This window comes from Microbacterium shaanxiense (assembly GCF_054779995.1).
In genome coordinates, this window is the sequence record NZ_BAAGXE010000003.1 from 54175 (window position 1) to 109731 (window position 55557).

60 protein-coding genes (2 of these 60 cut by a window edge) are annotated in these 55557 nt (G+C 67.4%); 7 read left to right on the forward strand and 53 right to left on the reverse strand.

The window, feature by feature from the left end; translation table 11 throughout:
* The 31 genes from rplE to ACYVG2_RS09990 all read right to left on the reverse strand — a co-directional run.
* Window positions 1–107, reverse strand: the 5' end (the start) of a protein-coding gene (gene rplE, locus ACYVG2_RS09840) for a 50S ribosomal protein L5 (RefSeq protein ID WP_033106063.1). Its footprint begins 484 nt before the window's first position; only the first 107 of its 591 coding nucleotides appear in the window; its start codon is at window positions 105–107; its stop codon lies beyond the left edge, outside the window.
* Window positions 107–466 carry a 50S ribosomal protein L24 gene (gene rplX, locus ACYVG2_RS09845; protein ID WP_033106062.1) on the reverse strand — a complete coding sequence of 120 codons (360 nt, stop codon included), beginning with the start codon at window positions 464–466 and terminating at the stop codon, window positions 107–109. Before rplX ends, rplE begins: the two co-directional genes overlap by 1 nt.
* A 2-nt stretch (window positions 467–468) precedes the next feature.
* Window positions 469–837, reverse strand: a complete 369-nt coding sequence (gene rplN / locus ACYVG2_RS09850) for a 50S ribosomal protein L14 (RefSeq protein WP_033106061.1) — start codon at window positions 835–837, stop codon at window positions 469–471.
* Window positions 838–863: 26 nt separating this feature from the next.
* The gene (gene rpsQ / locus ACYVG2_RS09855; RefSeq protein WP_036324786.1) at window positions 864–1172 is read right to left on the reverse strand and encodes a 30S ribosomal protein S17; all 309 of its coding nucleotides are present in this window, start codon (window positions 1170–1172) and stop codon (window positions 864–866) included.
* Window positions 1172–1489 carry a 50S ribosomal protein L29 gene (rpmC, locus tag ACYVG2_RS09860; RefSeq protein WP_033106060.1) on the reverse strand — a complete coding sequence of 106 codons (318 nt, stop codon included), beginning with the start codon at window positions 1487–1489 and terminating at the stop codon, window positions 1172–1174. The genes rpsQ and rpmC overlap by 1 nt, the downstream gene beginning before the upstream one ends.
* Entirely contained in the window at window positions 1489–1908 is a 420-nt protein-coding gene (gene rplP, locus ACYVG2_RS09865) for a 50S ribosomal protein L16 (RefSeq protein WP_234001512.1), read from the reverse strand. The genes rpmC and rplP overlap by 1 nt, the downstream gene beginning before the upstream one ends.
* Window positions 1908–2657: a 30S ribosomal protein S3 gene (rpsC, locus tag ACYVG2_RS09870; RefSeq protein WP_448964562.1), complete on the reverse strand. Its 750-nt coding sequence runs from the start codon at window positions 2655–2657 to the stop codon at window positions 1908–1910. The genes rplP and rpsC overlap by 1 nt, the downstream gene beginning before the upstream one ends.
* A complete protein-coding gene (rplV, locus tag ACYVG2_RS09875) occupies window positions 2657–3055 on the reverse strand; it encodes a 50S ribosomal protein L22 (protein WP_234001510.1) in 399 nt (132 codons plus the stop codon). Before rplV ends, rpsC begins: the two co-directional genes overlap by 1 nt.
* A gap of 25 nt (window positions 3056–3080) precedes the next feature.
* A complete protein-coding gene (gene rpsS, locus ACYVG2_RS09880) occupies window positions 3081–3362 on the reverse strand; it encodes a 30S ribosomal protein S19 (protein ID WP_234001509.1) in 282 nt (93 codons plus the stop codon).
* 12 nt (window positions 3363–3374) lie between these two features.
* Window positions 3375–4214, reverse strand: a complete 840-nt coding sequence (rplB, locus tag ACYVG2_RS09885; RefSeq protein WP_234001508.1) for a 50S ribosomal protein L2 — start codon at window positions 4212–4214, stop codon at window positions 3375–3377.
* Between the two features lie 21 nt (window positions 4215–4235).
* Window positions 4236–4559 carry a 50S ribosomal protein L23 gene (gene rplW, locus ACYVG2_RS09890; protein ID WP_234001507.1) on the reverse strand — a complete coding sequence of 108 codons (324 nt, stop codon included), beginning with the start codon at window positions 4557–4559 and terminating at the stop codon, window positions 4236–4238.
* A complete protein-coding gene (rplD, locus tag ACYVG2_RS09895; RefSeq protein ID WP_448964563.1) occupies window positions 4556–5218 on the reverse strand; it encodes a 50S ribosomal protein L4 in 663 nt (220 codons plus the stop codon). Before rplD ends, rplW begins: the two co-directional genes overlap by 4 nt.
* Before the next feature lie 3 nt (window positions 5219–5221).
* Window positions 5222–5881 (reverse strand): 50S ribosomal protein L3, encoded by a 660-nt coding sequence (gene rplC / locus ACYVG2_RS09900; RefSeq protein ID WP_188434545.1) that lies wholly within the window; start codon window positions 5879–5881, stop codon window positions 5222–5224.
* 8 nt (window positions 5882–5889) lie between these two features.
* Window positions 5890–6198 carry a 30S ribosomal protein S10 gene (gene rpsJ / locus ACYVG2_RS09905; protein WP_030147986.1) on the reverse strand — a complete coding sequence of 103 codons (309 nt, stop codon included), beginning with the start codon at window positions 6196–6198 and terminating at the stop codon, window positions 5890–5892.
* A gap of 764 nt (window positions 6199–6962) precedes the next feature.
* Window positions 6963–7175, reverse strand: a complete 213-nt coding sequence (locus ACYVG2_RS09910) for a hypothetical protein (RefSeq protein WP_448964564.1) — start codon at window positions 7173–7175, stop codon at window positions 6963–6965.
* Window positions 7176–7337: 162 nt separating this feature from the next.
* Window positions 7338–8528 (reverse strand): elongation factor Tu, encoded by a 1191-nt coding sequence (tuf, locus tag ACYVG2_RS09915; RefSeq protein ID WP_448964565.1) that lies wholly within the window; start codon window positions 8526–8528, stop codon window positions 7338–7340.
* A gap of 148 nt (window positions 8529–8676) precedes the next feature.
* Complete coding sequence (gene fusA / locus ACYVG2_RS09920) at window positions 8677–10791, reverse strand: elongation factor G (protein ID WP_448964566.1); 2115 nt, start codon at window positions 10789–10791, stop codon at window positions 8677–8679.
* 90 nt (window positions 10792–10881) lie between these two features.
* A complete protein-coding gene (gene rpsG / locus ACYVG2_RS09925; protein WP_033106048.1) occupies window positions 10882–11352 on the reverse strand; it encodes a 30S ribosomal protein S7 in 471 nt (156 codons plus the stop codon).
* Window positions 11353–11357: 5 nt separating this feature from the next.
* Window positions 11358–11726, reverse strand: coding sequence for a 30S ribosomal protein S12 (gene rpsL / locus ACYVG2_RS09930; RefSeq protein ID WP_033106047.1), 369 nt, complete (start codon window positions 11724–11726; stop codon window positions 11358–11360).
* 253 nt (window positions 11727–11979) lie between these two features.
* Entirely contained in the window at window positions 11980–15708 is a 3729-nt protein-coding gene (locus ACYVG2_RS09935; RefSeq protein WP_460780818.1) for an SCO7613 C-terminal domain-containing membrane protein, read from the reverse strand.
* Complete coding sequence (locus ACYVG2_RS09940; RefSeq protein ID WP_448964568.1) at window positions 15705–15947, reverse strand: helix-turn-helix domain-containing protein; 243 nt, start codon at window positions 15945–15947, stop codon at window positions 15705–15707. Before ACYVG2_RS09940 ends, ACYVG2_RS09935 begins: the two co-directional genes overlap by 4 nt.
* Complete coding sequence (locus ACYVG2_RS09945; protein WP_460780819.1) at window positions 15947–16423, reverse strand: DUF2975 domain-containing protein; 477 nt, start codon at window positions 16421–16423, stop codon at window positions 15947–15949. The genes ACYVG2_RS09940 and ACYVG2_RS09945 overlap by 1 nt, the downstream gene beginning before the upstream one ends.
* A gap of 109 nt (window positions 16424–16532) precedes the next feature.
* Complete coding sequence (locus ACYVG2_RS09950) at window positions 16533–17180, reverse strand: spermidine/putrescine ABC transporter substrate-binding protein (protein WP_448964570.1); 648 nt, start codon at window positions 17178–17180, stop codon at window positions 16533–16535.
* A 44-nt stretch (window positions 17181–17224) separates the two neighbouring features.
* Window positions 17225–17659, reverse strand: coding sequence for a hypothetical protein (locus tag ACYVG2_RS09955; RefSeq protein WP_460780820.1), 435 nt, complete (start codon window positions 17657–17659; stop codon window positions 17225–17227).
* Window positions 17660–17730: 71 nt separating this feature from the next.
* Window positions 17731–18777: an ABC transporter gene (locus tag ACYVG2_RS09960; protein ID WP_460780821.1), complete on the reverse strand. Its 1047-nt coding sequence runs from the start codon at window positions 18775–18777 to the stop codon at window positions 17731–17733.
* A gap of 105 nt (window positions 18778–18882) precedes the next feature.
* Window positions 18883–19044 (reverse strand): hypothetical protein, encoded by a 162-nt coding sequence (locus tag ACYVG2_RS09965; RefSeq protein WP_448964573.1) that lies wholly within the window; start codon window positions 19042–19044, stop codon window positions 18883–18885.
* Window positions 19045–19115: 71 nt separating this feature from the next.
* Window positions 19116–19745, reverse strand: a complete 630-nt coding sequence (locus ACYVG2_RS09970; RefSeq protein WP_460780822.1) for a DUF1700 domain-containing protein — start codon at window positions 19743–19745, stop codon at window positions 19116–19118.
* Window positions 19742–20074, reverse strand: coding sequence for a PadR family transcriptional regulator (locus ACYVG2_RS09975; protein ID WP_448964575.1), 333 nt, complete (start codon window positions 20072–20074; stop codon window positions 19742–19744). The genes ACYVG2_RS09970 and ACYVG2_RS09975 overlap by 4 nt, the downstream gene beginning before the upstream one ends.
* Before the next feature lie 39 nt (window positions 20075–20113).
* Window positions 20114–21010 (reverse strand): sugar ABC transporter permease, encoded by an 897-nt coding sequence (locus ACYVG2_RS09980; protein WP_460780823.1) that lies wholly within the window; start codon window positions 21008–21010, stop codon window positions 20114–20116.
* A gap of 1 nt (window position 21011) precedes the next feature.
* On the reverse strand, window positions 21012–22628 hold the full coding sequence (gene malF / locus ACYVG2_RS09985; RefSeq protein ID WP_460780824.1) for a maltose ABC transporter permease MalF: 1617 nt from the start codon (window positions 22626–22628) through the stop codon (window positions 21012–21014).
* A gap of 61 nt (window positions 22629–22689) precedes the next feature.
* Window positions 22690–23919: a sugar ABC transporter substrate-binding protein gene (locus ACYVG2_RS09990; protein WP_460780825.1), complete on the reverse strand. Its 1230-nt coding sequence runs from the start codon at window positions 23917–23919 to the stop codon at window positions 22690–22692.
* Between the two features lie 231 nt (window positions 23920–24150).
* On the opposite strand from ACYVG2_RS09990, the gene ACYVG2_RS09995 reads away from it, so the two are divergent.
* Window positions 24151–24639, forward strand: a complete 489-nt coding sequence (locus ACYVG2_RS09995; protein ID WP_460780826.1) for a YajQ family cyclic di-GMP-binding protein — start codon at window positions 24151–24153, stop codon at window positions 24637–24639.
* On the opposite strand, the gene ACYVG2_RS10000 is transcribed toward ACYVG2_RS09995, so the two are convergent.
* Window positions 24636–25685, reverse strand: a complete 1050-nt coding sequence (locus tag ACYVG2_RS10000; RefSeq protein ID WP_460780827.1) for an alpha/beta hydrolase — start codon at window positions 25683–25685, stop codon at window positions 24636–24638. The genes ACYVG2_RS09995 and ACYVG2_RS10000 overlap by 4 nt on opposite strands.
* Window positions 25686–25807: 122 nt before the next feature.
* Here ACYVG2_RS10000 and ACYVG2_RS10005 point away from each other — a divergent pair, with 122 nt between their 5' ends.
* A complete protein-coding gene (locus ACYVG2_RS10005) occupies window positions 25808–26206 on the forward strand; it encodes a hypothetical protein (protein ID WP_448964581.1) in 399 nt (132 codons plus the stop codon).
* A 3-nt stretch (window positions 26207–26209) separates the two neighbouring features.
* Here the strand turns inward: ACYVG2_RS10005 and ACYVG2_RS10010 are convergent, their stop codons facing one another.
* From ACYVG2_RS10010 to ACYVG2_RS10025, 4 genes are read right to left on the reverse strand one after another with little or no spacing between them, the layout of a single operon-like run.
* Window positions 26210–27583 carry an FAD-dependent oxidoreductase gene (locus ACYVG2_RS10010; RefSeq protein ID WP_460780828.1) on the reverse strand — a complete coding sequence of 458 codons (1374 nt, stop codon included), beginning with the start codon at window positions 27581–27583 and terminating at the stop codon, window positions 26210–26212.
* A gap of 37 nt (window positions 27584–27620) precedes the next feature.
* On the reverse strand, window positions 27621–28682 hold the full coding sequence (locus ACYVG2_RS10015) for a polyprenyl synthetase family protein (RefSeq protein ID WP_460780829.1): 1062 nt from the start codon (window positions 28680–28682) through the stop codon (window positions 27621–27623).
* Window positions 28683–28702: 20 nt separating this feature from the next.
* Window positions 28703–29485, reverse strand: coding sequence for a ubiquinone/menaquinone biosynthesis methyltransferase (locus tag ACYVG2_RS10020; RefSeq protein ID WP_460780830.1), 783 nt, complete (start codon window positions 29483–29485; stop codon window positions 28703–28705).
* Window positions 29482–30066, reverse strand: a complete 585-nt coding sequence (locus ACYVG2_RS10025; RefSeq protein WP_460780831.1) for a hypothetical protein — start codon at window positions 30064–30066, stop codon at window positions 29482–29484. Before ACYVG2_RS10025 ends, ACYVG2_RS10020 begins: the two co-directional genes overlap by 4 nt.
* Before the next feature lie 42 nt (window positions 30067–30108).
* Here ACYVG2_RS10025 and ACYVG2_RS10030 point away from each other — a divergent pair, with 42 nt between their 5' ends.
* On the forward strand, window positions 30109–31395 hold the full coding sequence (locus tag ACYVG2_RS10030; protein ID WP_460780832.1) for an isochorismate synthase: 1287 nt from the start codon (window positions 30109–30111) through the stop codon (window positions 31393–31395).
* A 1-nt stretch (window position 31396) separates the two neighbouring features.
* On the opposite strand, the gene ACYVG2_RS10035 is transcribed toward ACYVG2_RS10030, so the two are convergent.
* The 4 genes from ACYVG2_RS10035 to ACYVG2_RS10050 are packed head-to-tail and all read right to left on the reverse strand — an operon-like array spanning window position 31397 to window position 35410.
* A complete protein-coding gene (locus ACYVG2_RS10035; RefSeq protein WP_460780833.1) occupies window positions 31397–32287 on the reverse strand; it encodes a nucleoside hydrolase in 891 nt (296 codons plus the stop codon).
* A gap of 42 nt (window positions 32288–32329) precedes the next feature.
* Window positions 32330–33199 (reverse strand): carbohydrate ABC transporter permease, encoded by an 870-nt coding sequence (locus tag ACYVG2_RS10040; protein ID WP_460780835.1) that lies wholly within the window; start codon window positions 33197–33199, stop codon window positions 32330–32332.
* Window position 33200: 1 nt separating this feature from the next.
* Complete coding sequence (locus ACYVG2_RS10045; protein WP_460780836.1) at window positions 33201–34127, reverse strand: carbohydrate ABC transporter permease; 927 nt, start codon at window positions 34125–34127, stop codon at window positions 33201–33203.
* Window positions 34127–35410, reverse strand: a complete 1284-nt coding sequence (locus tag ACYVG2_RS10050) for an ABC transporter substrate-binding protein (RefSeq protein ID WP_460780837.1) — start codon at window positions 35408–35410, stop codon at window positions 34127–34129. Before ACYVG2_RS10050 ends, ACYVG2_RS10045 begins: the two co-directional genes overlap by 1 nt.
* Window positions 35411–35581: 171 nt before the next feature.
* Here ACYVG2_RS10050 and ACYVG2_RS10055 point away from each other — a divergent pair, with 171 nt between their 5' ends.
* Window positions 35582–36574, forward strand: coding sequence for a LacI family DNA-binding transcriptional regulator (locus ACYVG2_RS10055; RefSeq protein ID WP_460780838.1), 993 nt, complete (start codon window positions 35582–35584; stop codon window positions 36572–36574).
* An 18-nt stretch (window positions 36575–36592) separates the two neighbouring features.
* Here the strand turns inward: ACYVG2_RS10055 and ACYVG2_RS10060 are convergent, their stop codons facing one another.
* The 4 genes from ACYVG2_RS10060 to ACYVG2_RS10075 are packed head-to-tail and all read right to left on the reverse strand — an operon-like array spanning window position 36593 to window position 39968.
* Entirely contained in the window at window positions 36593–37447 is an 855-nt protein-coding gene (locus tag ACYVG2_RS10060; RefSeq protein WP_460780840.1) for a PPK2 family polyphosphate kinase, read from the reverse strand.
* Between the two features lie 40 nt (window positions 37448–37487).
* Complete coding sequence (locus ACYVG2_RS10065) at window positions 37488–37958, reverse strand: hemerythrin domain-containing protein (RefSeq protein WP_460780841.1); 471 nt, start codon at window positions 37956–37958, stop codon at window positions 37488–37490.
* Window positions 37951–39624, reverse strand: coding sequence for a 2-succinyl-5-enolpyruvyl-6-hydroxy-3-cyclohexene-1-carboxylic-acid synthase (gene menD, locus ACYVG2_RS10070; RefSeq protein ID WP_460780842.1), 1674 nt, complete (start codon window positions 39622–39624; stop codon window positions 37951–37953). The genes ACYVG2_RS10065 and menD overlap by 8 nt, the downstream gene beginning before the upstream one ends.
* Window positions 39621–39968 carry a PLD nuclease N-terminal domain-containing protein gene (locus ACYVG2_RS10075; protein ID WP_033106027.1) on the reverse strand — a complete coding sequence of 116 codons (348 nt, stop codon included), beginning with the start codon at window positions 39966–39968 and terminating at the stop codon, window positions 39621–39623. Before ACYVG2_RS10075 ends, menD begins: the two co-directional genes overlap by 4 nt.
* 73 nt (window positions 39969–40041) lie before the next feature.
* Between ACYVG2_RS10075 and ACYVG2_RS10080 the strand changes: the two genes are divergently transcribed.
* Window positions 40042–40758, forward strand: a complete 717-nt coding sequence (locus ACYVG2_RS10080) for a 4'-phosphopantetheinyl transferase family protein (protein WP_460780843.1) — start codon at window positions 40042–40044, stop codon at window positions 40756–40758.
* On the opposite strand, the gene ACYVG2_RS10085 is transcribed toward ACYVG2_RS10080, so the two are convergent.
* The 8 genes from ACYVG2_RS10085 to ACYVG2_RS10120 all read right to left on the reverse strand — a co-directional run bounded on the left by ACYVG2_RS10085 (window position 40661) and on the right by ACYVG2_RS10120 (window position 51504).
* Window positions 40661–41977 (reverse strand): M1 family metallopeptidase, encoded by a 1317-nt coding sequence (locus tag ACYVG2_RS10085; RefSeq protein WP_460780844.1) that lies wholly within the window; start codon window positions 41975–41977, stop codon window positions 40661–40663. The two genes, ACYVG2_RS10080 and ACYVG2_RS10085, sit on opposite strands and share 98 nt — an antisense overlap.
* Window positions 41974–45903 (reverse strand): Pls/PosA family non-ribosomal peptide synthetase, encoded by a 3930-nt coding sequence (locus ACYVG2_RS10090; RefSeq protein ID WP_460780845.1) that lies wholly within the window; start codon window positions 45901–45903, stop codon window positions 41974–41976. Before ACYVG2_RS10090 ends, ACYVG2_RS10085 begins: the two co-directional genes overlap by 4 nt.
* An 8-nt stretch (window positions 45904–45911) precedes the next feature.
* A complete protein-coding gene (locus ACYVG2_RS10095; RefSeq protein ID WP_460780846.1) occupies window positions 45912–46655 on the reverse strand; it encodes a hypothetical protein in 744 nt (247 codons plus the stop codon).
* Window positions 46656–46948: 293 nt separating this feature from the next.
* Entirely contained in the window at window positions 46949–47572 is a 624-nt protein-coding gene (locus ACYVG2_RS10100) for a histidine phosphatase family protein (RefSeq protein ID WP_460780848.1), read from the reverse strand.
* A 71-nt stretch (window positions 47573–47643) separates the two neighbouring features.
* Window positions 47644–48066: an arsenate reductase ArsC gene (locus tag ACYVG2_RS10105; protein WP_460780849.1), complete on the reverse strand. Its 423-nt coding sequence runs from the start codon at window positions 48064–48066 to the stop codon at window positions 47644–47646.
* Window positions 48063–49064 (reverse strand): metalloregulator ArsR/SmtB family transcription factor, encoded by a 1002-nt coding sequence (locus tag ACYVG2_RS10110; RefSeq protein ID WP_460780850.1) that lies wholly within the window; start codon window positions 49062–49064, stop codon window positions 48063–48065. Before ACYVG2_RS10110 ends, ACYVG2_RS10105 begins: the two co-directional genes overlap by 4 nt.
* A complete protein-coding gene (gene arsB, locus ACYVG2_RS10115; RefSeq protein WP_460780851.1) occupies window positions 49061–50155 on the reverse strand; it encodes an ACR3 family arsenite efflux transporter in 1095 nt (364 codons plus the stop codon). Before arsB ends, ACYVG2_RS10110 begins: the two co-directional genes overlap by 4 nt.
* Before the next feature lie 56 nt (window positions 50156–50211).
* Window positions 50212–51504, reverse strand: coding sequence for an NAD(P)-binding domain-containing protein (locus tag ACYVG2_RS10120; protein ID WP_460780852.1), 1293 nt, complete (start codon window positions 51502–51504; stop codon window positions 50212–50214).
* 83 nt (window positions 51505–51587) lie between these two features.
* On the opposite strand from ACYVG2_RS10120, the gene ACYVG2_RS10125 reads away from it, so the two are divergent.
* The gene (locus ACYVG2_RS10125; RefSeq protein ID WP_448964608.1) at window positions 51588–51929 is read left to right on the forward strand and encodes an ArsR/SmtB family transcription factor; all 342 of its coding nucleotides are present in this window, start codon (window positions 51588–51590) and stop codon (window positions 51927–51929) included.
* Entirely contained in the window at window positions 51926–53098 is a 1173-nt protein-coding gene (locus ACYVG2_RS10130; protein ID WP_460780853.1) for an MFS transporter, read from the forward strand. The genes ACYVG2_RS10125 and ACYVG2_RS10130 overlap by 4 nt, the downstream gene beginning before the upstream one ends.
* Window positions 53099–53104: 6 nt before the next feature.
* Here the strand turns inward: ACYVG2_RS10130 and ACYVG2_RS10135 are convergent, their stop codons facing one another.
* Window positions 53105–55557, reverse strand: partial view of an alpha-mannosidase gene (locus ACYVG2_RS10135; protein ID WP_460780854.1) — the 3' portion only. The gene runs 598 nt beyond the window's last position; the window shows 2453 of its 3051 coding nt (coding positions 599–3051); its start codon lies beyond the right edge, outside the window; it ends in the stop codon at window positions 53105–53107.

The window sequence follows — 55557 nt, forward strand, 5'->3', positions numbered from 1 at the left end:
TTCTTGTAGCCGAACTCGTCCTGCAGCTTCTGCTGGATCTCGGCCTTGTACTTCTGCTTCAGGCGCGGCTGGATCTTGCCAGCCTGCGCGGCAGTGTCGGTGCTCATCAGAGGTCCTTACCGCTCTTCTTCGCGTAACGCACGCGGACGGTGCGCTTGACGCCGTCCTTGGTCTGCTCCTCGACCCGGTGACCGACACGGGTCGGCTTCTTGGTCTCGGGGTCGACGACTGCGACGTTCGAGATGTGGATGGGGGCTTCGATGGTCTCGATGCCGCCCGTCTTGGTGCCACGCTGCGTCTGGCCGACGCGGGTGTGCTTGGTGACGTAGTTCACGCCCTCGACGATGACGCGGTTGCGCTCAGCGAGGACCTCGAGGACCTTGCCCTGCTTGCCGCGGTCGCCGCCGCGCTCGGGCTTGGCGCCCGAGATGACCTGAACCAGGTCGCCCTTCTTGATTTTCGCCATGATCAGATAACCTCCGGCGCGAGCGAGACGATCTTCATGAACTTCTTGTCGCGAAGCTCACGACCGACCGGTCCGAAGATACGGGTGCCACGGGGCTCCCCGTCGGTCTTCAGGATGACGGCGGCGTTCTCGTCGAACTTGATGTAGGAGCCGTCCGGACGACGGACTTCCTTCTTGGTGCGGACGATGACCGCCTTGACGACGTCGCCCTTCTTGACGTTGCCGCCCGGGATCGCGTCCTTGACCGTGGCGACGATGGTGTCACCCAGACCTGCGTAACGACGGCGTGAGCCACCGAGGACGCGGATCGTGAGCAGCTCCTTCGCGCCGGTGTTGTCGGCGACCTTGAGGCGGGATTCCTGCTGAATCACTATTACTCCTTCAGTAAGCCGGAGGCTTACTTGGCCTTCTCGACGATCTCGACCAGACGCCAGCGCTTGGTGGCGCTGAGCGGACGGGTCTCACTGATGACAACGAGGTCGCCGATGCCCGCCGAGTTGGTCTCGTCGTGCACCTTGCGCTTCTCGGTACGGCGGATGACCTTGCCGTAGAGCGGGTGCTTCACGCGGTCCTCGACCTCGACGACGATGGTCTTGTCCATCTTGTCGCTGACGACGTAGCCACGCTGCGTCTTGCGGTAACCGCGAGCGTTCTCGTCGCGCACGTCGTGCGAGACGGGAGCTTCCGCTTCCTTCTTGGTGGCCATTACTCAGCCTTCCCTTCGGCGTCAGCCGAGGCATCCTCGGACTTCTTCGCCTTCGACTTGGACGCCTTCTTGGCCGGAGCCTCGACGGGAGCAGGCGTCGCACGGATGCCCAGCTCGCGTTCGCGGATCACGGTGTACAGGCGCGCGATGTCGCGCTTGACGGCGCGGATGCGGCCGTGGCTCTCCAGCTGGCCGGTGGCCGACTGGAATCGGAGGTTGAAAAGCTCCTCCTTGGCCTTACGCAGCTCCTCGACGAGGCGCTGGTCTTCGAACGTGTCGAGCTCTGCCGGAGCGAGCTCCTTGGTGCCGATCGCCATTACGCGTCGCCCTCCTCGCGCTTGATGATGCGTGCCTTGAGAGGCAGCTTGTGAATGGCTCGGGTCAGTGCTTCGCGAGCAAGTTCCTCGCTGACGCCTGCGACCTCGAAGAGGACGCGACCCGGCTTGACGTTGGAGACCCACCACTCAGGCGAACCCTTACCGGAACCCATGCGGGTCTCAGCAGGCTTCTTGGTGAGCGGACGGTCCGGGTAGATGTTGATCCACACCTTGCCACCGCGCTTGATGTGACGCGTCATCGCGATACGAGCTGCCTCGATCTGACGGTTGGTCACGTAAGCGGGCGTGAGTGCCTGGATGCCGAACTCGCCGAAGGAGACCTTCGTGCCGCCGGTAGCGTGACCCGAGCGACCCGGGTGGTGCTGCTTGCGGAACTTGACCTTACGGGGGATGAGCATTATGCCGACGCTCCTTCTGCAACAGGTGCCTCGTTGCGCGGGCCACGACGACGGTCGCCGCCACGGTCACGCGAAGGCTTCTGGTTGGCCTGCTCGCGAGCAAGCTCCTTGGCGGTGAGATCACCCTTGTAGATCCAGACCTTCACGCCGATGCGGCCGAAGGTGGTGCGTGCCTCGTAGAAGCCGTAGTCGATGTTCGCGCGCAGCGTGTGCAGCGGCACACGGCCTTCGCGGTAGAACTCCGAACGGCTCATCTCGGCGCCGCCGAGGCGGCCGGAGACCTGGATGCGGATGCCCTTGGCACCAGCGCGCTGCGCGCCCTGGAGGCCCTTGCGCATCGCGCGACGGAACGCCACACGAGCAGAGAGCTGCTCGGCGATGCCCTGCGCGACGAGCTGAGCGTCTGCCTCGGGGTTCTTGACCTCGAGGATGTTCAGCTGGATCTGCTTGCCCGAGAGCTTCTCGAGGTCGCCACGGATCCGCTCGGCCTCTGCACCACGGCGACCGATCACGATGCCCGGACGGGCGGTGTGGATGTCGACGCGGACGCGGTCACGAGTGCGCTCGATCTCGATGTTCGAGACACCGGCGCGGTCGAGCTGCGTCTTGAGCAGGTTGCGGATCTTGATGTCCTCAGCCACGTAGTCGGCGTAGCGCTGACCGGCCTTGGTCGAGTCCGAGAACCAGCGCGAGACGTGATCCGTGGTGATTCCGAGGCGGAAGCCGTACGGGTTTACCTTCTGTCCCATTACTTGCTCGCCTTCTTCTTGCTTTCGCCGTCGGCTGCGACAGCAGCCTCCGGCGTCGAGAGCACGACCGTGATGTGGCTCGTGCGCTTCTTGATCTGGAAAGCGCGACCCTGTGCGCGGGGGCGGAAACGCTTGAGCGTCGTGCCCTCGTCGACGTACGCGTTGACCACGTACAGGTCCTGCTCGTCGAGGTACTCGCCGTCGCGATCCGCCTTGACCTGCGCGTTGGCCATGGCCGACGCGACAAGCTTGTAGATCGGCTCACTGGCGCTCTGTGCTGCGAACTTCAGGATCGCAAGAGCTTCCTGGGCCTGCTTGCCCTTGATGAGCGCGACGACACGACGAGCCTTCTGAGGGGTCACGCGGATGTGTCGCACGCGTGCGATGGACTCCACCATTTCTCTCTCCTCTATCGTCCCCGCGTCAGCGGCGACGGCCCTTCTTGTCGTCCTTCTCGTGGCCGCGGAAGGTGCGGGTGGGCGCGAACTCGCCCAGCTTGTGTCCGACCATGCTCTCGGTGACAAACACAGGGATGTGCTTGCGACCGTCGTGGACCGCGATCGTGTGACCCAGCATGGCCGGGATGATCATGGACCGGCGAGACCAGGTCTTGATGACGTTCTTGGAACCGGCTTCGTTCTGCACGACGACCTTGCGAAGCAGGTGCTCGTCGACGAAGGGGCCCTTCTTGAGACTCCGTGGCATCTTCTTCTACTCCTACTTACGCTTCTTGCCGGCGGTGCGACGACGCACGATGTACTTGTCGCTTTCCTTGTTGGCGTGACGGGTACGACCCTCTGCCTGGCCCCAGGGGGTGACAGGGTGACGACCACCGGAGGTCTTACCCTCACCACCACCGTGCGGGTGATCGACGGGGTTCATGGCCACACCGCGCACGGTCGGGCGGATGCCCTTCCAGCGGTTACGGCCGGCCTTGCCCCAGTTGATGTTCGACTGCTCGGCGTTGCCGACCTCGCCGATCGTGGCGCGGCAGCGTGCATCCACGTTGCGGATCTCACCCGAGGGGAGACGCAACTGGGCGTAGATGCCGTCCTTGGCGACGAGTCGCACGGACGCGCCGGCCGAACGAGCCAGCTTCGCACCGCCACCCGGACGGAGCTCGATCGCGTGGATCACAGTACCGGTCGGGATGTTCTTCAGCGGCAGGTTGTTGCCCGGCTTGATGTCAGCCGATGCACCCGACTCGACGATGTCGCCCTGGTTCAGCTTGTTCGGCGCGATGATGTAGCGCTTCTCGCCGTCGAAGTAGTGCAGCAGTGCGATGCGTGCGGTGCGGTTGGGGTCGTACTCGATGTGAGCGACCTTGGCGTTGACGCCGTCCTTGTCATTGCGACGGAAGTCGATGACACGGTACTGGCGCTTGTGGCCACCACCGATGTGACGGGTCGTGATGCGGCCCTGGTTGTTGCGACCACCGGTCTTCGAGAGCGGGCGCAGCAGCGACTTCTCCGGCGTCGATCGAGTGATCTCGGCGAAGTCAGCCACCGACGAGCCGCGGCGACCCGGGGTCGTGGGCTTGTACTTGCGAATAGCCATGATTGTCCTTTATCCCCCGGATCAGCCGATTGCCGTGAAGATGTCGATGGTGCCCGACTTCAGACTCACGATGGCGCGCTTGGTGTCCTTGCGCTTTCCCGTGCCGAAGCGGGTGCGACGGGCCTTGCCCACGCGGTTGATCGTGTTGACCGACGCGACCTTGACGCCGAAGATCTTCTCGATGGCGAGCTTGATCTCGGTCTTCGTAGCACGCGGGTCGACGAGGAAGGTGTACTTGCCTTCGTCGATCAGCGAGTAGCTCTTCTCAGAGACGACCGGCTTCAGGATGATGTCGCGGGGGTCCTTGTTGAACGCCGACTGGAGGGCGCTTACCTGCTCGGTCATGCCGAGACCTCCTCGGTTGCGCCGGTCTTCGAGGCGATGAAGCCCTCGAGCGCGGCCTTGGTGAAGACGATGTCGTCGGAGACGAGCACGTCGTAGGCGTTGAGCTGGTCGTACGTCAGCACGTGGATGTTCGCGAGGTTGCGAATGCTCTTCGTGGTGATGTCATCGCCGCGCTCGATCACGAGCAGGACGTTCTTCGACGAGACGACGGTCGTGAGGAAGCTCACGGCGGTCTTCGTCGAAGGCGCACCGTCGATGCCGAAGGACTCGATGGCGTGCAGACGCTCGCCGCGGAAGCGGTCGCTGAGCGCACCCAGCAGGGCGGCCGCGATCATCTTCTTGGGTGTGCGCTGCGAGTAGTCGCGGGGCTTGGGTCCGTGGACGATGCCACCGCCGGTCATGTGCGGCGCGCGGATCGATCCCTGACGGGCGTTACCCGTGCCCTTCTGCTTGAAGGGCTTGCGGCCGGCACCGGAGACCTCACCGCGACGCTTGGTCGAGTGGGTGCCCTGGCGAGCCGCAGCGAGCTGTGCGACGACGACCTGGTGGATGAGCGGAATGTTCGTCTTGACGTCGAAGAGCGCGGCGGGCAGCTCGATCGAGCCAGCCTTCTTGCCGTCGGCCTTGAGGACGTCGAGCGCGAGAGACGAGTCAGCCATGGACTAGGCCCCCTTCACTGCGTTGCGGACGTAGACGATGCGACCACGAGCACCGGGAACGGCGCCCTTGACGAGCAGCAGTCCCTTGTCGGTGTCGACGGCGTGCACCGTCAGGTTGAGAACGGTAACGCGCTCGCCGCCCATACGGCCGGCCATGCGCATTCCCTTGAAGACGCGGCTCGGGGTCGACGATGCGCCGATCGAGCCGGGCTTGCGGTGGTTGCGGTGCGAACCGTGCGATGCCGAGACGCCCTTGAAGTTGTGGCGCTTCATGACACCCGCGGTGCCCTTGCCCTTGCTGGTGCCGACGACGTCGACGAGCTGGCCGGCTTCGAAGAGACCGTCGACCGTGAGCTCCTGACCGAGTGAGTAGTCAGCAGCATCCGCAGTGCGGATCTCGGTGACGTGGCGGCGCGGCGTGACGCCGGCAGCCTCGAAGTGGGCCGTGAGGGGCTTGTTGACCTTGCGCGGGTCGATCTGGCCAGCCGCGATCTGAACGGCGTTGTAGCCGTCCTTCTCGGGCGTGCGGATCTGAGTGACCACGTTCGGTGCCAGCTCGATGACGGTGACGGGGACGAGCTTGCCGTCCGCGTTCCACACCTGGGTCATGCCGAGCTTGGTGCCCAGCATTCCCTTTGAAATCTTTGCGTTGATGTCAGCCATGTCGATCCTCAGAGCTTGATCTCGATGTTGACGTCAGCCGGAAGGTCGAGACGCATCAGCGAGTCGACTGCCTTGGGCGTCGGGTCGACGATGTCGATCAGACGCTTGTGGGTGCGCATCTCGAAGTGCTCGCGGCTGTCCTTGTACTTGTGGGGCGACCGGATGACGCACACGACGTTCTTCTCGGTCGGAAGCGGCACCGGGCCGACGACAGTCGCGCCCGCACGGGTCACGGTGTCTACGATCTTGCGCGCCGATGAGTCGATGACCTCGTGGTCATACGACTTCAGGCGAATGCGGATTTTCTGTCCCGCCATTTGTCTGTTCACTCTCTATAAGGCGTCTTACCGTCCTGGGCCGGGTGACCCAGGGGCATTGGACGCACGTCGACGCTGTTCGCGCCTCGGCACTTGTCCTCGTCGAAGCCGCGCCGTCTCCGGCTCGGACCCGATGAAGGGCACCACTGTTCTTCTGTCAACCCGCACGACTTTCGACGCACGGCAGAACCTCCGTGAGGAGGTGGTTGCTGTTCTGCCACCCGCGGCCTAGGTCCCTGCGCGCGATCTCCGAGGAGATGACGCCGCCTATGCACTGCCCTGGTGGTGATCCGATGGGCGCAAAAGCGCACCGCCGGAATGTGGAACCTGTCTATTCTGCCAGCCGGATTTCACTTACGCAAACCCGGGCGTGTCGCGCCTCCGCGGAGGCCCCTCGGCCGGCGTGCGCGGAGCCCCGGCAGCGGGGTGGGGCATCCCCATGCCCCACCCCGCCTAGGGGAGTGTCCGGTGCGAGGGGGCACACCGAACACGAGGGTCACGACGCGAAGGGCCGCCGAGATCCTCGTCGAGGGCGCGGCGTATCGAGCGCCGCGCAGGCGAGGTGAGGCATCGGCGCACAGAAGGCGCACGACACGTGATGATCCCCAAAATCATTCCCCAGTTTCACGCGCAGCCTCGGCTGCGCATCTTCAGTTCGTCGAACCCCTTCGACGAACCCGACCGCAAGATCCCCAGGCGGTCGTGCTCATATTACACGGAAGGGGCGACGCACCGAAGTGCGCCGCCCCTTCAAGAGAGTTCGTCTACTCGTTGCCGATGGACTTGTCTGCGCCGTCGCGGATCTCGTCGATCTTGTCGGCAGCACCGGGCGCGATCTTCTTCGCGAAGTCGGCGACGCCGTCGAGCACCTTGTCGCTCACGTCCTCGGCCTGCTCGCTCTTGACCGCATCGGCGATCTTGTCCTTGTTCTGCTCGTAAAGGTCCTTGCCCTTGTTGACGATGTCGTCGATGCCCATTGCGGGTCCCCCTTGAGGTTGTTTCGTCGGACGAGTCTGCCGACCAATCTCATTGTGCACGGCATCGGGCACGAAGGAAACCCTTGGACCCCGACACCGCCCCGGGACGACCACAAAGGGGCCGGACCCGAAGGCCCGACCCCTTTGCGGAGTAAGAAGTACTTACTTGATGATGCTCGTGACCGTACCGGCGCCCACGGTGCGTCCACCCTCACGGATGGCGAAGCCGAGGCCCTCCTCCATGGCGATCGGCTGGATCAGCTCGACCGTCATGTCGGTGGTGTCACCGGGCATGACCATCTCGGTGCCCTCGGGCAGCGAGATGACGCCGGTGACGTCGGTGGTGCGGAAGTAGAACTGCGGGCGGTAGTTCGTGTAGAACGGGTTGTGACGGCCACCCTCGTCCTTCGACAGGATGTACGCGGTGCCCTCGAAGTTCGTGTGAGGGGTGACCGAGCCCGGCTGAACGACGACCTGGCCGCGCTCGACGTCCTCACGCTTGAGGCCACGCAGCAGCAGACCGCAGTTCTCGCCGGCCCATGCCTCGTCGAGCTGCTTGTGGAACATCTCGATACCGGTGACCGTGGTCTTCTGCGTGTTGCGGATGCCGACGATCTCGACCTCGGAGTTGATCTTGAGGGTGCCACGCTCGGCGCGGCCGGTGACGACCGTTCCACGACCGGTGATCGTGAAGACGTCCTCGATCGGCATGAGGAAGGGCTTGTCACGGTCGCGCTCCGGGTCCGGAACGCTGTCGTCGACGGCCTGCATGAGCTCGAGGATCGCGTTGACCCACTTCTCTTCGCCCTCGAGAGCCTTGAGAGCCGAGACCTGGACGACAGGAGCGTCCTCGTCGAAGCCCTGGCCGGCGAGCAGCTCGCGGACCTCGAGCTCGACGAGCTCCAGGATCTCCTCGTCGTCGACCATGTCGCTCTTGTTCAGGGCGACGAGCAGGTACGGCACGCCGACCTGCTTGGCGAGCAGGACGTGCTCACGGGTCTGAGCCATCGGACCGTCGGTGGCGGCGACCACGAGGATCGCGCCGTCCATCTGCGCGGCACCGGTGATCATGTTCTTGACGTAGTCGGCGTGGCCGGGAGCGTCAACGTGCGCGTAGTGGCGCTTCGGGGTCTCGTACTCGATGTGCGAGATGTTGATCGTGATACCACGCTGGCGCTCTTCCGGCGCCGAGTCGATGGAAGCGAAGTCACGCTGCACGTTGGTGTCGGACGGGTACTTGTCAGCGAGCACCTTGGAGATGGCTGCCGACAGCGTCGTCTTGCCGTGGTCGACGTGACCGATCGTTCCGATGTTCACGTGCGGCTTGGTGCGCTCGAACTTGGCCTTGGCCACTTGGTCCTCCTCAGGACGTTCGTGTAGAGATTGCCGAGCACTGGATTGTGACCGGTTCCCTACGGGGTTTGATTCTCAGTTTAGTAGAGAGAGCTTTGTGAAGTTGTGTGTTGTCCGGGCGGCCGGAGGGCCGCCCGGACGGAAGGGCTTACTCGCCCTTGGTCTTCTGGACGATCTCCTCGGCGACAGCCTTGGGGACCTCGGCGTAGGAGTGGAACTCCATCGAGTAGACCGCGCGACCGGAGGTCTTCGAGCGCAGGTCGCCGATGTATCCGAACATCTCGGACAGCGGGACCTGTGCACGGACGACCTTGACGCCTGCGGCGTCCTCCATCGACTGGATCTGACCACGACGCGAGTTCAGGTCGCCGATGACGTCGCCCATGTACTCCTCAGGAGTACGCACTTCGACGGCCATCAGCGGCTCGAGGAGCACGGGGTTGGCGCGACGGAGAGCTTCCTTGAAGCCCATGGATCCGGCGATCTTGAACGCCATCTCCGAGGAGTCGACGTCGTGCGCCGCACCATCGACGATGGTCGCCTTGACGCCCACGATCGGGTAGCCGGCGAGGACGCCGACGTTCATCGCATCCTGGAAACCAGCATCGATGGAGCCGATGTACTCGCGCGGGATGCGACCACCGGTGACGGCGTTCACGAACTCGTACGTCTTCTCGGCGTCCAGGTCGAGCGGCTCGATGTTGAACTGGATCTTCGCGAACTGACCCGATCCACCCGTCTGCTTCTTGTGGGTGTAGTCGTACTTCTCGACGGTCTTGCGGATCGTCTCGCGGTACGCCACCTGCGGCTTGCCGACGTTCGCCTCGACGTTGAACTCGCGCTTCATGCGATCCACGAGGATGTCGAGGTGCAGCTCGCCCATGCCCTTGATGGTCGTCTGACCGGTCTCGGGGTTGAGCTCGGTGCGGAAGGTCGGGTCCTCTTCGGCGAGCTTCTGGATGGCGACACCCAGCTTCTCCTGGTCGGCCTTGGTCTTCGGCTCGATGGCGACCTCGATGACCGGCTCCGGGAACGTCATCGACTCGAGGACGACCGGGGATGCCGGGTCGGTGAGGGTGTCACCGGTGGTGGTGTCCTTCAGACCGATGACCGCGTAGATGTTTCCGGCGGTGACCGACGGGACCGGGTTCTCCTTGTTGGCGTGCATCTGGAAGATCTTGCCGATGCGCTCCTTCTTGCCCTTGGTCGAGTTGATGACCGCGGAGCCGGAGTCGAGGTGGCCCGAGTAGACGCGAACGTAGGTGAGGCGACCGAAGAACGGGTGCACCGCGACCTTGAACGCGAGTGCCGCGAACGGGTCGTTCGAGTCCGGGTGACGCTCGATGATCGTGTCGTAGTCCTTCGGGTCGTGCGCCTGGATGGCACCGACGTCGAGGGGGTTCGGCAGGTAGTCCACGACCGCGTCGAGCATGGGCTGCACGCCGCGGTTCTTGAACGCCGAACCGCACAGGACCGGGTAGATCTCCGAAGCGACGGTGAGCTTGCGGATCGCGCCCTTGATCTCGGCGGTCGTGAGCTCCTCGCCGCCGAAGAACTTCTCGAGCAGCGCGTCGTCGGTCTCGGCGACGGTCTCGAGGAGCTGCTGACGGTAGTCGGCCGCCTTCTCCTTGAGGTCCTCGGGGATCTCGCGGATCTCGTAGGAGGCGCCCATGGTCACATCACCCTTGGAGTCACCCGCCCAGACGAGTGCACGCATCTCGACGAGGTCGACGACGCCGATGAAGTCGTTCTCCGCGCCGATCGGCAGCTGGATCACGAGCGGCTTGGCGCCGAGACGGCTGATGATCGTGTCGACCGTGAAGTAGAAGTCGGCGCCGAGCTTGTCCATCTTGTTGACGAAGCAGATGCGCGGGACGTTGTACTTGTCGGCCTGACGCCACACGGTCTCGGACTGGGGCTCCACGCCCTCCTTGCCGTCGAAGACGGCGACAGCACCGTCGAGGACGCGGAGCGAGCGCTCCACCTCGACCGTGAAGTCCACGTGACCGGGGGTGTCGATGATGTTGATCTGGTTCTTGTCCCAGAAGCAGGTCACGGCGGCAGACGTGATCGTGATGCCGCGCTCCTTCTCCTGCTCCATCCAGTCGGTGGTCGAGGCGCCATCGTGCGTCTCGCCGAGCTTGTGGTTGACGCCCGTGTAGAACAGGATGCGCTCGGTGGTGGTGGTCTTGCCGGCATCGATGTGCGCCATGATGCCGATGTTGCGGACCTTGCTCAGGTCGGTGAGCACGTCTTGTGCCACAGGAGTGTCCTTATCTTCGAGATGTCGCTGAACGACGAGGTGAAGGATGCTCGGTCAGGGGCGGGAGCGCCCCTGACCGAGCGAAGCTGTTTACCAGCGGTAGTGAGCGAACGCGCGGTTCGACTCGGCCATCTTGTGAGTGTCCTCACGACGCTTGACCGCTGCGCCCAGGCCGTTCGACGCATCCAGGATCTCGTTCTGGAGACGCTCGGTCATGGTCTTCTCACGACGACCCTTGGCGTAGCTGACGAGCCAGCGCAGCGCGAGGGTGTTCGCACGGTGAGGCTTGACCTCGACCGGGACCTGGTAGGTCGAGCCGCCGACGCGGCGGCTGCGGACCTCAAGGGTGGGGCGCACGTTGTCGAGCGCCTTCTTGAGGGTGGCGACGGCATCCTGGCTGTTCTTCGCCTCGACGCCGCGGAGGGCGCCGTAGACGATCGACTCTGCCAGCGACTTCTTGCCGTCGACGAGGATCTTGTTCACCAGCGAGGTGACGATCGGAGCGCCGTATACCGGGTCGTTGACGACGGGGCGCTTGGGGGCGGGACCCTTACGAGGCATCTAACTCAACCCTTCTTCGCGCCGTAGCGGGAACGAGCCTGCTTACGGTTCTTGACTGCCTGGGTGTCCAGGGCGCCACGGACGATCTTGTAACGCACACCGGGGAGGTCCTTGACACGACCGCCGCGGACGAGCACCAGGGAGTGCTCCTGCAGGTTGTGGCCCTCGCCGGGGATGTAGGCGGTGACCTCGGCCCCGTTGCGCAGCTTCACACGAGCGACCTTGCGCATCGCCGAGTTCGGCTTCTTCGGGGTGGTGGTGTAGACGCGGGTGCATACCCCGGCCTGCTGCGGGTTCGACTTGAGCGCCGGCGCCTTGGTCTTGGTGACCTTGGGCGAGCGACCCTTGCGAACCAACTGCTGAATGGTTGGCACGTTCTCTCCTCATAATGCTGCACGGTGACAGCGTGATGGGTTTCACATCATGACCCACCGGCACGCCTGATCAGGCGCGCTTTTGGTGTGATGGGTATGCCGTGGGGGCAGACCGGTATGGACCGGCGCCCGTGTGCAGGCACGCCGAGACGTGCACACACCTGATCAAGTGTAATGCCGCGTAACGTATGCGGTCAAATGACGGTGGATCCGGCGGTTCGTCGGCGTGTCCCCGCTCTGAGCGGGCCGGTTCTCAACGCAGATCGCGTATCCGCGCGACCACCGTGTCCGCATCACCACTGCGCCGCTCATAGGTGACGGCGATGGTGAGCAGCACGGCCCCGATCACGGCGAGCGTGATCCACCACGGCATCGATTCTATTCCCCGGCCGATCTGCACCGAGAACACGAACACGTTCTCGATCGGGAGCACGATCATGCCGAGGATGAAGGGTGCCGCCAAGCGCCTGCCCGCTCCGACCATGATCGCGGCGAGCGCGAGGACCATGACGAGGATCGCGCGCCAGGTCAACGGGTCGGTGAAGGTGGCGACGATGGAGGCACTCATCATCGTGATGATCCCCGGCGCGAGAAGGCGCCAGGAGCCGTGGTGCCCGGATGGCCACGCGTGCAGATCGCCTCCGCTCTCCGTCGTGCGCAGCCTCAGGCGATGGATGCCGGCGAGCAGGAGGAACGCGCCGAGCGGCAGCGAGAACCACTCCACTCTCAGGTCCCTCGGGCTCCATGCGACGACGCCGGTCACGAACGCGATCGCGAACAGGAACCACACCGGCGGCAGGGCGGTGCGCTCCGCGCGCACGGCCGCGACGAGCATGACGGCGAGGACCCCGATCATCAATGCCCACATCAGCCAGATCGATCCCCAGTCCCGTTCGATCGCCCACCACGTGCCGCCGGCGAGCGCGAGCACCGCGGGGGCGAACAGCCAGCGGGAGTCGCGCAGCGGTGAGTCCGCGCGGGCGGCGGCGCGGATCCCCAGCCCCGCGCACACGAGGATGATCGCCGCCGCCGCGGATGCGGCGAGACACGCGGCGAAGAGCGCCGCGCCGTGCAGGAGGACCAGATCGGCACCGAGACCCATCCTCACGCCCTCGAGCGGTCCGGCGAGCGCGGCGACGCCGGCTGCGACGAGCGTCGGCCGGACGAGCGTCCGCATCCGCGCTGCGACGGCGCGTCGACCGATTCGCGCGAACCACGCGCCGACACCCAGCAGCACCGCTCCGGCCGCGAGCAGCGCGAGCGCTCGCCACGGCAGCTCCCCCGCGGTGCGCGCATCCGGCTCGACGAGCACGAGCAGCGCGAGGCTCGGCAGCACGGCGACCCCGAGTCCTGCGGCGTAGAGTCCGCGCACGTCGATCCCCCGTGCGCTGAGGACCGCGGCGATCACCACCGACGCGAGCGCCGGCGGAAGCAGATACGCCTCGAGAAGGTCGACGCCGCTCATGCCCCACAAGCACCACAGCGCACCGGTGAACGCGGCACCCGCCACCCACCATCCGTAGCGGCGTCGCGTGAACACGGCGCTCGCGGACGCACCGATGCCGAGGATCACGAGCACGAGGAACGTCGTGCCGAGGCCTGCGGCCTCCCTCGCGATCGCCAGAACGGTCGCGATGGCACCTGTCAGCAGTGCCGAGGCCTCGATCGCCACGCGGGCGGCGGACGCCGCATCCGCCGCCAGTCCGTTGCCGCGCAGGGCGTCCCTGATCAGCGTCGTGCTCGGAAGCACGAGCGCCACGATCGCAGCGATGACGGGGAGCGTGACCGGCGACGCGCTGACGGCCAGCACCTGGGCGCCCAGGCACACCACGACGACCGCGACGGTCGGAACCAGCATCCCGCTCGCCACCGTGCGCAGCACGATGTTGAGACCGGGTCGCCGCGTCAGCACCAGCGACAGGGCGAGCGCGAACATCAGGGCGGTCGACATCGCGGTCCAGCCGCTGCGCTCGAACACGACCTGGACGATTCCGGCCGCGAACGGCACCGACGTGATCACGAGGACGGCATACCAGTCGCGGGCGCCTACGCGGGGCAGGAACGTCACGACGATCGCGCCGACGAGACCGGCGGACGTCACCAGGCACAGCACGGCTATGCTGCCGAGGTCCGTCTGCGTGAGCGCCTGGGCGAGGCAGACGAGTCCGTAGGCGAAGCCGGCGCCGACGTGCAGGAAGCGGATGCCGTGCGGCAGCGTCCTGCTCGCGAGCGCCAGCACGCCCAGCACGCCCACCCCGGCGATCGGCGCCGTCTGCGGGTCGGTCCAGGAGACGAGGATGCCGACGGCCGCTGCGGCGTGGACGCCGATGAGAAGGACCACGCGGTGCGCCGACACGGCGCGATCGGCCGTGCCCTCCGTTCTGCGCAGCGCGATGGCCGCCACGGCCGCCGAGCCCAGCACGATGACCAGGCGCGCCGCGAGCGGAAGCAGATCGCTGCAGGCGAGGGTGAGCACCGTGAGCACGGCGCCGGCGATCGCGACGACGTCGGTGACGGAGGAGAACCCGCGCAACGACTGGTGGCCCTCCCCCGCATCGCTGTCCATTCGGGCGTCGCGATCGCGCGCGAGGCCGCCGAAGAGGGCGAGCCCGCAGGCGACGCCGGCCATCCCGATGAGCGCCGCCCAGTCCGAGGGTGCCGTGAGCAACGCCCAGCCCTCTCCACGCGCGACCGCGTCGAGCAGGTCGATGAGCGTTGTCGCGGAGTACAGCAACGGCATCAGCCCGATCAGCGCGACCACGACGACTCCGCCGGCCGCGAGCGTCGACCGCGCGACCGTCCGCAGCCCCGGCACGACCGCGACGAGCGCGAACGAGAAGGCGGCGGCGGTCGGTAGCGCCGCCGGCAACCACTCGCCGGCGGACTGCGCCACAGGAGCGGTGATCGCGAACACGAGCGCCACCGTCGCCGAACCGCCGGCGACGAAGCTCCACCACTGCCGCAGCAGCTGCCGCGCCGCCAGAACGGCGTGCATCGAGATGAGCGCGAACACCGCGCTGAGAAGGAGCATCGCCAGCACCGTGACGCCGAGGGACAGGGCGCCGAGCACTGCGAGCGGCACGGCGCTGACGACGGCGGCCACCTGGAGCACGACGAGCGAGCGGGTCGCGATCCGCGGCGATACCGCGATGAGGAAGGTGGCGAGGAAGGCGGATCCGAGGTGCCCGAGAGCCGCGACATGGCTCCCGCCGGCCGCATAGCCGAGCATCGCCGGCACGGTCGCGATGGCCAGCATGGCGGCCCACTGCCATGCGCGGATCCGGAAGAGACGGCCGGCGCCGAGCATCACCGCGCCGCCGACGGCCGTGGCGCCACCGGCGAGCAGCCATGTCACGGCCTCGGTGCCGCCGAGCTGCGCGAAGGCGTAGACGTCGAGGCCGACGAACACGAGCCCGAGTCCGCCGACGGCCTCTGCGGAGAACTGCAGTCCGCGGCGGGCGAGCAGCCATGCGCCGCCGAGGAAGACGAGAGTCACCAGCCCGACGATCACGCTGCGGACACCGCGATCGGAGAGCTCGGGATTGAGGAACGTGAAGATGAGCGCTGCGATCGCGAAGAGCCCCGCTCCGGCGACCGCGAGCACGGACTGGATCGTGGCGCTCGAGCGCGGCTGCGGCTGCGGTGCCACCGCGTGCATCCCTGGCGGGGCCGGAGGCGGAGCCGATGCGGCGATCGTCGTGGAGGCGATCCCTGTCGGCGTCGGGGCGATGGCCGGGACGCTCGGAGGCGTCGGCACGAGCGGTACGCGGCTCAGCACCGCCTCCCGTGCGCGCAGCGCGGTCGCAGCCGCGCTCGACGCCTCCCACAGCTCGATCCCGTAGGCGCCGCGAAGATCTGCCCCGCAGGTGCGGCAGCATCCGTCGACGAGACGGTCGGCGGCGCACACGGGGCAGGTGCGGGGATCGAGGAGATGTCTGGCGACGTCCTCCCCCCAGGTGATCGTCTCGGTCGCGGTGCTCATCGCTGCCCCGTTCCGTTCGTGGTGCCGGCATCCTCGCCGGGAACCCAGCGCAGGATGTCGCCCGGCTGGCATTCCAGCACCTGGCAGATGGCGTCGAGCGTCGTGAAGCGCACGGCCTTGGCGCGTCCGTTCTTGAGCACTGCGACGTTCGCCGGCGTGATGCCGATGGCATCCGCGAACTCCTGCACGCTCATCTTCTTGCGCGCGAGCTGCACATCGAGATCGATGACGATGGGCATCAGACGACCTCGGACATGTCCTGCTCGAGCTGGAGCGCCTTGTGCAGCAGCCCGCGCAGCACGACGACCAGCAGCGCGAGTGCTGCGCTGACGACGATGCCGAGCACCGCGAGCAGGGTGAGCGAGAGAGAGACCGCGCGGCTCGCGATGATCACGATGTACGAGGCGGCGATCAGCACCCCTGCTGCCGCGAGCGCCCAGAGGATGATGTCGACGTAGCGGAAGGCGGCGGCGCTGAAGATGCGCTCTGCGCGCACCAGGGACAGCAGCCGCCACACGCACAGGAGCGTCACCTGCACCAGCGCGAGGAAGAGGACCGCGCCGATGATGCCAGGGATCTCGAGCTGAGCGACATCAGGATTGCGGATCGCCGTGACGCGGGCGACCTCGGGTATCACGAGGGTCTGGCTCGCGAGCAGCAGGAGCAGCATCACGGCGATCAGGGTCTTCAGCACTGCGGTCACACGGGGTTGCATCACTCTGCCTATCGATAAGCGTCCGGTATCTATCGAAAAACGATAGTCGGCATACCGTTCGCCGATCAAGCCGGCCGCGCGTCTCACAGCGAACGCACGGCTCCCGTCGCTACGGGGTCTCGGGGTCGAAGGGCGAGTCGAGCGAAGAGGTCAGCTCTTCCAGCAGCGCCTCGATCTGCGGCTCGACGTGCTGGGAGATGGCGGCCTGCACGTTGAGACGGTGCCGCAGCAGGATGCCGCAGATCTCACGGCCGACCATGTTGGCGTACTCGTCGGCGAGGGCGACCTCCTGCCGGAGCGCGGCCTTGGCCTCCTCCGTCAGCGGCGGAAGCGGCGGCAGTTCGACGCTCTCCGCATCCGCGAGCCCGGCGATCGTGAAGAGGAACGGCGCACCGGGCACAGGGTCGGGGTCGAGCGGCAGCCCCTCGAACTCCGGCTCGAGGTCTTCGGACGGCCGATAACTGCGGGCCCGATTGCGCGCGGCCTGCTGATCGAGCTCCTTCTGCAGCATCGGAAGGTTGCGTGCGGTGTACTCGGCGACCGCATGATCCACGATCGTCTTGATACGAGTGGACAGGCCGTGCTGCACGCCGTGCGGGACGTTGGCGCCGATGCCGGCGGCCGAAAGGATGGGCGAGCCGAGACAGCGGCGGCATGGGGCCACACGGCCCCGATGAGTGGCGGGCTCCCAACGCGGCACCCAGCGCAGCCAGGCCTCGACGGCCTGGTCGACCTGCGTCTCTAGCGACCGCTCCACGATCTCCAGAATAGGGTCATCCGCACGGATATCGCGTGAGTGGATCAGTTCTCGCTGAGATCATCGCGCTCCCACGGCCATCGCGGACGCGCCGCGCGCGTGCGCCGCAACGCGACACCGGCCCAGCCGGCGATCGCCGCCGTCGCGAGGATCACGAGGCTCGCGCCACCCGTGATGAGCTCCCCCATGACCGCCATGGCGCTCACGAAATCGCCGGTCACCACCAGGGCGCCGATCCCCGCCGCGAGCAGGTGAGCGAATGCCGTCCCGATCGAGATGGCCCAGACGGAACGGAACTTCGGATGCGCGATCCGCACCGCGAGGTAGAGGATGCCGCCGAACACCAGCACGGCGATGATCATGCCGATGATCCCCGGCGCCTGCCCGGCAGCCGGCACATCGATGATCTCGGCATCCCGCACGACGCTGAGCGCCCCCAGACCGAAGACGGCGACGGCGAAGAACCCGATCGTCGTCATCGCCGTCGCCTGGATGGCCGAAACCCCCGCGGGCCGAGGGCCGCGGGGGTCAGGCGTGGTGGTGTCCGTGATTACCTCGGAAGCGTGGGTCCGGCCTCGAGGGTGCGCTCGTACTCGCGCTGAGCCTCGAGGTTCAGTTCGGTCTTGCGGGCGCCGCTGCGGGCGACCCAGGCACCGAACCAGATGGTGAGCTCGCGTCCGAACACGAAGGCCGCGATCGCGAGAGGGGCGAGCAGTTGGCTGCCGACGAGCTCATTGCCCTCGGAGGTGGAGATCAGCCAGAACGGCGCCTCGAAGAGCTGACCCAGAATGTGCCCGGCGTAGGCGAACAGGCCGACGATGATGCCGAAGACGACCCACAGGCCCCAACGGCCGCGGTTGATGACGGCACCGAGCAGCCAGAACCCGATGAAGAACACGACGACGGGAACCCAGAAGCCCCAGGTCGTGAGCGGGGCGAGTGCGGCTTCGCCGATGTTCTCCCCCGTGACGTCGCCTTCGAGGGCGCCGAGGCCCAGGGCGGTGCCGAGGTAGAGGATCGCGAACACGATCGTCGCGAGGAGCCCGATGCCGGCAGCGGCGCCACGGTTGCCGCGGTCGCGCGGAGGCTCCGGAGCCTGCACGAAGATCGGCTGCTGCTGCTGCTGCTGTGTGACCGGCGCGGCCACGATGGCCGGTTCCGACGGGACGACACGCGTCTCGGCATCGTCCGTCACGGGAGGCAGATAGGCCGTGTCGGCGATCGAATCCTCCCGTCGTGCATCCGTGTCAGCGGTCGACGCCCGGTCTGCGGCGAAGAGTCCGGTCGTGGCGGCGGTGCCCCTGTCACCGTCGTCCGCGTTCGCGCGATCGTCGACGCTCGTGTCCGAGCGCTCGTTGAGCTCGGGCGTCGCGAAGGTTCCGGGATGGGACTTCTCTGCCTCTTCGAATGCGGCGAGGTCGGGATCCACGACCGGCTGATCGGCGGAGGTCGACTCGGCCGGCTCGTTGACGGAATCACGATCGCCAGGGACCTCGGCGCCCGCCGCAGCGGCGTCAGCAAGTCCCGCGTTCGCGCTGTCGACGACGTCGTCGACGTCTTTCGGCCGCTCGGGCTGGGGAACCTCGGGGTCACTCATGGGGGCGCCTCTCGTCGGATATGTGCAGTGCGAGGCTATCGCCGTGCGGGGCGACGGCCCCGGAGGCGTGCCGACGTGTCGCGTGACCCGCGGTGAGGCGCGCCGTCACTCCCCTGCCGGTGCGACCGCGCGCAGCGTGTCTCCGACGTAGTCGACGAGCATCGGCCCCATCGGCAGCGCCAGCCAGAGGAGCGCAACGATGACGCCTGCGCAGAACACCCCGGCGATCCAGCTCATCACCGGATTGCGCCCGTCCACTCGTGCCATGGCTCCAACGTACGACCGGCGTGCGCGTCCCCTCAGATGACACGCGAGGAACCGCCGCCGTCGCGGCTGTCTCAGCGCCGACGAAGCCGCCAGAGGAGCCAGCCCCCGATGGCGGGGATCAGGATGAACACGAGCAGGATGCCGGAGTGCCAGAGGTCGAGGGCGGAGGGGATGAGCGGGTTGCGCTCCGGCTCGCCCGTCGCACTCGCAGATGCGATGAGAGATCCGATCCACGTGATGATGGCGATCAGGGCACCCGTTGCGAACGGCAGCAGGATCGCGAGGGCCTTCTCCCAACGACGCCAGAGGCTGCTCGTCGCGACCATCACCGCTCCGACGAACCATCCGACCACCGGCACGACGAACCCGCCGAAGGCGAGCACGAGCGCGGCTGCGATCGCGAAGCCGCGGGAGTCGGCCAGTGGCGCCTTCGCGCTCGGTCGCGCGGCCGGCTCGGACGGCGCGTGAGCGATCGGTGCGCCGACGGGCACCTCGGCTCGCGCCTCCCGTGCGATCGTGCGAGGGTCGCCGAGCTGTGCGATGCGTGCTGCCGTGGACTCGGCATCCAGCCCACCCAGCTCCTCCGCGATGCCGTCATGGATCTCGGTGGCGACTCCGTGCGGGAGATCGCTCATCGCCGCGTCCAGTCGGCCCAGGAACTCGCGGCGCAGGCGGTCGGCGTCGGTATCGGTATCGGTCATGGTCGTTCCTCCCCGACGAGGCCCGTGACGACACGGGCGAAAGGCATCCATTGCACGCGGAACCGGACGAGCTGAGCGGTGCCGGAATCCGTGAGCCGGTAGTACTTGCGCACCGGGCCGCTCTCGGACGGCAGGTCGAACGTGCTGACCCAGCCGTTGTCGCGCAGACGCCCCAGCAATGGGTACAGCGTGCCGATGCTGGCGATCAGACCGGCGTCGGACAGAGCCTCCGCGAGCTGCCACCCGTACATCGGCTCACGCGAGAGCAGCCCGAGGACGCAGTACTCGACCACGCCCTTGCGCATCTGCGCACCGACGTCCGCTGTCATGCATCACAAGGTAGCATGCCTGGCAAGCTAGTCGGCGGCTCAGCCCTTCGTCGCTCCCGCCGTGAGGCCCCCGACGATGTACTTCTGCAGGAAGAGGAACAGGATCATCACCGGGATCGCCGCCATCACGGCGCCGGCCGAGAACGCCGACCAGTCCGCGTAGCGCGGATTGGACACGAGCTTGGTGAGTCCGACGACGAGCGTCTGCTGTTCGGGATCGATCAGGATGACGCTCGCGACCACGTATTCGTTGACCGTGCCGATGAACGAAAGCAACCCGACCACTGCGAGGATCGGCGCGACGAGTCGCAGGATGATCGTGAAGAAGATGCGCGCGTGGCCGGCCCCGTCGATGCGGGCCGCCTCGTCGAGCTCCTTCGGGATGGTGTTGAAGAAGCCGTACATCAGGTACGTGTTCACGCCGAGCGCGCCACCGAGGTAGACGAGGATCAGACCCGTGTGCGTGTTGAGGCCGATCGCCGGGAACCAGTCCCCCAGCGTCGTCATCAGCAGGAAGATCGCCACCACCGCCAGCAGCTGTGGGAACATCTGCACGACGACGATCGTGACGAGCCCCACGCGGCGCCCCGCGAAGCGCATGCGCGAGAAGGCATATGCCGCGCACGCGCCGATGAACACGGTGGTGAAGCCGGTGACGAGCGCGATCACGAGAGTGTTCAGGAACCACAGTCCGTACGGGTTCTGCGGATCGGTGAGGATGCGGACATAGCTGTCGATGCCGACCGCGGAGAACAGCTGGTTGGAGCCGGTCAGCGTGCCGCGCGGGTTCAGCGAGGCCGAGAGCACGTACAGCAGCGGGAAGATCGCGAACAGGCTCGCGACGACCGCGACCAGGTGGCGCCAGCCGGTGTCGGCGAACCAGGCACCGAACGAGCGGCGCCGACGACGGGTGGTTGGAGCGGAAGCGACGGTCATCTCAGTTCAACTCCTCGAGGGCCTTGGTCTTTCGGAAACTGATGATGGAGATCGCCGCGACCACGATGAAGATCAGGATCGTGAACGCCGAGGCCAGACCGTAGTCGCGGGTCTGCCCTGTGAACGCGACCTTGTAGACCATCGAGATCAGGATGTCGGTGTGCCCGACGGGGATCGACACGTCCTCGAAACGAGGCCCGCCCTTGGTCAGCATGTAGATGAGGTTGAAGTTGTTGAAGTTGAAGGCGAACGACGAGATCAGCAGAGGTGTCGTGGTCACGAGGAGCAGCGGCAGCTTGATGCGCCGGAACACCTGCCACGGATTGGCGCCGTCCATGACCGCCGCCTCGTTCACGTCCTCGGGGATGCCCTGCAGCGCCCCCATGCAGACCAGGAACATGTAGGGGAACCCGAGCCACAGGTTCACGATCAGCACCGAGACCTTCGCCAGCACGGGATCAGTGAGCCACGGGATGGATGCCCCTCCGAACACGACCTGATTGAGGAAGCCGAAGCTCTCGTTCATCATTCCGGCCCAGACGAGCGCCGAGAGGAAGGCGGGGAACGCGTACGGGAGGATGAGCAGGATGCGGTAGCCGTTGCGGAAGCGCATCCGCGTGTTGTTGAACACGATCGCCAGCAGCAGACCGAGGAAGAAGGTCGTGGCGACCGAGATCAGGGCGAACGCGAACGTCCAGATCGTCACCGAGATGAGCGGTCCGCGGATCGATGCGTCGGTGACCGCGCGCACGAAGTTGTCGAAGCCGACCGTGATCTGCCAGCCGGGCAGCAACTGCTCTCCGTCATCGGCGGTGAAGGCCCCAGTGCCGTTGTCGTCGTAGACCGTGCCGGAGCGCACGTCGGTCATGGTGCCTGCGTCCTCGTCGTACTCGAGTGAAGAGACGTAGAGGAAGCCGCTCTGGCCGTCCGGCGTGCGGATCGCGCCGTCGTTGGGGTCGTCGCTGAAGTCGACCGAGAGCTGCTCGACCTCGCTCGACCGCGCGAGCACCTGAGCGAAGGTCAGCGACTCCCAGCCGTCCGCAGCGACAGCCCTGTCGCCCTCCATCGTGGCGCCGTCGACCTCCTGCAGAGGCTGCTCGTTCGTACCGACGGAGACGTCACCGTCTTCGGGGTCGGTGACGAGGAGCCCGAGGGTGCCGAACTGCTCGACCACGGTGACCGGGTAGGTCGGCGAGTCCTCGACGCGCTCCTGGGCGGATGCCATGAGAGCTGCGACCGCCTGGTCCTTGCTGCCGTTGTGACCGGTGCCGTAGTTGGTGAAGCCGATGTAGCCGGTGTACAGCAGCGTGAACACCTGGAAGAGGATCAGGAAGATGATCCCCGGCGTGAGGTACTTCGCTGCGACGCGCCTGCGCGAGAAGTAGATGTAGTTGACCAGGACCGCGACCACGACCACGAGGGCGAGGACGAGCCACTCCTGGTGGGTGAACAGCACGAAGGCCGCATACAGTGCGACGGCGTCGACCACTGCGAGCAGCAGGATCTTCAGCAGCATCCATCCGATCCGGCCGGATGCGGCCTCCGCGATGTCCGCCGCCTGGCGCTGCCGTCTCGTCGGCGGCTTCTGAGGCTCTGTGGTCGTGTTCGTGTCCGTCATCTCTCGCCCGTCGTCGTTCTGCCGGGGTGGGGCCGACCCCACCCCGGCAGAAGGAACAGTGTTACTTGATCGCTGCCGTCACGTCTTCGACGAGCTTCTGCCATGTCGCTGCGGGATCCGCACCGTTGATGACAGCCGCCTCTGCGACGCCCCAGAACTCCCAGACGGAGCCCATCGCCGGGATGGCCGGCATCGGCACAGCGTCTGCACCGACGGTCTTGAACCCGGCGATGATCGGGTCGGACGCCGCCGTGTCCGCCGCGGCGGTGAGAGCGGGAAGGATGTTGCCCGACTCGAACAGTGCGAGCTGCACCTCTTCGGTGCCGAGGTAGTTCACCAGGAAGTCGTTCGCGGCGACCTTGTTCTCGGACTCGCTGCTGACGAAGAAGCCCTTGACCCCGGCGAACGGCGAGGCCGCTTCGCCCGTGGGGCTCGGGATCGGGTCGATCGCGACGTTGACGCCCGCGTCGACGGCTGCGCCGACGTTCCACGGGCCGGTCAGCCAGAATGCGGCCTGACCGTCGATGAACTGCTGCTTGGCGATCTCACCGTCGACGTCGGTGTTCAGCGTGCCGGCGGCGCCCTGCGCTCCGAGCCAGGTCGAGAACGCGGCTCCGCCTTCGCTGCCGAGCTGCAGATCGGTTGCGTCGTAGGATCCGCTGTCGTCCGTGCCGAACACGGGTGCACCGAACGCGGTCTGGAACGGGTAGAGGTGGTACGGATTGCCCTCGACGCCCTGCTCCACCACGAACGGCTGGGCGAGGCCGGCGGCCTTCCCCTTGGCGATCATGTCATCGAAGCCGGTGGGGGCATCCGGGACCAGATCGGCGTTGCGCAGCACGGCGATGTTCTCGACGGCGTACGGAAGCATGTAGACGGTGCCGTCATAGGTCGCCGCCTGCAGAGCGACGGGCAGGTAGTCCTCGGCGCTGTCGCCGAGTTCGAGCGGCGCGACGACACCGTTGGTGGAGAGCTCGCCCAGCCAGTCGTGCGCGCCCATGGTGATGTCGGGGCCCTTGCCGGTCGGGACCTGCTGGATGAAGTCGTCCTTGATCGTGTCGACGTCCTTCGCGACGACCTCGACCTCGACTCCGGTCTTGTCCTGGTAGGCGTCAGCCGCTCCCTTGAGAGCGTCGACGCGCTCGGCGTCGACCCAGACGACGAGCGAACCCGCGTCGCCTTCGGCGTCTGCGGAGTCGTCGGTGGCGCCGGTGGCGCAACCTGCCAGCGTCAGCGTCGAAACGACGGCGATCGCGCCGAATGCGGCGATGCCCCTCATGTTCACCTTCATTGGTGTGTGCCTCTCTCAGTGCGTGACCGACCGGCACTGCCGATGGATGCATCGGTGCAGGCCGCTCGCGCCTGCAATACTGCAAGCGCTTACAGTATGCAACGAACTCGACCGCACACGCAATGCCTGACAGCCTCGATACCAAGCTGTAATAGTGCAACCACTCGGCGCTGCGGACGTGGAAGCGCTTCCAGATCTGTCATACCAAGGGTGGGTCGATAGACTGAGCGCATGGCAGACTCATCCTTCGACATCGTCAGCAAGGTCGACCACCAAGAGGCGGAGAACGCCCTCAACCAGGCGCGCAAGGAGATCGAGCAGCGCTACGACTTCAAGGGCACCGGCTCATCGGTCGAGTGGAGCGGCGAGTCCATCCTGATCAAGGCGAACACCGAGGAGCGGGCGAAGGCCGTGCTCGACGTGTTCCAGTCCAAGCTCATCAAGCGGGGCATCTCGCTGAAGAGCCTCGAGTCGGGCGCCCCGTTCGCGAGCGGCAAGGAGTACCGCATCGTCTCCACGCTCAAGGACGGGATCTCCTCGGAGAACGCGAAGAAGATCAGCAAGATCATCCGCGACGAAGGCCCGAAGAGCGTGAAGAGCCAGATCCAGGGCGACGAGCTGCGCGTGCAGTCCAAGAGCCGCGACGATCTGCAGGCAGTGATCGCACTGCTCAAGGGGTCCGACCTCGACGTCGACCTGCAGTTCATCAACTTCCGCTAGAGCGCGCCCCATCCGGTGACCCATCGTTCCAGCCGGGCATAGGCATCGTCTCGCGCCGCTTTCCGCGACAGGAACACGTCGTGAAGGGCGCCGTCGACGCGTTCGATCGTCACCGACGAACCGAGCTTGAGCGCACGCCGCGCGATGTCGTCGACGACGAGCACCGTGTCTGCCGTGGTGAGCTCTTCCGACCAGCGGCTCGGCACTGCTGAACGGGCCGAGAGCAGCACGCACACCGGAGAGGTTATCGAGAGCCCCTCGGCGACCGCTCGGTGACCGCGGAGGATCGCGTGCAGCCATCCGGCGTGCACCGGCATCGACGGCACCGGTCGCCACGAAGGATTCGTCTCGACGACATCATCAGGGTCGGCGGCCTCCGCCTGCGCCCTCGCGTAGAAGCCGAGGTCGATCTGCGGTGCGACATCGAGCGGCCGCAGCCGCGCCTGCAGTTCGACGACCGGGGCGATCGCGGCGCGCAACGGTGCGAGCTGGAACTCGAGCCAGGGCGAGTTCAGGATGACGGCATCCGCGACGCCCTGATGCCGGGACGCCCACAGGCTCAGCACGAGTCCTCCGGTCGAATGCCCCATGAGCACGAGGCGACGAGGGCCGGTCGATTCCGCGGTGTCGTCCGCGATCGCATCGAGCGCGGCACCGATGTCCTCGTCATACGTCGTGAGATCGGCGATGTAACCCGGCGTCTGACCCTCGCGAAGGCTACGACCGTACTTGCGCAGGTCGAGAGCGTGGAAGCGCGCACCGCGCGAGGTCCAGAAACGTGCCAGCCGCTTCTGGAAGAAGTAGTCCGACCACCCGTGGACGTACAGCACGTCCACGCCGTCGAGCAGCGGCGCGACCGCGTCGGTCTCCGGCCGCCCGCTCATGCGGCGGATGAATCGCTCCCAGCCGCTCGGTCGTCGCGGGTCGATCGCCTCCGGCAGTGCCCGCACGAGCGTCGCGACGACAGGACCCTCGTCGTCTTCGCCGAGCGGGAGGGTGCGCTGCGTGAACTCGTCGCCCAGTACGTCCGGCACCCATTCGGTCATGCAAGCCACCCTACTCAGTGCGCTCTCGCCACCTCGCGCCGTACGCCCCGTCCCCTAGGCTGAGCGCAACATCGCGCGCCCAGGGCAGATGCCGCAGAAGGCGCACCACCTCGGAGGGTCATATGTCACGTCTGCATCGTTCATCCGTGCTGCGCACCGCAGCGGCCATGTTCGCACTCGTCACCGCCGTGGCAGTCAGCGGATGCGCCTCGGCCACCCCCGACGGAGAGACGCTCCCACCGGTCATCGTCGACATCAACGAGATCGACGGCACGACGGTCGAAGTCGCCGAAGGAAATGCGATCGATCTGACCGGCGACGACGAGACCTACCTGGATTGGACCGCCGAGATCGACGACCCGGAGGTCGTCGCCTTCGTCCCTGGCAAGGACGACGGCAGCGCGCAGTTCAACCCCGGGCTGGACGCCGTCGGAGTCGGTGATTCCGAAGTCACCCTCGAGAACTCGACCAGCGGCGACACCGTCACCTTCACGGTCGAGGTCACCGCACCGGCGGAGTAGCGCTCACTCGCCGCGCGAGATCCGCACCATCTCATCGCGGGGGACGACTTTCACACGCGCGCGTTCATGCGGCGCACCGAGGGCGACCTCGTGCTGGTCGAGCCGGTGCCAGCCTTCGAGATCCGTCCACTTGACTCCGCGCGATTCGAGCAGCGCGGGGATGGCCGCCTCGGACGGGTCCTCCGGCTGCCACCACGACCCCTGATCGTTGACCAGGTGCTGGACGGTCTCCATGGCGTCGGATTTGGTGTGACCGATGAGCCCGACGGGTCCGCGCTTGATCCACCCGGTGGCGTACACGCCCGGCACGCGCTGGTTGGAGTCCTTGGCGAGCACCTGGCCCTCGTGGTTGGGGATGACGCCGTGCTTCTTGTCGAACGGCACCTCGCTGAGAGGCGAACCGAAGTAGCCCACCGCACGGTACATCTGTCCGATCGCGATCTCGCGCATCTCCCCCGTGCCGCGAAGCCCGCCTGAGCCGTCCGGCTCGGTGCGCTCGTAGACGATCGCTGCGACCTTGCCGTCGGCATCCGTCCTGATCTCGACGGGCTTGGCCCAGAAGTGCAGATGCAGGCGACGGCTCGCCTCTCCGCCGGCGTTGTTCACCGAAGGACGCGTGCGCCACTGCTGCAGCACCCGGTCGATGACCTTGACCTGCTTGTTGCTCGCGATCGCGGCGAGCGACGCGTCGTCGTAGTCGAAGTCCTCGTCGTAGACGACCATGTCGACGTCGCGCAGCTCTCCGAGTTCACGCAGTTCGAGCGGCGTGAACTTCACCTGCGCGGGGCCGCGGCGGCCGAACACGTGCACATCGGTGACCTTCGACGCAACGAGACCGGCGTGCACGTTGTCGGGGATCTCGGTCGGCAGCAGGTCCTCCGCGTGCTTGGCGAGGATGCGGGCCACGTCGAGCGCGACGTTGCCGTTGCCGAGAACGGCGACGGACTCCGCATCCAGCGTCCACTCGCGCGGCACGTCGGGGTGTCCGTCGAACCAGCTGACGAAGTCGGCGGCTCCGTACGATCCCTCTGCGTCGATTCCGGGGATGTCCAGCTTCGTGTCGCGGATGGCGCCGGTCGCGAAGATCACGGCGTTGTAGTGCTTCTTGAGGTCGGCGAGAGCGATGTCCTCGCCGAAGCGCACGTTGCCGAAGATGCGGATGTCGCCACGATCGAGCACGTCGCGGAGCGCGTTGATGACGCCCTTGATGCGCGGGTGATCGGGCGCGACGCCGTAGCGGACGAGGCCGTAGGGCGCGGGGAGCTGCTCGAACAGGTCGATCGACACCTCGAACGACCGCTCGGTCTTCAGCAGGATGTCGGCGGCGTAGATGCCGGCGGGGCCCGCCCCGACGATGGCCAGGCGGAGCTTGGTCATGAGTGTCCTTTCGGATGCTGCGGCGATCGATCCACGATCAGCTGCTGCGTTCAGCGAGTGATTCTGCGAAGCGGGTCAGCGCTTCGCGCACGGTGCCCTTGGGCAGCGGTGCCAGGGCTTCGATGGCGTCGCGCGTCCAGGTGCGCGCGAGCTCGAGCGTGTTCTGCGTCACGATGTGGTCGCGCAGTCGCGCCAACGGCTGATCGAGGATCGCGGGGTCGGCGCCGTCGGCGATCCTCGCCACGCCGTCGTCGATCTGCGCCGCGAGGGCGGCGGACGCGGCATCCGTCTCGGCCTTCAGCAGCAGGTACGGCATGGTCGGCACGCCGGCGCGGAGGTCGGTGCCAGGGACCTTGCCGGTCTCCTCCGGCTTCGACGACAGGTCGATCACGTCGTCCAGCAGCTGGAAGGCGACGCCGACCTTCTCGCCGTACACGCGCAGCGGCTCTTCGAACTCGGCCGGCGCGTTCGAGAAGATCGCACCGCCCTGTGTCGCGGCCGCGATCAGCGATCCGGTCTTGTCCGCCAGCACCTGGATGTAGAACTCGATCGGGTCATCGCCCGGTTGCGCACCGACGGTCTCGTGCAGTTGTCCCATCACGAGGCGCTCGAAGGTGTCGGCCTGCAGGCGGATGGCGCGGTCGCCGTAGCGCGACATGAGCTGGCTCGCACGGGAGAACAGGATGTCGCCGGTGAGGATCGCGACGCTGTTGCCCCACACGGCGTGCGCTGCAGGGACTCCGCGTCGGCGGTCGGCGCCGTCCATGACGTCGTCGTGGTACAAGGATCCGAGGTGCGTCATCTCCAGCGCCTTGGCGATGTCGATCACGGCAGGGATGTTGCCCTCGCCGAGTTGTGCGGTCAGCAGCGTCAGCACGGGGCGGATGCGCTTTCCGCCGGCCTCGTAGAGGTAGCGGCTCGCGGCATCCGCGACGGAGTCGGCGACGCGGAGGTCTTCGGCGAGCCCATTCTCGACGAGCTCGAGGCCCTCTTCGATCTGGTCTGCCACCCGGCGCGCGGCGCGGCCGATGAATACGCGGTCGCTGAAGCCGAGACGGCTCGCGAGTCGCGAACCCGGGGCGGCAGGGCTCGAAGTCACGGTTCCACCCTACCTGGGGCTCACGCCTTCTTCGGTCGCGTGCTCCCAGCCGCCTTCGCGGCCTTGGCGGGCTTGGCAGACCGGGCGGGCCTTGCCGGCTTGATCCCGCGGTGCAGCGCGACGATGCCGAACGAGAGATTGCGGTAGGCGACGTCCTTCCACCCCGCCTCACGGAGCCACGCGGACAGCGTCCGCTGATCGGGCCAATCCTTGATCGACTCGTTCAGATAGTCGTAGGCGTCGCCGTTCGTGCCCGCGACACGTGCGACACGGGGCAGCACCTGCGCGTTGTAGAAGCGGTACAGCCCGCGGAACACCTTCCCAGGAGGCGTGGAGAACTCGTTGATGACGATTCGTCCACCCGGTCTGGTGACGCGCAGCAGTTCGGCGATCGCCTTCTTCGGCTGCTGCACGTTGCGCAGTCCGTACGACATCGTCACGGCGTCGAACTCGTCGTCCGCGAACGGCAGGTTCATGGCGTCGGCCTCGACGAACGACAGGTTCGGGAGGTGCCCGTGACGACGACGGCCCTCCGCGAGCATGCCTGGCGAGAAATCGGCGGCGACGACGTCGGCCCCGCTCATCGCGAGGGACGCAGACGAGGATGCCGTGCCGGCGGCGAGATCGAGGATCCGCTCGCCGCGCTTGGGAGCGACCGCGCGGGTGGTGGCGGCACGCCAGAGCGCGTCGTTGCCGAACGTCATCGCGGTGTTGGTGCGGTCGTAGCCTGCGGCGACCTGATCGAACATGCCGCTGACGCCCTGGGGATCCTTGCCGAGGTCGGCGCGTTTGGACTCAGTCACGCTTCCAGTCTAGGTCGGTCGAACTTCAGCGCCTCCAGACGATCGAGCCAGACATCGGCCGTCGCATCGTCGAACGGTGCGTGCTGCGCGCGCACGCGCGTCTCGAGGTCGAGGGTGAGCGCCTCGAGGTGAGCCATGACATCGGCGGGATAACCGAATCGGATGCTGTGCTCGGCCCACTCGTCTCGATCATCGACCCACGTTCCGCTCGGCCCCTCCGCGGGGTCGCGATCGCGCTCGAGACGGATCACGTCGAGATCCATGTCGATGCCGGTGGCGAGCGACGGATCGTCTGACCAGTGGATGTCCCAGCCGAGATCGATGTAGATGCGCATGCCGATCGGGTGATCGCGATTCACCGTGAGAGCGAAGTCGCCCGACGCCGGAACGAGCGTGACGTTCGGCGCTGCGGCGTGGAACTCGGCGCCGGGTCGGATGCTGTGCCATCCGCTCGGCTGCCCGATCCAGTCGCCCCAGCGATCGCTGCCGAGGTAGACGCAGTCATGCCGCCAGTGGGTGGATCCGTCCCACTTGCGCCACTGGAAGATCATCTCGGCACCGGGGTCGGGTCGCGCGCTCATGCGTTCACTCTATGCACCGGATCGGACAACTATTCTGGGGAGGTGAGCAGAAGCCTGATCGTGCAGACCCGTGAGATCGATCCGGTCGAAGACCTTCTGGCCTACGCACACCCCTCCGCCCCGCTGGCCTGGCTGCGTCGGGGCGACGGGATCGTCGCTGTCGGCGAGGCGATGCCCGCGTCCATCCGCATCCCGGCCGGCACTGCATCCGTTCGGTCCGCGATGATGGCGGATGCCTGGCGCGAGCTCGCGTCCGCGGCAGAGGTCGATGACCCGATCAACCTGCCGGGCACCGGGCTGGTCGGCTTCGGCGCCCTGACGTTCGACGAGGATTCCGCCTCCGACAGCGTGCTCATCGTGCCGTCGGTCATCCTCGGCAAGCGCAAGGGCCGGGGCTGGATCACGCGCATCGCGCTCGCGGGCGATGAGCTTCCGCAGGACCGGCCGGACGCCACGCTCGAACGGCGTGCCTACGGGCCGCACTGGGCCGGCACCCTCGGCCCCGGACAGCAGACCCCCGACGGCTATCAGGCCTCCATCCGCGCCGCGCTCGCGCGTATCGGCTCCGGCGAGATCAGCAAGGTCGTGCTCGCACGCGATCTCGCCGGAACCGTGCCGGGTGGAAGCGACCTGCGCAGACTCGTGCGCGAACTCTCGACGGGGTATCCCGACACCTGGACCTTCGCCGTGGACGGCCTGATCGGTGCGAGTCCGGAGACGCTGGTCACTGTGCAGGACGGGGCGGTGACCGCGCGGGTGCTCGCGGGGACGATCGGCCGCGGGGCGGATGCCGATGAGGACACGGCCGCATCTGCATCGCTGTCGTCGAGCGTGAAGGACATCGACGAGCACGAGTACGCGGTGCAGAGCGTGCTGATCTCGCTGCGTCCGCATACCAGGGCGCTGGCCTCGAGCGAGCAGCCGTTCCTGCTCAAGCTGCCCAACCTGTTCCATCTCGCCACAGATGTCGAGGGCGAGTTGTCCGATGGCGCGTCCGCGCTCGATCTCGTCGGCGCCCTGCATCCGACCGCGGCCGTCGCCGGAACCCCGACGAAGGCCGCGATCGCCGCGATCCGCGTTCTCGAGCCCTTCGACCGCGGCCGCTACGCGGGCCCTGTGGGCTGGGTCGACGGCGACGGCAACGGCGAATGGGCGATCGCGCTGCGCTGCGCGCAGTTCGAGGTCGGGTCCCTGCGCGGTGCGGATGATGCCGCCACGCTCGATGTGACCGCCTACGCTGGTGCCGGCATCGTGGCCGCGAGCGATCCCGAGAAGGAGCTGCTCGAGACCAGGGTGAAGTTCCGGCCGCTGGTCGACGCCCTGGCCTGATTCAGCGGCTCACGACCGTGCCTGCGTCGACGATCGCGTCGACGATCCGTTCCGCGACGGCGACCGCATCGATCTGCTCAACGATGCGGATCGTGCCCTCCCCCGGCTGGAAAGAGGTGCGCCCTTCCCCGTCGCCCGTGCGCTCGATCCGGATGCTTCCCGTGCCTGAGAACGCGAACAGTTCCGGCTCTACCAGGGTCAGTACGGTCACCGGATCGTGCGGAACGTTCCATTCCTCGTTCCAGAACCTCCACCACTGCTCGATCTCGGCGACCAGCAGACGACCGAGATCGCCTGCGTCGCCCATCCGATTCACCTGGTCCTTGCGGATCTCGACGAAGCGCGTGATCTCCAGACCCGTGACCGTCGCGGGGATGCCGGCCGAGAACACGATCTCTGCGGCAGCGGAATCGCTGCGGAGATTGTGCTCCGGTTCATCGCCGACGAAGGCTCCTCCCATGATCCAGAGATGGCGGACCGCACCGGCGAACCGGTCATCGGCGCGGATCGCCGCCGCGATGTTCGTGAGCGGCCCGATCGCCATCACATCGATCTCGCCCGGCTGGGCGATCACGGTCTTCACGAGGAAGTCGACGGCATCCTCGTCCTCGATCCGTTCGGTCTCGAGATCGTCGTGCAGCGCGCCCTCATGCCCCGCCCACCACACCTCTCGACCGGACAGCGTCTCCTCTCGTCCGGCGTACACCGGAACGTCGCGGCCCGAGAGGCCGATGATGCGTCGCGCCAGACGGGCACGGAGCGCGACGTCGCCGTACACTGTGGTGACCCCGATGAGATCGACGTCGCTGATGCCGAGCAGTTGGCTCAGCGCCATCGCGTCATCGACATCGGTGCCGAGGTCCGTGTCGAGGATGATTCGGTGGGTGCGCACGCGCGTACTCCTATTCCGGCCATGTCACGCATGGCGACAGTGCTACTTGAGTCCGGTCGTGGAGACGGACTGGATGAAGTACCGCTGGAAGCCCAGGATGATCACCAGCGGTATGAGGATGAGGATCACGGAGGCCGCGAACAGCACCCCGTAGTCGACGGCGAACTGCCCCTGCAGATTGGACAGGGCCACTGGTCCGACGATGTGCGCACGATCCGTTCCCATCAGCAGCGGCCACACGTAGGCCTGCCATTGGAACAGGAAGAGCATGAGACCCGCGCCGATGAGCGACGGCACGGACAACGGCAGGTAGATCCTCCAGAAGACGCCCCACCAGCCCAGCCCGTCCAGGCGCGCCGCCTCGACCAGGTCTTCGGGGACGGCGAGGAAGAAAGTGCGCAGCAGGAAGATCGCCATGCCGTTGCCGAGCCCGGGCAGTATCAACCCGAAGAACGTGTTCTGCAGATTCCAGTCCCGGAACATGTCGGCCAGCGGGATCGCGATCGCATCGAACGGGATCAGGAAGGACAGGATGACGACGGAGAAGAGCACGCCCCGCCCGCGGAACTGGAAGGCCGCGAGGCCGTAGGCCGCCGTCGCGCAGATCGCGAGCCCGAAGATCACCGTCACCAGGCTGATGAACAGCGAGTTGAGGATGGCTCGCCCCAGGTCCGAACCCGCCAGCGCCACGTAGTTGTCGAACGTGGGGGTGAGCGTGAGGAACGTCTGCCATTCCAGGGGGTTGAGATAGCGGAAGGTCTCCGCGCCGGGACGCAGCGAGTTGATCGCAGTCCACCACAGCGGGATGAGGAACGCGATTCCGATCGCGGCGCCCAGCACCGATGTGCCGAAGAGGCCGAGACGGCGCCGGGGCGCCCTGCCGCGCGCACTAGGGGTCATGTTCACCGTCATGTCAGTCCTCCGCCTTCAGCAGCCGGAACTGCACCCCGACGATCAGCACGGTGACCAGCACCAGGATCACGACCTCCGCCTGCGCGGTGTTCAGATCTCCGAGCGTGTACGCGCGGGTGAAGATGTCGTACATCAGCAGATTGGTCGACCCTTCCGGTCCGCCCTTGGTGAGGATCTGCACCGGTGCGAACACGAGCAGATTGGAGACGGTGTCCGCCACCAGCACGAACGCGAGCGGCCGGCGGACGAGCGGGAACGTGATGCTCCACAGCTGCCGCCACGACGATGCACCGTCCAGCGATGCCGCCTCGTAGTAGGAACGCGGTACGTCGTTGATCCCGGCGATCAGGAACATCATCCAGTAGCCGACGCCGATCCAGGAGAGCAGCACCATGATCGAGACGAGCGCCTGCTGCGGGGATGTGAGGAACGGCTGCGGTGGGATGCCGAAGAGGTCGAGGAACGCGTTGGCCAGTCCGTCAGGCCGGTAGATCACGCTCCACATCACCGCCGAGACCGCAGGGGGCACGGCGATGGGGAGGATGACGAGCGAACGCCAGATCTTCGCACCGGCGAGCCGCTTCGTGTACAGCACGGCGAGCAGGAACGACACGGCGACCTGGATCGGGTTGATCAGGACGGTGAACAGCAGGGTCACACCCAGAGCGCCTTGGAAATCGGGACTCGCGAACAGGTCGATGTAGTTGCCGAGCCCGACGAAGCGATCCCCGCTCAGGAGGCCGCTCTGGAACATGCTCTGCCACAACGCCACAGCGGCGGGTGCGATGCGCAGGACCAGCAGCGCGATCAGCGCGGGAGCCAGGAAGGCGAGCGCGATCAGGAGAGGGCTGCTTCGCCGCCGCGGTCTGCGCGCCGCCGTTCCGGTACGGGCGGCGACGCCCGTACCGGACGACAGACGCGACGTCATTACAGCTTGTCCCAAGCGGCTTCGATCTGGCTCGCGGCCTGTTCGAGCCGCTCGGCCGCGTCGGCGCCGTTGCGGATGTCGGCGAAGGCCTTGTTCATCTCCGCCTCGAACTGCACGTAACCGACCGATGTCGGGCGCGATACCGCGGTGTTCTCGACCTCGAACGAGATGAGATCTGCGACACCTGCCGCGCGCTCGCCCCCGAGCTCTTCGAGACCGGGGAGATACTCGGCTTCCGCGTCGGTGTTGGCCGGGATGATCGTCGTCGCTTCGGCCGTGGACAGCGCGCCCGCCGCGTCGAATGCCGCGAACTCGAGGAACTCGCGCGCGGCGTCCTTGTTCTTCGACGCGGTGTTGATCCCCCACGACCAGGACCCGGTCGGCGTCACGGCATCTCCGCCCTCGAAGTACGGCATCGGCGCGATGCCCCAGTCGAAGTCGGCGTCCGCAGCCATCCGGCCGACGTCCCAGGGGCCTCCGACGAAGAAGGCGGCATCGCCGTCGCTGAAGATCGGCGCTGTCTGGAAGCCGCCGACGCCGCGCGGGGAGAGCCCGCTGGCGAACGTCTCGCCGTACCAGTCCATCGCCTGAATCCACGCGTCGTTCGTGATGTCGGTCGTCAGCATCTCGTCGCCGACGATTCCGGATCCCCCGCCGAGCGATTCCGCGAGCGGCTGCAACTGGTAGTACGCCTCGATCTGCTCGAGCACCAGACCGTACTGCGTTCCCGACGCCTGCGCTGCGCGACCCGCCTCTTCGATCTGCTCCCAGGTCCATCGAGCCTCTGGGTCCGCGGTCGGCGCCTCGATGCCGGCCGCCGTGAGGGCGTCACGGTTGTAGAACATCAGTTGCGTCGAGTTCCACACCGACAGCGCCCACATCTTGCCGTCGTAGAGATTGATCTCGTACTGGCCCTCGCTCGTGGCCGCCTTCGCCTCACCCTCGAGATCGCTGAGGTCCTCGAGGAATCCCTGCGCCGCGAGCTGGGAGAGGTTGGGCTGATCGACGCCGTAGACGTCGATGGTGTCGTCGCCCGCGCCCAGCCGCTGCTGCAACGTGCTGGAGTACTGGTCGAAGGGCACCTGGGTGTACTCCACCGTGATGTCGGGATGCGAGGCCTCGAAGGCGTCGATGACCGGCGCATAGGTGGCCGGGTCGTCGGTGCCGAGGAACTGCAGTGTCCCCTCGGCGGAACCGGAGTCATCCGCGGCGGCCGAGCAGCCCGCGATGAACAGTGCTCCGATCGCTACTGCGGCAACCGACGCTGCTCGTGAACGCTTCATTGGTTCACCTTCCTGATGTGGGTGGGGCGTCGGTCGGGAAGCCGACGTCTAACCGCATAGACGAAGCGGTTAGATGGAACTCTAAACGACGCGGGGAGCGCACCGCAAGATGCACCGATCCTGTTAGCATCCAAGCAGGTCTAACCGCTTAGCCACCGCAGAGGAGAGTAGATGTCCACCGGACGCGATGTCGCCGCGCTCGCCGGCACCTCCACTGCCGTCGTCAGCTATGTGTTCAACAACGGTCCGCGAAACGTCTCCCCCGAGACGAAGGAGCGCGTGCTCGCCGCCGCTGCCCAGTTGAACTACCGCCCGAACGCGCTGGCCCGCGCCCTCAGCTTCGGCCGCACTGCGACTATCGGGCTGATCGTTCCCGACATCGCCAACCCCTACTTCGGTGAGCTCGCCGGGGCACTCGAGGACGCGGCCATCGAACGCGGCGATCTGTTGCTCATCGGCGACTCGCGTCTCAACACCGCACGCGAGGCCAGGCACATCGCGGCGTTCGTCGAGCGGCGCGTCGACTCGGTGGTGATGGTGTCATTGTTGGACGAGCCCGACTTCTCCGCGTTTCAGCAGGCGTCGATCCCCGTGGTCGCGCTGCATCCGCTCGCGTCGGATTCGCAGGTCTCCTCGGTGACGATCGACTACGAGGCGGCTGCCGAGGCGGCCACCTCGCATCTGACGGAGCACGGATTCGAGAGCATCGGTCTGCTCAACGGCCCCGCGCACTCCGTCGGCGCCGATCAGCACCGCCGCGGTTTCCTCCGGGCCATCGAAGCGAGCGGTCGCGAGATCCGACACGAGGAGCGCAACAGCGATTCCTCCCGCGCCGCCGCGTCGGCCGTCAGCATCCCGTGGCTGGAGAGCAGAGATCGCCCGGACGCGATCACCTGCGCCACGGACGAGCAGGCCAACGGCGTGCTGCACGCCGCCTATCGGCTGGGCCTGCGCGTTCCGCAGGATCTCGCAGTGATCGGCTTCGACGGCACCGAGCACTCGGGTTTCACCGTCCCCCCGCTCACGACAGTCCGCCAGCCGATCCGCGCCATCGCCACCCGCTCGATCGAGATCCTCACCGGCGACATCGCCGCGCCCGTGCACGAGTTCGCCGCGCACGAACTCGTCATCAGGGACTCCTGCGGGTGCACGCCGTCTGACTGACCGACGCCCTGGCCTGAATCAGCTCGCAGCCAGGCGCTTCTTCTCCGCCTCGATGTCGAAGTCCGCGGCCGGCCACTGCGGGTCGATCTCCTCCAGCGCCGCCAGCAGCAGCTCCTGAACGGCGAGCCGCGCATACCATTTGCTGTTCGCCGGAACGACGTACCAGGGGGCGACCTGCGTCGAGGTGCGGTCGAACACCGTCTGATACGCCTCCATGTACTGCGGCCACAGCATCCGCTCGTCGACATCACCGGGGTTGTACTTCCAGTGCTTGTCCGGACGATCCAGGCGCTCCATCAGGCGCTCCTTCTGCTCGTCCGGCGAGATGTGCAGCATCACCTTCACGATGCGGGTGCCGGATGCCGCGACCTGAGCCTCGAAATCGTTGATCGCGCCGAAACGGCGCTCGATCTCGTCCGGCGGCGCGAGCTCGCGCACCTTGCCGATCAGCACGTCCTCGTAGTGCGATCGGTCGAAGACCCCGATGAAGCCCGGTTCTGGTAGCCGCTGCTCGATGCGCCACAGGAAATCACGAGAGCGCTCCTCCTCGGTCGGCGCCTTGAACGCCGTGAGCGCGATGCCCTGCGGGTCGACGCCGCCGACGACGTGCCTGACGATGCCGCCCTTGCCTGCGGAGTCCATCGCCTGCAGCACCAGCAACACGGCATCCGTCGTGTCGCCCGTCCGGCTCGCGGCGTACAGCCGCTCCTGCAACTGCCCCAACGATTCGATGCCGACGGAGAGGTCCTTCTGGCCGCTCTTCTTGTCGCCGTCGTAACCGGGATGGCTCGCCGGGTCGGCGTCGGCGAGCCGGAACCCCTCGTCCACTCGCAGGATCTCGGGTGCTGCAGCCGACCAGCCTCGTGTGCTCATGCGTACATCCTGCCCGTAGACCGCCGACGAGCGCGAGGATTCAGAACGAACCCAGCGCCTCGGTCGGCTCGGCTTCGAGCTCGAGCGCGTCCAGCACGATCAGCAGTTGCCGCTCCTCGTAACGGAAATGGCTCTCCATGATCGCGGCCACTCCCTCGAGATGCCGATCGAGCTCTTCCGGAGCGGCACGGGTGTCGACCGCCGACTGCAGCCCGCCCAGCAGGTGCGCGATCATCGAGTGATCCTGCTCGAGCTTGCGCAGCACGGGTGCCAGCTCTGGGTGCGCTGCCTCGATCGCGGGGAACAGCACGTGGTCCTCGCTGCGATGGTGGCCATCCAGCGCGATGCAGAAGCCGTGGCAGTAGAGCAGCAGATCGCGCGCAGCTGTCGCCCCCGGTTCACCGTCGGCGACGGCCTGCCTCGTGACGCGCAGCGCGTCGCGCAGTGCGGCGTGCACCCGCCTGAGCTCAGCGCTCCACGCGGTGAACTTGCTCGTCTCGGCCTCAGTCACGGGGCAGCGGCACCTCGATGAGCTGTCGGCCCCCGACGGGTGTCGTGAGCACCTGATCCAGCGCGGCGCGCGTCGTGACGCGCTGATACGCCCACCCGTACGCGAGAGCGATCTGCTCGAGCTGCACGGTGTGCGGAGTGTAGAAAGCGCGGTCAAGGTCTTGCCTCGGCGCGGATGACGCGACCTCCAGCGAGTCGAAGATCGTGCCGCCGCCGTCGTTGCCGACGATCACCTGGATGCGCGGCTCGTTCTCGTCAGGCGGCAGCAGAAGCGCACCGACGTCGTGCAGGAACGCGAGATCGCCCAGCAGCACCCTCGTGACGCCCGCAGCACCCTCGGCCTGGCTGGCGAGCGCGATGCCCATGGCTGTCGAGACCGTGCCGTCGATGCCGGCGAGCCCACGGTTGGAGTGCACCGGCACCTTCTTGCCGCCGAGCACGGCGTCGGCGACGCGCACCAGCCGGGAGGATCCGAACATCAGACGATCGTGCGGCCAGGTCGCCCGCCACACCGCGTCGACGAGCAGCTCACGATCGAGCGGACGCCGCACGGCCTCGAGCTCGGTGCGCACCGCGTCGCGACGGGCGGCGAAGTCGGTGGAGGAGAGTCCCTCGTGATCCGGGGCCCTCTCGCTGAGGTCGACGACGGAGGCCGCCGACGCCTCCATCCACGCCCCCATCCAGGATCGGTCGGCCTCGCCTGGCGCGACGGAGACGGATGCCGCGGACACTGTTCGTCCGTTGAGATCGAGCGCCTCGCCGCCCGAGCGCACTGCGACGACCTGGACGTCGTCGCGGCGCAGCAGCGCGGTGACCTCGCGGCTGAGGGTGGGATGGCCGAGCACCACGGCGCGCTGGATCCGACCGCCGAGGATGTCGTCGCGGAGCATCTCACGGTAGCCGTGCACGATGTAGCGGCCGTATCGCGCTCCGCTGACGATCTCGGCGATCAGCGGCCACGTGCCGGTGTGGGCGATCTCCTCGGCCTCTGCTCCGGCATCCGCGCCCGCGATCACGACGGTGCGGAGGCCGCGGGGGAGAACGAAGGGCTCCCCCGGCGTCGCCGTCGGGGCCGGACCGGCAGCGACCGCGGCTTCCCCCACCGCTGCGGCGGACAGCGGCTCACGCGACGGAAGGTTCAGGTGCACGGGACCGGCGACTCCCGGCAGGGCCGTAGGGACGGCATCCGCTCCCATCGCCGCGATGACCGCGCGCTCGGCGAGGCGGTCCCACGTGCCGTCGCCGGGTACTGGGGCATCGAGTGAGAGTCTCACGAACGGGTCGAACAGTCCCGGCTGGATCGTCGCCTGATTCGCGCCGACGCCGCGCAGTTCCGGAGGGCGGTCCGCGGTGAGCAGCAGCAGCGGCACGCCGGAGTGGAAGGCCTCCATGGCGGCGGGAAGCAGGTTCGCCGTCGCCGTTCCCGACGTGCAGATGACCGCGGCCGGAACCCGCGTCTCGCGAGAGAGACCCAGCGCGGTGAATCCGGCGACCCGCTCGTCGATGCGCACATGCACGCGCACTGCGCCCTGACCGGCCAGGCGGGTGGCGGCGAGAGCGAGCGCCTGGGAACGCGACCCTGGCGAGATGACGATGTCACGCACCCCGTGCGCGATGAGTTCAGCCAGAAGGGATGCCGCGGCATCCGACGCCGGCGACGCCGTCACGATCGCGGCTCAGCCGCCGGAGGGTCTGTCTCGTCGTCCAGGCGGGCGAGTTCCTCTTCGAGGCGGCGGATGCGCTCGTCCTGCTCTGTCTTGCCGAGGCTGCGCAGGAACTCCGGGTCATCGTCCGGCGCGGTCTGGTGAATGCTCTCCTGGTCGCGGCGGCGCCGACGCCCGAGGGCGAACCAGAGGATTCCGCCGAGCACGGGGATGAGCACCACGATGGCGATCCAGGCGGCCTTCGACGCGCCACGGTGCCGCGTCGCCGGCTGCACTGCGCAATCGACGATGCTGAACACCCAGAAGACGAGGGCCAGAAAACCCCCGACGATCAATAGTCTCGCCACAGGTCCAGTCTAGGCGGGTTAACCGCTGGTGGATTCCTGACTCGGGACGCTCGGGGCGGCCTACGCTGAAGGCGTGAAGATCGAGGAGGCCGCTCTGGGTCCGGTGCGGATCGCCTGGACCTCCGCGGTGGACGACGCCGACCTTCTCGGCGCCGTGCGTGTGCTGGGGCCGTCGCAGAGGATCCGCCACGACAGCATGGATGCCGTGCGGGCGCGCCGATTCGCCACCGGACGACGACTCCTCTCCGCGCTCGTGCGCGGGCCTTCGGCCGGGGCCGTTCGAATCGAGAGCGTGTGCGACCGATGCGGAGGCGACCATGGCCGCCCCCGAGTCGAGGGAGCGCCGTTCGCCGTGAGCCTCAGCTACGCCGGCGACATGGTCGTCGCTGCCGTCGTGGGTCTGGATGCGGCATCGGCCGTCGGCATCGACATCGAGCGCCGCACGTCGGATGTTGACTCGCCGATGCGCGAACTCACGCACCTGTTCGCACCGCACGAGCCGCCAGGACTGCGCGAGTGGACCGAGATCGAGGCCGCCGTCAAGGCAGATGGGCGGGGGCTGCGAATACCGCCTGCGGACGTCGTATTCGGCGAGCGCTCCCCGATGCTCCCTGGCGGTCGGGTCGTCCACGTTCCCGGTCGACTGGAGCGCATGGAGGTCGCTCCTGCGCCGGGCCCTCCGGATCACATCGTCAGCGTCGCGGTCGTCGCTGCTGCGAGCGAGGCAGCGCCGGGAGCGGTGCGGCATCCAGCCACGCATGGAACAGCTCCGCGAGCGGCGCCCCGGTGATCTCCTCCGCAAGCCCGATGAAGTCGCCCGTCGTCGCGGTCTTCCACCGGAAGCGCTCGGCCCACGTGCGCAGCAACCGGAAGAACGACTCGTCTCCGACGGTCAGCCGCACGGCGTGGAGGGTGAGCGCGCCGCGCTTGTAGATCCGGTCGTCGAACATCAGATCGGGACCGGGCTCGCCGAGGATGATGTCCTGGTCGAGGCTCGCGAGGCGCCGGTGATGCGCCACGGCCTCGTCGTGCGTGCTGGCACCGCCGGAACGCTCGGACCAGATCCATTCCGCGTAGCAGGCGAACCCCTCGTTCAGCCAGATGTCGCGCCACTGCGCGAGGCCGACGCTGTTGCCGAACCACTGGTGCGCGAGCTCGTGGGCGACCAGTCGCTCCGAACCGCCTTCGCCGTCGGCGTGGTTCGCCCCGAAGATGCCGACACCCTGTGCTTCGAGCGGGATCTCCAGTTCGTCCTCGGTGACGACGACACGGTAGTCGGGGAGCGGATAGGCGCCGAAGGTCTCCTCGAACACCCTCATCATCTCCGGCAGGTCGGCGAAGTCCGCCAGGACCCGGCTCTCCAGCACCCGCGGGTAATGGAGTTCCCCCACGACACCCGCGAACTCGAGCGGCGTGGCGACGTATCGGCCGATCTGAACGGTCGCCAGATATGTGGCCGTGGGGATCTCTCGATCGAAGATCCACGTCGTCCTGCCGCCGCGGGTCGAGCGCGAGGTGGTACCGCCCGCGACGACGGTGTACGCGGAATCGGTGGTGAACGTCAGCCGGTACGTTGCCTTGTCGGACGGGAGATCATTGCACGGGAACCAGGTCGGCGCCCCCGTCGGCTGCGAGGCGATGATCACGCCGTCCTCCAGCTCTTCCCAGCCGATCGTCCCCCACCGCGACCGGCGCGGTCGCGGAGCTCCGGCATAGGCGATGGCGACCGCGAATGCGTCTCCCGCGGCGAGCGGAGTTCCGAGCGAGACCCGGAGCTTCCGGTCGCTCTGGCGGAACGGCACCGACTTGCCGGAATCGAGCCGCACACGAGAGGCGCGCAACCCGACGAGATCGAAGGACAGCGCGCTTGTCGCGGCGCGGACGTGCCCGCGCACGACCGCTGTGCCGCTGAGGCGGTTGGTCGTCACCTTGTAGTCGAGCTCGAGCTCGTAGTGGTCGACGCTGATGTTCGCGTCGCCGCTCTGCGCGACGTACGGGTCGCCGCTCACAGGTCGGCAGCCTGGTACGCGCGGACCTTGACCGCCCGCCACGGTCCGATCGGGTTCCCGCTCCAGCGGCTGCCGACCGGAACCGTCTCACCGCGCATCACCAGGGACGCAGGTCCGACGGTCGCGTCGGCGCCGATCGAGGCGGCCGGCAGGATCACGCTGTGCGGTCCGAGGGTCGCACCCGCGTCGAGTGTCACTGTGTCGGTGCTCATCACTCGATCATGGAACAGATGCGTCTGAACCACACATCCCCGGTTCACGGTCGCCCCGTCGCCGAGTGTGACGAGGTCGGGCTCCGGAAGCCAGTAGCTGTCGGTCCAGACGCCGCGGCCGACCTTGGCACCGAGTGAACGCAGCCACAGCGCGAGGATCGGCGTACCCGCTGCCGCATTCGCGAACCAGGGTGCGGCGAGCATCTCCGTGAAGGTGTCGGAGACCTCGGTGCGCCAGACGAAACTCGACCAGAGCGGGTGCTCGCCGGGACGGATGCGCCCGACGATGACCCACTTCGCGATCGTGCTGATCAACGCCGCGAGCAGGCCCGCGAGCATGATGACGGCGCCGGAGAGCACCACGGTCGCCACCAGCCCCCATGTCCCGATCATCGCGGCGAGCGCGAAGAGGACGGCGACGCCGAGAGCGCAGCTGACGACCACGGGAACGATGCGGCACAGCTCCCACAGGGCGCGGGCGACGCGAAGTGCGCCGCGCGGTCGGTACGTGCGCTCGAGGTCGGCGTCGTTGACCACGCGGCGCAGCCGCATCGCCGGCGAGCCGAGCCACGATGATCCCGGCTTCGACTTCTCGGGCGCCACTGAGAGCACCGCGACCAGACCGTCGCGCGGCACCCGGTGACCGGGACCGGCCATGCCGGAGTTGCCCAGGAAGGCGCGCTTGCCGATGCGCGCACGATCGATGCGCATCCATCCGCCCTTGAGCTCGTAAGCCGCGACCATCGTGTCGTCGGCGAGGAACGCGCCGTCGTCGATGGTCGTCATGGACGGGATCAGCAGCACCGTGGACGCCTCGACCTCGCGGCCGACCTTGGCGCCCAGCATCCTCAGCCAGATCGGCGTGAACAGGCTCGAGTAGATCGGGAACAGGATCGTGCGGGCGGAGTCGAGGAGCCTCTCGGTCGACCACGCCTGCCATGCGACGCGGCTGCGGACGGCGTGGATGCCCTCGTTCAGACCGATCGACAGCAGCCGGGTGAGCAGCACCACCAGCGCGGCAAGAGTGAGACCGGCTGCAAGCGTCGCAGGGACCAGCCATGCGGTGACGACGGGAAGGGCGGCGAGAAGCGATTCGGATCCCCGGATCGCCTGTGCGATCACGAGCACGCCGACGCCGTAGGCGATGAAGGGAAGCAGGGCGAGACCTGCGGAGGAGAGGCCGTAGACCCAGAGCCATCTGCGCGGAGCGGGCGGACGCTCCGGCGCCAGCGGGCTGGATGTTCCCCCCACGCGCACCGCGGGAGAGCCCGCCCATCGCTGGCCGGCCCTGACGCGACCGAACACCGCCGAACCAGGGGCGATCTCGGCATCGCGGCCGATCTTCGTGCCTGGCGCAAGGGTGCTCCGCGCGCCGATCGTGGCACCGGCACCGATGCGGATGCCGCCGATGCGCACGGTGTCGCCGTCGATCCAGTACCCGGAGAGATCGACCTCTGGCTCGATCGCCGCGCCCTCGGCGACGACGAGCATGCCCGTCACCGGCGGCAGCGCGTGCAGATCGACGTTCGGTCCGATCTTGGCACCGAGAGCGCGTGCGTAGTAGGTGACCCACGGCGCTCCGGCAAGGCCCACCGGATCGATCTGGTGGGCGATCTGCTCGGCCAGCCAGAGGCGCAGATGCACCCCTCCACCACGCGGGTAGTCGCCCGGTCGCACTCCCGCGAGCAGCAGTCTGGACAGGCCCGCCGACACCGCCATCCGTCCGAACGGGATCACGAAGATCAGCAGACCGAAGACGATGACCCACCATGGGGCGTCCGGTAGGAACTCGAATCCCGGCACGAGCTGCAGGAGCCAGCTGCCGGTGAGCAGCCACAGCGTCCAGCGGATGCCGGTGAGGATGAACAGCGGCACACCCGCGACGCTCTGCACCCACTGCATGATCCTCGGCGTGGGATGCGCCGTGCTGAAGGTCGCGGCCGCGTCGTCCTCGTCGGAGGCCTCCTCTTCGACGGCATCCGCCATCTGCCTGAGCTTCGGCAGATCGTAGACGTCGGCCATGGTGAACTCGGGAGCGCGGACACGGATGCGGGAGACGAGCTGCGCGGCGGCGAGGGAGCCGCCGCCGAGCTGGAAGAAATCGGCCTTCTCGTCGGCGGGCCGGATGCCGAGCACGGCCAGCCACTGCTCGGCGAGCCACGCCGCGGTGCCCGACAGCGAGGAGTCCGAGCCGGTTGTGTCTTCGAGCGGCCAGGGCAGCGCGGCCTTGTCGACCTTGCCTGACGTGCGCACCGGGAGGTCATCCATCACTGCGAGCAGCGGGATCAGCGGCGCCGGCAGCGTCTCGGCGAGCTCGGCGCGGGCGGTCTGACGGTCGAAGCCCTCGGCGGGGACGACGTAGCCGACGAGCAGCGGCACGCCGCCTTCCGAGCGCTGCACGACCACGGTGGCGGCGGAGACGGCAGACAGCGCCTGCAGAGCCGATTCGACCTCGCCGAGTTCGATGCGGCGTCCGCCGACCTTCACCTGGTCGTCGGCACGGCCCTGGAACAGCAGACCTGCGGGATCGGCGCGCACGAGGTCGCCCGACCGATAGGCGCGCTCCCAGCCGAGCGACGGCATAGGCGCGTACTTCTCGGCATCCTTGGCGGGGTCGAGGTACCGGGCGAGACCGACACCTCCGATGATCAGCTCGCCGACCTCGCCGTCTGCGACGCGGTTGCCGTCCGCATCCACGACGGCGAGGCTCCATCCGTCCAGCGGCAGTCCGATGCGCACGGGACCTTCGCCGTCGAGCAATGCAGCGCATGCCACGACCGTCGCCTCGGTCGGACCGTAGGTGTTCCACACCTCGCGGCCCTCGGAGACGAGGCGAGCGACAAGTTCGGGCGGGCAGGCCTCTCCCCCGAAGATCAGGAGGCGGACGTTCTCAATGGCGTCCTGAGGCCACAGTGCGGCCAGCGTCGGAACAGTGGAGACCACGGTGATCCCGTGGCCGAGGAGCCAAGGCCCGAGGTCTTCTCCCGAACGAACGAGCGCGCGGGGCGCGGGGACGAGACAGGCACCGTAGCGCCACGCGAGCCACATCTCCTCGCACGACGCGTCGAACGCGACGGAGAGGCCCGCGAGCACCCGGTCACCCGGACCGAGCGGTGCATCCTGCAGGAAGAGGCGCGCCTCTGCGTCGACGAAGGCCGCCGCGGAGCGATGCGTGACGGCGACGCCCTTTGGCACACCGGTCGAGCCGGACGTGAAGATGATCCAGGCGTCGTCGTCGACCGTGGGCATGGGCGCGGTGATTATCGCGCTCGAGCTCGGATGGGGCGCGTCGCCGTCGAAGAGAGCTCTCGTCGTCTCAGATGCCGCGGACGCCCGCGGTTCGTAGACTCCTGCTCCGGTGATCACGCCGGCGACGCCGGCCTCTCCGAAGACGAGGTCCGCCCGCTCCTGAGGGTCGTCGGCGTCGACGGGCACGTAGGCGGCACCGGCGGCCATGATCCCGAGGATCGCGATGTAGAGCTCGCGGTCGCCAGACGGCATTCGCACGCCGACCCGGTCGCCCTTGTCCACGCCGTTCTCGCGAAGGCGTGCGGCGGTCTGCCAGACGAGCGCCAGCAATTCGGCGTAGCTCAGGGCGCCGTCGGCGTCTTCCAGTGCCGATGCCTGCGGATGCTGCTCGGCGGATGCTCGGAGGATGTCGATCAACGTACGCGAGGCGGTCGCGTCGCCGGAGTGGTCGAGATACTCCTGCATCGGCGGGTTCAAGCCGACAGAAGGGTGATCAGCTGCGCCTTGTTGAGCCGGGAGAATCCGGTGCGGCCCTCGGCGGCGGCGCGTGCGCGCAGCTGCACGACGGTGAGAGTCGACAGATCGGATGCTGCGGGTGCAGTGGCCTTCGGTGCCGCGGTGCGCGCCGCAGCAGGCTTGGCGGCGGGCTTGGTTGCAGCAGCGGGCTTTGTCGCGGCCGGCTTGGTCGCAGGCTTCGCCGCGGCAGGCTTGGTCGCAGCGGGCTTCGAAGCGGCAGGCTTGGTCGCAGCGGGCTTCGAAGCGGCAGGCTTTGCCGCAGCGGGCTTTGACGCAGCAGGCTTGGTCGCGGCAGGCTTGGTCGCAGGCTTCGCAGCGGCAGGCTTGGAAACGGGCTTCATGACCGTCTCGGCCGTCTCGGCCTTTTCGGCCTTCTTTGCCTTCGCCGCCTTCTTCGCAGCCTCGGCTTGCAGCTTCTTGGCGGCCTCGGCCTTCGCTGCCAGCTTGCTCTCGATCTTGTCGGCGGTCTTCTCGATGCGATCGATCGCGGCGACCGCCTTCTTCTCGACCTTGCGCGGGCTGCGTTCGACCTTCTTCTTCTTCGCCTTCGAGACGTCCTTGGCGTCGTCTGCGAGGGCGCGGAGCTTCTTCGCGTCCTTCTTCGGGAGCGTCTTGCTCAGCCGCTTGGCGTCCTTCGCGGCCTCAGCCGCGGCATCCAATGCAGCGTTCGCCGACTTCACGGCCTTGGTGATCTTCGCCATCTTCACTCCCTCATTCCGCATGTCCGCCGCGGGATGACGGCGTACTGCATGCGGCGCACATCGTACAGGGGCAAGAAGAACGGTACGGAAACTGTCATGGGGCAATGTCGTCTGGTCCGTGCCCCGGTTGGTGCTGGTGGCCCCACAACGGTGACCGATCCGTCCAACGCTCGAATTCCTGAGCGACAAGACGCGCCAAGAACGATCGTTCACGGCTGAGATGCGTAGCTCTCGGACGAGAGTGCTCGAAAACGGTCGCCAGATCTAACCGTGCTCTGCGGGACACACGTGACTCATGACCTGAGGTGGACGGTGTCGTTCAGGCGAGCGACCGTGCGATTGTGGAAGTAGTCGTCTTCAACCAGTCGGGTGATGCTGCCGGAGTCCACCTTGAAACTCGCGTGGGTCAGAGCATCGAGCGGCATGCCGATCCAGCGAGCGATGACTAGGGTCGCGGATCCTCCGTGGGTGACGATGAGCTTCTGTCGCGGGGAGTCGGACAGGATCATCTCCATGCCTGCGTAAACGCGACGCGCCCATTGACGTTTCGTTTCGGCGCCTTCGAGTCCTTCGTCATGGTCCATTCGTTCGCCGTCCAGAGGTGGCGGCACGAATCTCTCACGGAACCAGGCATCGGGCTCGCCCTCGCCGGCGCCGTAAGACTTCTCGCGTAGCTCGGCCAGCCATATCGGCTGAAGATCTAGTTGCTCCCCGATAGCAGCCGCCGTTTGGGCGGTCCGGCGAAGGTCGGAGCTATAGAGCGCTGCGTCCGGCTGCACGCTCGTTGCAAGGGCCGACGCGATTCGTTGAGCCTGTTCGACTCCGCGCTCTGTCAGTTCCGAGTCGAACCATCCTCCGACGCGATGTTCCACGTGATGGGTTGCTTCGGGATGAGTCACGACGAAGAGTTCTTTCACGTCCGCGATTAAAGCACGCCACTGCGCATCAGTTTGCGCCCCTCACTCCGGGCCTCACGCCCTGTCTGCTGTCAGTTCCGACCGGAAGGGACCAGTTCGCCCACGAGGGTCTCGATGCGCGCCCTGATCTCGTCGCGGATCGGGCGCACCGAGTCGATGCCCTGGCCTGCCGGGTCATCGAGCTTCCAGTCCTCGTAGCGCTTGCCCGGGAAGAACGGGCAGGCGTCGCCGCAGCCCATCGTGATGACGACATCAGAGGCCTGCACCGCTTCGGTGGTGAGCACCTTGGGCTGCTCGGCGGTGATGTCGATACCGAGCTCGGCCATGGCATCGACCGCGATGGGGTTGATCTGATCGGCCGGCATGGATCCGGCGGAGCGCACCTCGATGCGGTCGCCGGCGATGTCGCGGAGGAATCCGGCCGCCATCTGGGAACGGCCGGCGTTGTGAACACAGACGAAGAGGACGGAGGGCTTTGAAGCAGTGTCGGTCATGACGTCTCCTTGAGTAGGTCGTGGACAAGAACTCGCACGCGGGCGGTGATGTCGTCGCGGATGGCTTCGACGCCTTCGCGCGAGGCGAGGGCCGGGTCGCCGACAGCCCAATCGTCGTAGCGGACGCCGGGGATGATCGGGCACACATCCCCGCAGCCCATCGTGATGACGACATCGGCGGCCCTGACGGCGTCGTCGGTCAGCGGCTTCGGGAATCGCTCGGCAGCCGCGCCGCCCTCGATCTCGGCGAGCAGCGAGCGCACGTGCGGGTGGATGACGTCGGCGGGGCTGGATCCGGCCGAGCGCGCGACGACCCTGCCACCGGCGAGCTGATTGACGAGTGCGGCGGCGAGCTGCGAGCGGCCGGCGTTGGCGACGCAGACGAACAGCACCTGCGGGACTGCCGTGTCGCGGTCGCGGGTGAGATCGCTCAGTCGCTGCCTGGCGAAACGCTCTGCGAGCGGGATCAGGGCTGACGTCACCCGGGCTGTGCGGGCCAGGGCGGTGTACGACTCCCGAACGACGGTGAGGACGACCGCTTCGCCCACCTCCGGAACCTCGGCCGACAATTCCTGAGCGAGGCGGGTCACACGGGCGTCGAAGTCCGGTCTCAGGGACGACTCGGATGCCCCATCCGCGTCAGAGACTTCGACGGTGGCCGGCGCGAACGAGTCCAGCAGGGTCGTGACAGCGCGGCGCCGGCTCGGATTGATCCGGTACCAGACCCAGGTGCCGCGGCGCTCAGATGTCAGCACATCGACGTCCTTGAGGACCTTGAGGTGATGCGACACGGTCGGCTGCGACACCTCGGCGAGCTCGGCGAGGTCGCAGACGCAGGACTCGCCGCGGGGGTCGGAAGCGATCGCGGACAGCATGCGCAGCCGTAGGGGGTCGGACAGCGCCTTCAACGTCGCGGCGACCGAGGACGCGGCATCCTGACCGATCGCGTGCGTGCTCACGGGGCTGCAGTTCTCGTCAGCGGTCACGGCGACGCTCATGATGGTGTCCTCACATCGGTGTACGGATCGGTGTGGAACCAGCGTCTGGCCGCCCAGAGCGAGACGTAGACGAGACCGACGAGCACGGGCACTTCGATCAGCGGGCCGACGACGCCTGCGAGCGCCTGGCCGGACGTGGCACCGAACGTGCCGATGGCGACCGCGATCGCGAGTTCGAAGTTGTTGCCGGCCGCGGTGAAAGCCAGCGTCGATGAACGTGCATAGCCGAGGCCGAGGGCCTTGCCAGTCAGCAGCCCCACGAACCACATCACCGCGAAGTAGACCAGCAGCGGCAGAGCGATCCGCGCCACGTCGAGCGGGCGGGAGGTGACCTGCTCCCCCTGCAGGGCGAACAGCAGCACGATGGTGAACAGCAGTCCGTAGAGTGCCCACGGACCGACCTTCGGCAGGAACTTCTCCTCGTACCAGCCGCGGCCCTTGCGACGCTCCCCCACGAAGCGGGACGCGAACCCGGCCAGCAACGGGATGCCGAGGAAGATGAGCACGTTCAGGGCGATCGCCCCTACCGAGAAGTCCAGCCCCTGCGTGTCCAGCCCCAGCCATCCGGGGAGGACGGTGAGGTAGAACCAGCCGAGAAGCGAGAACGCCACGACCTGGAAAACCGAGTTGATCGCGACGAGCACGGCCGCGGCTTCCCTGTCACCGCAGGCGAGATCGTTCCAGATGACGACCATCGCGATGCATCGGGCGAGGCCGACGATGATGAGGCCCGTCCGGTACTCCGGCAGGTCGGGCAAGAACATCCAGGCCAGGGCGAACATCAGCGCCGGGCCGATCAGCCAGTTCAGCACGAGGGACGAGACGAGCAGCTTCTTGTCACCCGCGACGGCTGCGATCTTGTCGTAGCGGACCTTGGCGAGGACCGGATACATCATCACCAGCAGGCCGAGCGCGATCGGGATCGAGATCCCGCCGACCTCGAGCCGGGCGAGAAGCGTCGACACGCCGGGGACGAAACGCCCGAGCAGGATGCCGACGAGCATCGCGAGCCCGATCCACAGCGGCAGCCACCGGTCCAGCGTGGACAGGCGACGCGTCGCGGCGGGTGCGAGAACGGTCGGCGCGCTCACACGCGGGCCGTTACGGGCAGTTGATTCGACATGTGTCTATATTGACATCCATCGAATCAAGACGCAACCGGACGCAAGCCGATCTGCAGGACGGCGGGTGCGGCGCAACAGCTTCCCGCGTCGTCACCGAAGTCGCCGGACCCGCCGCAGACTCCGGTGTCCGGCAGGACGAGTTCGTTGCGTGCGGCAGCCTCGTGGTCGCCCGCGAGGTGGGCAGTGACGCTGCGGACCTGCTCATACCCCGTCAGTGCGAGGAAGGTCGGGGCGCGTCCGTAGGACTTCGCCCCGACGATGAAGAAGTCCGGCTCCGGCTGCACGAGCTCCCTGACCCCGGTCGCCCCCACCGAACCGCACGAGTGGATGTTCGGATCGATCTCGGAGGCGATCCCTGCGACGGCGTCGAGGGTCGGATCGAGGTCGATGCGCAGTTCACGCAGCAGTTGCACGTCAGGACGGAACCCGGTCAACGCGAACACGTGCGCGACGCCGGAGACCTCGCGTCCGTCTTCGGCCACGACCGTGAGCACGCCGTCGTCGCGCCGGAACTCAGCCACCCGGAAGCCTGTCATGAGGTCGACAAGACCGTCATCGATCGCATCGCGGGCTCGCGATCCGAGCGCCGCGCGCTCTGGGAGCTCGTCGCCGAGTCCGCCGCCGAAGACGTTCGCAGCGCTCCCCCGGCGCAGCATCCACGTCACCCTCGTACCGGGCGATCGCCGTGCCAGTTCGCTCAACCGCAGGACCGCATGGGTTGCCGAATGCCCTGCACCGACGACCACGACGTGCGATCCGGCGAGTGCGGAGACGTCATCCGGAATCCGGTACGACACCGACGCCTGCGCCTCACCCGGAGCGGGGAACCCGTCTGCGCCCGCCGGGTTGGGCAGAGCCCAGGTGCCGCTCGCATCGATCACCGACCTGGCGATCAGCCGGGTCTCGTTGCCGTCCCGATCGATCACGTGCACGACGAACGGCTGATCCCTGCGCCCGCCGTCGACGACCTTGTCCCGCCCCTGGCGAGCGATGCCCGTCACCGTCGCGGCGTATCGCACGCGCTCCCCGAGGATCTCTGCGAGAGGAGCGAGATAGTCGCGCACCCATTCGTCTCCGGTCGGGTACCCCGAGACGGGAGCGGACCATCCGGTGGGCTCGAGAAGGCGTCGGGCCGCCGCATCCGTCAACTCCGGCCACGCGGAGAACAGACGCACGTGACCCCACTCGGTCACCGCGGCCGCCGGCCCGTCGCCGCTCTCGATGACGATGACCTCGACACCGCGGTCGACGAGGTGCGCCGCTGCGGCAAGGCCCTGCGGGCCCGCTCCGATGACGACGACGGGATGCTCTGACATCACAACTCCTCAGATTGAAGTTCTTCGATATGAAGACTGTCACTCATCTATCGATGAATGTCAATACGTGCAAGAATACGGGTGTGAGCCTTCCGACCACCATCGACGCGAGCACCTGCTGCGTGCCCCGCGTAACGTCGTCATTGACGACCGAGGACGCGGAGCGGGTGTCGCGTGTGTTCAAGGCCCTCGGCGATCCCACCCGCGTCAGACTGCTCTCGCTCATCGCAGCCGGCGACGGCGGCGAGGCATGCATCTGCGACCTCACAGAGCCGGTCGGACTCTCCCAGGGCACGGTCTCACACCATATGAAGCTGCTCACGGATGCGGGGCTGGTCACACGGGAGCAGCGGGGCAAGTGGGCGTACTTCGCCCTCAACGACGGCGCGCTGGATGCCGCCGCCGCCGCGCTCCGCCCGGCATGACCGCTGTGCAGTCGCCCTCCCGTCTGGGTGGCCGACTGACCGCGCTCTCCGTCGGGCAGGTCATCAGCTGGGGCATCCTGTTCTACGCGCTCATCGTCGCCTCGCCGGCGATCGCGCAGGACACGGGCTGGCCGGTCGCCCTCGTCACCCTCTCGTTCTCCTCCGGACTCATCGCCTCGGCCGTCGCGGGCGTCTTCGTCGGGCGGTGGCTCGACGTGTACGGTCCCCGCCTCATCATGACCATCGGCAGCGTCGTCGGCCCGATCGGGGTCACCGTCGTCGCACTCGCGCCGGATCTCGCGGTGTTCACCGGTGGATGGGTGATCGCCGGCATCGCCCAGTCGGCGGTGCTCTACCAGGCGGCCTTCACCGTGATCGCGCGCCGGTACGGGGATCGCCGACGCGGCGCGATGACGATTCTGACCCTGGCCGGCGGGCTCGCATCCACGATCTTCGCGCCCGTCGTCGCCGGGCTTCTGACGATCACCGACTGGCGCACGACGTTCCTGATCCTCGCCGCAGCGTTGCTGATCACCACGGTGCCGCTGCACTGGTTCAGCCTCGAGCGCAGGTGGAATCCGGTCGTCCACGACGGCGATGAGAACACGCACTCCGTGAGCTCGGTCATCCGCACGCGACGATTCTGGATGCTGGAGGCATCCATGCTCGCCCTCTCAGCGGCCCTGTTCAGCGTGACGCTGGCGCTGATCCCGCTGTTCACCGAGAAGGGCATGAGCTACGAGCTCGCCGCATGGGCTCTCGGCCTTCTCGGGGCGGGTCAGGTGATCGGACGGCTGCTCTACGTCGCCATCCCGCACACCGCAGCGCCCTGGATCCCGCTCGCCGCCACTGCCGGTCTCAGCGCGGCGTTCCTCGCCCTCCTGGCGCTCGTCCCCGGACCGCCGTGGCTGCTCATCTCGATCGGCATCGCCGCCGGCGCCGTCCGCGGTGCGCAGACGCTCGTGCAAGGCTCGGCTGTGGCAGACCGGTGGGGCACGCGGAACTACGGGGCCATCAACGGCGTGTTCGCCGCCCCCATCACACTTGTCGGCGCCCTCGGCCCCGCGCTCGGTCCGCTTCTCGCCGTCGCGACCGGCTCCTATTCGGCGATGGCCCTCATCGCCGTGGGGCTGGCCGCCCTCTCGCTCGCGTTCGCCCGCTTCTCCTGACCGCGCTCATCCGCGGGCGAAGCGCACCGTGACGATCTGGAACGGGCGCAGCTCGAGCCGCACGCCGTCGCCGTCGCCGTCGCCGTCGCCGTCGAACGAGACTCCGTCGTCGGCGACCTCGCGTTCGAGCAGGTCGGTCTGACGCGCCGCGGTGAACGGGAATCCGGTGGTGAGCATCGCCTTCGCCCTGGTCCCCAGAGCTTCATATGCGCGCACCACGACGTCGCCGGTGCCGTCCTCGGCGAACTTGACCGATTCGACGACCACGCCGGGATGATCGACGCTCACGAGCGGCTCGATCGCATCGACCGCGGTGTTCTGGAGACGGCGGGGGGGGAGGTTGATGTGATACCCCTCGGCGATCGTCTCGGCGACATCCGCGCCGATCACCAGTCCGACCCGCAGCTCGTGACGCCCCTGGTCCTGCGTGGGATCGGGGAACAGGGCCGAGCGGATGAGCGACAGCCGTGCGATCGTGATGGTGCCGCCGCGCTCATCGCGCCGTTCGCGGGTGATGTCGTGACCATACGTCGAGTCGTTCACGATCGCGGCGCCGAAGTCCGGCTCTGAGACCCGGATCCATCGGTGTGCGACTGTCTCGAACCGTGCGGCATCCCAGGACGTGTTCGTGTGCGTCGCGCGTTCGATGTGCCCGAACTGGATCTCCGACGCGGCGCGATCGGTGTGCAGGTCGAGGGGGAAGGCGAACTTGAGCATCTTCTGCTTCTCGTGCCAGTCCAGTTCGAGGGCGAACGACAGCACCCGCGAGCCCTCGCGCAGGCTGATGCGCTCGATGACTGCGGACGCCCCGAACCGGCGCTCGACGACGAGGGCCGTCCCGTCGACGTCGATCGAGACCGCTTCGGTCAGATCGGTGACGGTGTTGCGATAGTGCACGTCCACGTCCCAGGCATCCCACTGCGTCGGGGTGTCCCGGTGCAGTTGCAGAAGGCCCGCGGGGCGGCCGGGCATCACGAGGTCCCGGCCCGTGGCGATGTCGACAGCAGAGACGACCAGGCCGCGGTCGTCCACAGTCGCACGGACGATGCCGTTGTCGAGCACCCATCCCGCGGTGCCCTCGCGGCGAGGAGCGACCTCCTCGGCGTCACCGTCGGCGCCGGCGCCGAGCGCTGCGACGCCCTCCCTGGCGTGCGGGGACGCGTTCGCGACGAGTGCCATCGCGCCGTCGCCTGCGAGCGCCCGCAGGCTGTCGGAGATGATCTCCTCGAGCTCGCGCGCCACGAAGGCGTAGTTGCGTTCGGCGTCCTGATAGACCCATGCGATCGATGATCCGGGGAGGATGTCGTGGAACTGCTGCAGCAGGACGGTCTCCCAGACCCGCTGGAGGCGCTCGGCGGGATAGGGGATGCCGAGCCGGACGCTCGCCGTCGCGGCCCAGAGCTCCGCCTCGCGCAGCAGGTGCTCGCTGCGCCGATTGCCCCGTTTGGTGGCGAGCTGGCTCGTGTACGTGCCGCGGTGGAACTCGAGGTACAGCTCTCCCGACCACACCTCGGGGTGGGGGTACTCGGCCTCAGCGGTCTCGAAGAACTGCCGTGGCGTGCTGTGCACGACGCGAGGCGACCCTTCGAGCGATGCGGTGCGCGCGACCGCTGCCGTCATCTCGCGCGTCGGCCCGCCGCCGCCGTCGCCGTAGCCGTACGGAAGGAGCGAGACCGTGGCGCGGCCCTTGTCGGCGAAGTTGCGCTCCGCGTGGGCGAGCTCGTCCGCTGTGACACGGGAGTTGTAGGTGTCGACGGGCGGGAAGTGCGTGAACAGTCGAGTGCCGTCGATCCCCTCCCATTGGAACGTGTGGTGCGGGAACTTGTTCGTCTCGTTCCAGGAGATCTTCTGCGTCAGGAACCAGCGCGTGCCGGCCGCCCTGGCGATCTGCGGCAGTGCTCCCGAATAGCCGAACGAGTCCGGAAGCCATGCTTCGGGGGTGTCGATCCCGAATTCACGGAGGAAGAACGACTTGCCGGCGACGAACTGCCTGGCCATCGCCTCCGACCCCGGCATGTTCGTGTCGGATTCGACCCACATGCTCCCGACCGGTATGAACCTGCCCTCCGCCACACGCGCACGGATGCGCTCGAACAGGTCGGGGTAGTACTCCTTGACCCACGCGTACTGCTGCGCGCTGGAGGCGACGAAGACGAACTCAGGGTCCTCATCCATGAGGGACAGGACGTTCGAGAAGGTCCGCGCCACCTTGCGGACCGTCTCGCGCACGGGCCACAGCCATGCGGAATCGATGTGCGCGTGCCCGACCGCGTGCAGGGCGTGGGCGGACGCGGAGGCCGGCTTCGCGAGCACGGGAGCGAGGACGTCGCGCCCTGCGCGCGCGGTCCCGGCGACGTCATCGGGGTCGACGACGTCGATCATCCGCTCCAGGGCGACGAGTATCTCGGCACGCCGCGGAGATCCCTCGTCGAGCTCCTCGGCGAGGCCGCGCAGTGCGA

Coding starts and splice junctions, on each gene's coding strand:
- rpsS (WP_234001509.1), bottom strand. CDS start 3,362: ATGCCACGGAGTCTCAAGAAGGGCCCCTTCGTCGACGAGCACCTGCTT.
- rpmC (WP_033106060.1), bottom strand. CDS start 1,489: ATGGCGATCGGCACCAAGGAGCTCGCTCCGGCAGAGCTCGACACGTTC.
- ACYVG2_RS09970 (WP_460780822.1), bottom strand. CDS start 19,745: ATGACCGATACCGATACCGACGCCGACCGCCTGCGCCGCGAGTTCCTG.
- ACYVG2_RS10040 (WP_460780835.1), bottom strand. CDS start 33,199: ATGACGGTGAACATGACCCCTAGTGCGCGCGGCAGGGCGCCCCGGCGC.
- ACYVG2_RS10010 (WP_460780828.1), bottom strand. CDS start 27,583: ATGACCAAGCTCCGCCTGGCCATCGTCGGGGCGGGCCCCGCCGGCATC.
- rpsQ (WP_036324786.1), bottom strand. CDS start 1,172: ATGGCCACCAAGAAGGAAGCGGAAGCTCCCGTCTCGCACGACGTGCGC.
- malF (WP_460780824.1), bottom strand. CDS start 22,628: ATGACGGACACGAACACGACCACAGAGCCTCAGAAGCCGCCGACGAGA.
- ACYVG2_RS09995 (WP_460780826.1), top strand. CDS start 24,151: ATGGCAGACTCATCCTTCGACATCGTCAGCAAGGTCGACCACCAAGAG.
- rpsC (WP_448964562.1), bottom strand. CDS start 2,657: ATGGGACAGAAGGTAAACCCGTACGGCTTCCGCCTCGGAATCACCACG.
- ACYVG2_RS10045 (WP_460780836.1), bottom strand. CDS start 34,127: ATGACGTCGCGTCTGTCGTCCGGTACGGGCGTCGCCGCCCGTACCGGA.
- rplB (WP_234001508.1), bottom strand. CDS start 4,214: ATGGCTATTCGCAAGTACAAGCCCACGACCCCGGGTCGCCGCGGCTCG.
- ACYVG2_RS09965 (WP_448964573.1), bottom strand. CDS start 19,044: ATGGCACGAGTGGACGGGCGCAATCCGGTGATGAGCTGGATCGCCGGG.
- ACYVG2_RS10095 (WP_460780846.1), bottom strand. CDS start 46,655: ATGGCGAAGATCACCAAGGCCGTGAAGTCGGCGAACGCTGCATTGGAT.
- rplD (WP_448964563.1), bottom strand. CDS start 5,218: ATGGCTGACTCGTCTCTCGCGCTCGACGTCCTCAAGGCCGACGGCAAG.
- ACYVG2_RS10120 (WP_460780852.1), bottom strand. CDS start 51,504: ATGTCAGAGCATCCCGTCGTCGTCATCGGAGCGGGCCCGCAGGGCCTT.
- rplC (WP_188434545.1), bottom strand. CDS start 5,881: ATGGCTGACATCAACGCAAAGATTTCAAAGGGAATGCTGGGCACCAAG.
- ACYVG2_RS10005 (WP_448964581.1), top strand. CDS start 25,808: ATGTCACGTCTGCATCGTTCATCCGTGCTGCGCACCGCAGCGGCCATG.
- ACYVG2_RS10000 (WP_460780827.1), bottom strand. CDS start 25,685: ATGACCGAATGGGTGCCGGACGTACTGGGCGACGAGTTCACGCAGCGC.
- rpsJ (WP_030147986.1), bottom strand. CDS start 6,198: ATGGCGGGACAGAAAATCCGCATTCGCCTGAAGTCGTATGACCACGAG.
- ACYVG2_RS09935 (WP_460780818.1), bottom strand. CDS start 15,708: ATGAGCACCGCGACCGAGACGATCACCTGGGGGGAGGACGTCGCCAGA.
- rplW (WP_234001507.1), bottom strand. CDS start 4,559: ATGACCGAGCAGGTAAGCGCCCTCCAGTCGGCGTTCAACAAGGACCCC.
- ACYVG2_RS09940 (WP_448964568.1), bottom strand. CDS start 15,947: ATGCCCATCGTCATCGATCTCGATGTGCAGCTCGCGCGCAAGAAGATG.
- ACYVG2_RS09910 (WP_448964564.1), bottom strand. CDS start 7,175: ATGGGCATCGACGACATCGTCAACAAGGGCAAGGACCTTTACGAGCAG.
- rpsG (WP_033106048.1), bottom strand. CDS start 11,352: ATGCCTCGTAAGGGTCCCGCCCCCAAGCGCCCCGTCGTCAACGACCCG.
- ACYVG2_RS09990 (WP_460780825.1), bottom strand. CDS start 23,919: ATGAAGGTGAACATGAGGGGCATCGCCGCATTCGGCGCGATCGCCGTC.
- rplV (WP_234001510.1), bottom strand. CDS start 3,055: ATGGTGGAGTCCATCGCACGCGTGCGACACATCCGCGTGACCCCTCAG.
- ACYVG2_RS09960 (WP_460780821.1), bottom strand. CDS start 18,777: ATGAGTGACCCCGAGGTTCCCCAGCCCGAGCGGCCGAAAGACGTCGAC.
- ACYVG2_RS10060 (WP_460780840.1), bottom strand. CDS start 37,447: ATGAGCACACGAGGCTGGTCGGCTGCAGCACCCGAGATCCTGCGAGTG.
- ACYVG2_RS10055 (WP_460780838.1), top strand. CDS start 35,582: ATGTCCACCGGACGCGATGTCGCCGCGCTCGCCGGCACCTCCACTGCC.
- ACYVG2_RS10130 (WP_460780853.1), top strand. CDS start 51,926: ATGACCGCTGTGCAGTCGCCCTCCCGTCTGGGTGGCCGACTGACCGCG.
- ACYVG2_RS10025 (WP_460780831.1), bottom strand. CDS start 30,066: ATGAGCGCGCGACCCGACCCCGGTGCCGAGATGATCTTCCAGTGGCGC.
- ACYVG2_RS09945 (WP_460780819.1), bottom strand. CDS start 16,423: ATGCAACCCCGTGTGACCGCAGTGCTGAAGACCCTGATCGCCGTGATG.
- rplX (WP_033106062.1), bottom strand. CDS start 466: ATGGCGAAAATCAAGAAGGGCGACCTGGTTCAGGTCATCTCGGGCGCC.
- ACYVG2_RS09980 (WP_460780823.1), bottom strand. CDS start 21,010: ATGACCGTCGCTTCCGCTCCAACCACCCGTCGTCGGCGCCGCTCGTTC.
- rplP (WP_234001512.1), bottom strand. CDS start 1,908: ATGCTCATCCCCCGTAAGGTCAAGTTCCGCAAGCAGCACCACCCGGGT.
- ACYVG2_RS10105 (WP_460780849.1), bottom strand. CDS start 48,066: ATGACCGACACTGCTTCAAAGCCCTCCGTCCTCTTCGTCTGTGTTCAC.
- ACYVG2_RS09955 (WP_460780820.1), bottom strand. CDS start 17,659: ATGACGACGATCGGGTTCTTCGCCGTCGCCGTCTTCGGTCTGGGGGCG.
- ACYVG2_RS10050 (WP_460780837.1), bottom strand. CDS start 35,410: ATGAAGCGTTCACGAGCAGCGTCGGTTGCCGCAGTAGCGATCGGAGCA.
- ACYVG2_RS09975 (WP_448964575.1), bottom strand. CDS start 20,074: ATGACAGCGGACGTCGGTGCGCAGATGCGCAAGGGCGTGGTCGAGTAC.
- ACYVG2_RS10090 (WP_460780845.1), bottom strand. CDS start 45,903: ATGCAGGAGTATCTCGACCACTCCGGCGACGCGACCGCCTCGCGTACG.
- ACYVG2_RS10110 (WP_460780850.1), bottom strand. CDS start 49,064: ATGAGCGTCGCCGTGACCGCTGACGAGAACTGCAGCCCCGTGAGCACG.